A 50,700-nucleotide genomic window follows, 5' to 3' on the forward strand; every position below is an offset into this window, starting at 1 on the left:
TCGTTTTCTTCGCGCGTCGCCAACAGGTTGATGTCGCGGGCCGCGCTCAGGCTGGCGTCGCCGCCGCTGCTGATGGATGACGAGTTGACCAGATCGTTGCCCGATTTGATGGTCAGGCTGTCCCGTGCGCTGATGTTGCCGCCGTCATCGACGAGGGTGCGCATGCCGTTGCCGTCGCGCACGGCAATGGCGGTGCGATCGTTGACGATGTCGCCTTTGAGGCTGGTCAGTTCGACTTGGTTGCCACGGATTTCGCCGGCCAGTGCGTTGCGAATGCTGTCGGTGGCCATGAGTTTGATGCGCTCATTGGCTTCGACCAGGCCGCCCTGATAGAGGCTGCCCTTCACATCGACAGAGACGTCTTTGCTCGCACTCAGGGTGCCGACGTTGACCAGGTCATTACCGGCGATCAGCTCCAGGTCGCGGCCCTGAATCAGGCTGCCGCCGCGCACGTTGCGCGATTCGGCCTGGGCCAGATACAGCACCGGCACCAGCACTTTCTGGCCGTCGACGATGCGTTCTTCCATCCACACGATGTCGTGGGTCAGTGCGGCGACCTGTTCCGAGGTCAGGCTGACGCCGACCGACAGGTTCAGTTCGTTCTTGCTGGCGAGCGCGTTATCCATCAGGTAACGGAATTGCTCGTAGTCATTCTCCAGGCCGCCGGCAAGGAAACGCTGACCGGTCTGGGCCATGACGGCGTCGCTGATCAGGCGCGATTCATAGCGGCCATCGCCGAGGCGGCGTGCGGTTTCATCGGCGCTGAAATTGAGTTTGCCGAGCAGGTAGTCGGAACTCATGAACGGCGCGGTCTGGGTCAGCTCCGGGTTGGTCTCGATCAGGTAGCGGCTCTGCGGATTGCTGCTCTGCACGAACATGCCGTACGGGCCTTTCGGCAAACGGAACGTCGAGGACGCCGTTGGATCGACCGCCGCAAACGGCACGCCTTTGAAGTCCACGGGTACGAAGCTGATCTGCTTCACGCCATCGGCGTCGATGTGTTCGATACGGGTGACGGATTTCGGCGTCTGCGCGCTGGCGTCGGTGCTGTGCTTACCGAGGTTGATGTTGATGCCACCAACCGCGTCGGTCTGGTCGCTGGACAAGGCGCCGGTCAGTTGACCATAGGTGTTGTCGTACAGCGTGCCGTTCTGGATGCTGTTGGCGACGTCGAGTTTGACCTTGCCGCCGGCCTGCATCACGGCCGAGTAGACGGTGTTGCCGTTTTCATTCCAGGTGGTGACGTCACTGGTCTGGGCAAAGCGTGAGTCGCTGGAGCGACTGACCAGTTCGTCAAACCGCGCCTGATCGAAATTCCCCGCCGCCGTCGCTGCGTTGAACGCCGGGATATCGATGAACTCCATCTGATCCCACAGGCTGTTGGCGATGTGTTCCGGCGTACCGATCTGTACCACGCGGTGGCCCGAGCGCGACTCCGCGCCCTGGTTCAGCAAGCTGTCGGCGGTCACCGTCAAATCACCGTTGGCGGCCAACAGGCTGTAACGGTTTTCCACCCGGTTGGCGTGGATGTTGAGGTTCTTCCCGGCGACGAAGCGTGCCGCGCGTGAGTCCTTGACCACCTGATCATTGAAGTCAGTGGTGATGGTGATGTAGCCGCGCTTCCAGCCGTCACCGCCACCGCAGTGCTGACCGCATACCCAGCTCAGGCTGCCGGACGACTGCCCCGAGGTCAGCTCGAATTCGGCCTTGGCGTTTTCCACCGAGACCGCGTTGATGTCGATGTCACCCTCGCCTTCGACGGTGCCCGACAAGTTGCTGAACACTGCAGCGCGACCACCACCGACGGCGTCGAAGCTCAGGTTGCCGCGACTGTAGATGTCGCCGTAGAAGTTGTTCAGGCTGTTGCCGTGCAGCTTCATCGTGCCGCCGCTGAACAGCAGCGTATCGGCACCGTTGTAAATGCCGTTGGCGGCGGTGAATTCGAGATTGCCTTGGGCACCGAGGGTGCCTTTGTTGTTGATCTGCGCCGCCGTCACCGTGAGGTTCTGGTTGGCGATCAAGCGGCCAAGGTTATCCAGCGTGCCGCGCAGGGTCATGACGGTATCGCCACCGCTGACCAGTCGACCGTCCTGTTGAATCACGTCGTTGGCGTTGATCGTAAGTTTCTGCTGCGCCGAGACTTTACCGCTGTTGAGCAGATTTCCGCCCAGGTTCAGGGTCAGGTCACCGTCGCTCGCCAATTGCCCGGCGTTGCTCAGGTTGGCGACATTGAGGTTCAGCGTCGACGCACTGGCGATGCGGTCGCCGGCGTTGAGCGTCAGGTCCTGCGCACTGGTATAAGTCAGCCCGCCGTTCAGTTGCCAAGTGCCGACGCCGTTGACCGCGCCGACATCCCACACGCCCTTGCCCAGACCGGTGAGGCTGCCCTGGGTGCCGGTCAGTTGAGTCAGGTCCAGATCGAACAAACCCTGCGCCGCGTGGCGCACGTTGCCGCTGAGGTTATTCAGTTGCGCGCCGGACAGCACCAAATCCTGGCTGCCGATTTCGATGATGCCGCTCTGGTTGTTGAGGTTGCCGGTCAGTTTGATTTGACTGGAGGCGCCCCCCAGTGCGCGGACTTGGCCGCCAGCGCTGTTATCCAGGCCGCTGGCCGTCAGCTTGAGACTGGTGGCCGATTCGATCAGGCCGCCCTGATTGAGAATCTGCCCAACCGCGTCGAGGCCCAGTTGATTGCCACTGATCTCGCCGCCGGTGTTGTCCAGACTGGTGCCGTTGAAGATCACCTGATCCTTGCCGAACAGTTTGCCGGCGCGGTTGGTCAGGCGGGTTACGGTCAGCGTCAAGTCATCGATCAGGCTGGAAATCAGCCCGGCCTTGCCGTTGACTGCGCTGTTGTCGAGGTCGGCGCTGGTGATGTTCAACGAGTCGGCTTGCAGGGTGCCGCCCTGGTTCTGCAGGCTGCCGGTGCCCAGTGCCAGTTCGGCGTGACTGCCGTTGGCGAGGATGATGCCTTGCTGGTTGAGCAGGGTTTTGCCGGTGATTTTCAGGCCGTCGCTGCCGGCGATGATTTGCCCGCCTGCGTTGTTGTTGATCGCCGCGCTGGTGATGTCCAGACGCTTGCCTTGCAGGGTGCCGCCACGGTTGTCCAGCGAGGTCAGTTGATCGAGCAGCAGGCGCTGATCGCCAGCATCGACCACACCGGTCACGTTGCTGAAGACACCTGCAATGTTGAGCACAACATCACCGCCATTGCCGACGATACCGCCCTTGTCGTTGTTGCTCAGTTGCGTGGCGTGGATGTCGATGGTGTTGCCGAGCAGGACGCCAGCGCTGTTATCGACGACAGCGCTTTCGATGTGCAGGTCGGCCTCGCTCTGGATCCGGCCCTTGTGGTTGAGCAGTTGCGATTGGCCCGGCGCAGTTTGCGTGAGGATCAATCGCGCGCCATCGGCACCCGCCGCCAACAGGCCGCTGTCACTGTTATCGAGGCTCGCGGCGTGCAGCTCTAGACCGTCGGCGATCATGCGCCCGCCGCGGTTGTCGACGTGGCCGTCCTTCGCCACTAGCAACAGTTGTTTCGCGGCGACCACCCCGCCACGGTTGTCGACCGAACCGGCCTGAATCTCGACGTCCGCCTGACTGGATTGCAGCCGCCCCAAAGCGTTGTTCAGGTGCTGCTGCACCACCAGCGTGAGCTGGCCGGTTTCGGCGCTGATCGCGCCGTCGTTGTTGCCGGTGAGATTGCGCAGGTTGGCCTCGACCACGCCACCCAACAGTTTGCCGCTAGCGTTTTGCACATCCTGCGCGGTCAGGTTGAGGCGATCGGTGCCTTGAATCAGACCTTGGCTGTTGTCCAGGTCTGCGCTGGTGACCACCGTTTCGGCGGAGGAAATCGTGCCTTGAGTGTTGTCGAGCGTGTCGACGCTGGTCACCTCAAGGGTTTTACCGGTCAGGCTGGCGTTGCGATTGTTGATGCTCTGTGCGGCCACCGTCAGGCGATCCGAGGCTTGCAGCTTGCCGTCGTGGTTATCCAGGTCCTGCGTCAGCGTCAGTTCGGCCGTACCGTTTTCGGCACTGATGACACCTTTGTCGCTGTTATCGAGGCGCGCCGCTGTGACCTTGATCTGGTCAGCGGCCAGCGTACCGCCCTGATTGAGCAATTCGCCGCCAGACACCGCCAGCGTGGTTTTCGCCTGAAGCTTGCCTTTGCCGTTGTCCAGACGCTCACGGGCGAGCACCTTGGCGTCGCTCTGGCTGGCGCCGATCAGGCCGCTGCTGTTGTCGAGTTGGCGGGCGTCGATGTCCAGGCGCCCGGCGATGATTTTGCCGTCGCTGTTTTTCACTTCTCGGGCATTGAGCTTGAGGCTGCCGCCGGCGATTTCGATGCGGCCGTGACGGTTGTCCAGACTGTCGACCACCAGGGTCGCCGCTTGCCCATCGGCAAAGCGGATCAGACCATTCAGGTTGACGATGGCCGGTGCACTCAAGGCCAGGCGGGTCTCACCGTAAAGGCGTGCATTCACGCCTTTGTTGACCAAACGCCCAGCGTTGAGCGTGACGGTTTTTGCCTGGACGATGCCGTTCTGATTGTCGAACACGGTCGCGGCAGTGGCGTTCAGGTTTCGACTGGCCAAGACACTGCCAGTGTTGCTCACGGCGGCGCTGTTGATGGACAGATCACCGGTGGCATTGCGACTGTTGTCGGCATTCACCCCGGCTTCAATCACACCATTGTTGGTCAGCTTGCCGCCGCTGCTCAGGCTGACGCCGTCGCGGGCGGCCAGGCTTTGGCGGTTGATCAGTTGCTCGGCGGTTTGCACGTTCAGTTGCGTGCCGGCGTACACCGGCCCTTGAGCATCGAGGCTTTTAGCGTTGATGGCGACGGCGTTGCTCGCCGTGACCTTGGCCATGCTCAACTGGCCATTGAGGTCGATCTGGATGTCACCGGCGCTGGCCGCGAGATCACCCGCCAGTTTCACGCCGACGCCCTGCTCGGTGCCCACCAGTTTGATCGCACCGGCATACATGCCGCCGAGCGCCGAGGAGTCGATGGCCAGTTGTGGTTTGGCGCTGCCATCGTCGGCGCGTGCGGTCGCGGCGAGGGTGTCGGCGTTTACGTCGTTGCGGCCGGTGGTGATGTTGAGGTTCTTGGCGTGGATCTGCGCGTTGATCTGCGCACTGCGGGTGATGATGTCGAAGCTGTCGACGCTGCTCGCATCGAGGCCGACGCCATCGATGGAGATGCTGCCCTGATCCACCTGAAAATGATCCAGTCGACCGTTGTCGAGCACCGGTTTACCAGTGGTCAGCGTGACGCGTGGGGTGTTGATGAAGCCGCAGCCGTTGCAACTGATGCCATAAGGGTTGGCCACGATCACCCGTGCCGACTGCCCTGCCACTTCGGTGTAACCGCGCAACTGGCTCGGGCTGCCGCCGTTGACTTCGTTGAGGATGGCTTGTGCCGCCGCACCACGCAGGTTCGGGTTGCCGAGAATGATCCCGCCCAGTTGCGTCAGCTGCGTGCGCGCCGTGGCGTTGTTGAGGATGACGCCCTGCGCGCCGACGTTGTAATCGTGAAACTGGTTATGCGACAGCCCACTGCCGTTGGGTGCGGCGATGTTGACGATCGGCACGCCATTGCCCGCGTTATCAAGGCTGGTGCCCGGCGCATTGACGACGATGCCATCGGCCTGCGCCCACATCGGTTGCCAGAACATGACGTTGGCCAGCAGGAACGCGAGGCCGCGTTTAGGCATGCCCCAGAAGCGTTCGCGCGGTTTGACGGCCGCAGAAGGTTGGCCGGCCAAAAAGGTCAGGTGGCGAATGTCCATATCAGAATCTCGGGGCAGGCAAAAATTAAATGAAGAAATCCAGGCGGAAATAGATCGGTGCTTCGCGCTCGGTCAGCGCGTCCGGTCGTTCCAGGGAATGGGCAAACGTCACGCTGGCGGCGACGTACTGACCACGGGCGAACAACTCCACGGAGTTGCTCGACATGCGCCCGTGCTGATCAGCGTTGTAACGATCGCCACGAATCACGCCTTGGTCGTAACCGAGGCTGGTGCCGTATTCGGCAAACACCGGTTGCAGCCACTCGGCAGTCACCGGACGGCTCCAGCGCAAATCGTTGCGCCAGTAACCGCCGCTGTCGCCGGACAGCGACTGGTCCTTGTAGCCACGAATCGACGACGAACCGCCGAGGCTGGTGCGCTGCGGGCTGAACAGCAAGTCTTCACTGCGCTGACCGGTCATCAAACTGCTGAACGTGAACGACTCGCCCCACACTTTGAAAGGCTGCAAGTAGCTCAGGGTCGCGGTGTATTTGCGGTAGCGCGCGTCCGGTTCGCCGGGGCCCGGATCGTGACTGCCCTGCGCGTCGAAGGCGCCGATGCCTTCCTGCATGCCGGCGTCAAAGTTGACGAACGCACTGCCGACCCGACGACCATGGTTGAAGCCGAACTGCGCTTCGCTGATGCGGTTGCTGCTCAGTGTGAGTTTGCTGTCTTCAATGAAACTGTTGGTGCGCAGGTACGACAATCCGGCGTTGAGCGAGGTTTTGCTCAGGGCGTCGCGATGGATCACGCGCTCGGCGCGCAGTTGGTGGTTTTCGCTGTCGCCGGTCTGTTTGAAGTTGAAACCGCTGGCAGAGATCAGCGAGCGATACTCGCTCTGACTGTAGGTATAACTGAAATTCCACCAGCCCCACGGCATGCTGTAGTTGAGCATGGCGTTGTTCGAGGTGTGCTGGTGATCGGTCATCGCATCGTGACCGCCACGCAGGTTCAACTGATCGGCAAGCCCCAACGGACTGTCCCAATCGAACGACGTGCCCCATTGCTGCTCACCGGTGCTGCGCTGGCCGTCGTTGTTACGCGACAGCCCGGCCCGCCACGGTTTCTGCGGCGTATTGTTGACCAGCACTTCGCTGCCGCCGACATTCTTGCCCGGTGACAGCTCCATTTTGGCCTGATTGGACGGCAGTCGATTGAGCTGGTCGACCATCTGCTCGATCTCGCGCAGGTTGATCAGATCCCCCGCCTTGCCGGGAAAAGCCATCGCCAGTTCGCGCTCGGAAATCTTGCTGTTCTCGGCGCCCTTCAAGCCTTCGAGCTTGCCTTCGACTACCAGCACTTTCAGGTGCCCGCCGGACAGATCCTGTTGCGGCAAATAAGCGCGACTGGTGACCAATCCCTTTTCGATGTAGTGATCGGTGATGACTTTCAGCAGCTCGTTGAGCTGCGGCACGCCGAGACATTCGCCGATGTAGGGTTTGAGCAAACGGGTTTTCTCACGCTCCGACAGGCTGTCGGCGCCTTTGAGTTCGATGTCTTTGATCGGAAAGCAACGAGTATCTGTGGGCGCTGCCGGCTGTTCCGGCCGGGCATCCTTGCCAGGCAATTCCTTGAGCTCATCGAGACGCCGTTGCTGCTCTTCGAGCAGGCGGTTCTGGCGTTCGCGGATCAGGTCGGTGTCACCGGGAGTGGGTGCAGCAGCAGCGATTTGAAGTGGAGAAAGGCACAGCAAAGCCAGGCACAACCTCGCCGCAAGGGCGGGTGAGGACATGATCGCTCCCTCGAAACATAAAGTAACATCAAAATAGTGGCGCGATATTAGATGGCCATCATTTTGACGTCAAACAAACGTTTCGTTGTTTTGTCGAATTTGTATCAGGAAATCAACAAAACTTGCCGTGGGAGCCTCTCTCAGGGCCTTCACCGAATTACCTGCCAAACCAGCACCTGCATACAAGTGACGTCAGCCGTTTGCGTGGATAGTGAGAACGGCCATTTCGGCCTTCACTGATGCCCCCTGACGCAAGGAGTTTGCATGAGCACGTTCACCACCCAAGACGGCACCGAGATCTATTTCAAGGACTGGGGCAGCGGCAAGCCCGTGCTGTTCAGCCATGGCTGGCCGCTGGATGCCGACATGTGGGAATACCAGATGGAATATCTGAGCAGCCGTGGCTACCGCACGATTGCCTTCGACCGCCGTGGTTTCGGTCGCTCCGATCAGCCGTGGACCGGTTATGACTACGACACCTTCGCTGACGACATCGCGCAACTGATCAACCATCTAGACCTGCGCGACGTGACGCTGGTGGGCTTCTCCATGGGCGGCGGCGATGTCAGCCGCTATATCGCCCGCCATGGCAGCGAGCGCGTGGCCGGGCTGGTACTACTCGGCGCGGTGACGCCGCTTTTCGGCAAGAAAGCCGACTTCCCGCAAGGCGTCGACACCTCGGTGTTCGACGGCATCAAGGCTGGTTTGCTGAAGGATCGTGCGCAATTCATCGCCGATTTCGCCGCACCGTTCTACGGCACCAACCAGGGCCAGACGGTCTCCGACGGCGTGCTCACGCAAACCCTCAACGTCGCGCTGCTGGCGTCACTCAAAGGCACCGTGGATTGCGTCACCGCGTTCTCGGAAACCGACTTCCGCCCGGACATGGCCAAGATCGACGTGCCGACCCTGGTTATTCATGGTGACGGCGATCAGATCGTGCCGTTCGAAACCACGGGCAAGCTGGCAGCGGCGCAAATCAAAGGCGCCGAGCTGAAGGTTTACGCCGGTGCACCGCATGGGTTTGCAGTGACCCATGCGCAGGCGTTGAACGAAGATTTGCTGGCATTCCTCAAGCGATAACCTCGCGCACTCAGGCCGGCCGCTGAACCTGTGGCAAGGGAGCCATCTCCCTTGCCACAAAATGCTCATGCTTCAAGCGCCATCCGCACCCGAACGCTGTCACTAAAGCCCCGTATTCAAAGGCTCCCAGCCCTCTGCATCAGAATTTTATCTTCACATCCCAGCTTAATAATATTTTACCGATACCCCCCCTCTCCCTAGTCTGGCCTCAAGCAAAACGGACAAGCCAACAGCGGCCCGAATCCCACTGCCTTGCTAGGAAGGATGTAGAGATGACCACTGCAATAATAAAAACAGACACGCTGATCGTGGGTGCCGGCCAAGCGGGCGTGGCGATGAGCGAGCACCTGAGCAAACTCGGTGTGCCGCACCTGGTGCTGGAGCGCAATCGCATCGCCGAGCGCTGGCGCACCGGGCGTTGGGACTCGCTGGTCGCCAACGGCCCGGCGTGGCACGACCGCTTCCCGGGTCTGGAATTCGATGACGTCGACCCCGACGGTTTCGCCCCGAAAGAACGCGTGGCCGACTACTTCGAAGCCTATGCGAAGAAATTCAATGCGCCGGTCCGCACCGGCGTTGAAGTGAAAAGCGTGGTGCGCAATGTCGGCCGTCCGGGTTTCACCGTCGAGACCTCCGAAGGCGTGATCGAAGCCAGCCGCGTAGTCGCCGCCACCGGTCCGTTCCAGAAACCAGTGATCCCGGCGATTGCCCCGCAAGATGAACGTCTGCTGCAGATCCATTCCGCCGACTATCGCAACCCGCAGCAACTGCCGGAGGGCGCGGTGCTGGTGGTTGGTGCGGGTTCGTCGGGCGTACAGATCGCCGATGAACTGCACCGCTCCGGCAAACGCGTTTACCTGTCCGTCGGCGCCCATGACCGCCCGCCTCGCGCTTACCGTAACCGTGATTTCTGCTGGTGGCTGGGCGTGCTCGGCGAGTGGGATCAAGCGGCGATGAAACCCGGCCGCGAGCACGTGACCATCGCCGTCAGCGGCGCCCATGGCGGGCGCACTATCGATTTCCGGGGTCTGGCCCATCGCGGCATGACCCTGGTCGGCGTCACCGAGTCGTTCAACAACGGCGTGGTGACCTTCAAGCAGGACCTGGTCGGCAACCTCAACCGTGGCGATGAAAACTATCTGGCGCTGCTGGATGCCGCCGATGCCTACATCGAGCGCAACGGCCTCGACCTGCCGGAAGAACCGGAGGCCCGCGAAACGTATCCAGAGCCTGAGTGCGTGAAAAACCCATTGGCCGATCTGAATCTGGCCGAGGCTGGCATCACCTCAATCATCTGGGCCACCGGGTTTGCCGTGGATTACTCCTGGCTGCAAGTCGCCGCGTTCGACGACAAGGGCAAGCCTGTGCATCAGCGCGGTGTGTCGAGTGAGCCGGGCGTGTATTTCCTGGGTTTGCCGTGGCAGTCGCGTCGCGGCTCGTCGTTCATCTGGGGCGTGTGGCACGACGCCAAGCACGTCGCCGATCACATCGCCACCCAGCGCAAGTATCTGGACTACCGCGATGCCGAGCAGCGTGAAGCCGAGCTGCACACGCCGACAAACAACAAAGTCGCCGACACCATCGACGCCTGATTTCCCTCTTTCGCTCCGGCGCCGATTGCGCCGGGCAACCCTGAATCTGGAGCTGCACATGAGCAAGCCAACCCACACGCGCATCCGTATGTTCAACACCAAAGACACCTACCCGAACCAGACCCTGGACAATGACCTCTGCCAGGCGGTGCGTGCCGGCAATACCGTGTATGTCCGTGGTCAGGTCGGTACCGATTTCGATGGCAACCTGGTCGGTCTGGGTGATCCGCGTGCGCAGGCTGAACAGGCCATGCGCAACGTCAAGCAACTGCTCGAAGAAGCCGGCAGCGACATGAGCCACATCGTCAAGACCACCACCTACCTGATCGACCCGCGTTATCGCGAGGCGGTGTATGGCGAAGTCGGCAAGTGGCTCAAGGGCGTGTTCCCGATTTCCACCGGGCTGGTGGTGTCGGCGCTGGGGCAGCCGCAGTGGTTGATGGAGATTGATGTGATTGCGGTGATTCCTGAGTAAGGCATCACACTGAGTTGTGGCCTTCGCTGGCAAGCCAGCTCCCACAGGTATCGGGTTGATCACAAAATTTTCAAACAACTCCAAACCCTGTGGGAGCTGGCTTGCCAGCGATGAGACCCCCAAGGACAACATCTTCCTAGAAAGGAGTAAGCAGATGACCTTTTCAATCGCAGCCCGCTGCGCCGAAACCGGCCAGTTCGGTATCGCCATCAGTTCTTCCAGCATCGCCGTCGGCGCGCGCTGCCCATGGCTGCTGCCGGGCGTGGGCGCAGTGTCGAGCCAGAACATCACCCTGCCGTCCCTCGGCCCGGAAGTCCTCGCCCTGATGGAGCAAGGTCTGGCGCCGGACGATGCGCTGGACAAAGTTCTCACCCGCAACGGCTACAGCCAGTACCGCCAGATCACCGCGATCAACCACCTCGGCCAGACTGCGCACTTCAGCGGTTCGCAGACCCTCGGCGTGCACAACGCGGTCTCCGGCGAACAATGCGTCGCCGCCGGCAATATGCTCGCCGGGCGCTCGGTGATCGAGGCGATGGTCAGCGCCTTTGAAGACGGCGAAGGGCAACTCGCCGACCGTCTGCTCAAAGCCCTGCACGCCGCCCAGGCACTTGGCGGTGAAGCAGGCCCGGTGCATTCGGCTGCTGTCGTCGTGGTCGGCGAACAGACCTGGCCGATCGTCAACTTGCGCGTGGACTGGGCCGATGAAGACCCGATCGGTCAGCTGCAAAAGCTCTGGGATGCCTATCAGCCGCAGCTTCAGGACTACATCGACCGCGCCCTCGACCCCGCCAAAGCGCCGGGTTATGGCGTCGCCGGTGATGATCGATGAACAGCGTCAAGTTGCTCAAGGCGCTGGTGGGGTTCGACACCACCAGCCGTGAATCCAACTTGCAGCTGATCGAATTCGTCCGTGATTACCTCGAAGGTTTCGACGTGCCGTGCGCGCTGATCTACAACGATGAGCGCAGCAAAGCCAACCTGTTCGCCACGATTGGCCCGTCAGATCAGCCGGGCATCGTGCTGTCCGGGCACACCGATGTGGTGCCGGTCGATGGCCAGCCGTGGACGCTGCCACCGTTTGAACTGACTGAGCGCGACGGCAAATTGTTCGGCCGTGGCACGGCGGACATGAAGGGCTACATCGCCTGCGTGCTCGCCCTGGTGCCGGCGCTGACGCAGGCGTCTTTACGCATCCCGGTGCACATCGCGTTGTCCTATGACGAAGAAGTCGGCTGCCTCGGTGTGCGTTCGTTGCTCAAGGTGCTGGAGCAACGTCCGGTCAAACCGCTGTTGTGCATCATCGGCGAGCCGACCGAACTGAAACCGGTGCTCGGTCACAAAGGCAAACTGGCGATGCGCTGCGATGTGCATGGCCATCCGTGCCATTCCGCGTATGCGCCGCTCGGCGTCAACGCCATCGAATACGCCGCCGAACTCATCGGCGAACTGGGCCGTCTCGGCCAGCAACTGAAAGCGCCGGAGCTTCACGACGGCCGTTTCGACCCGCCCTACAGCACCGTGCAAACCGGGGTGATCAGCGGCGGCAAAGCCTTGAACATCGTGCCCGCCGATTGCCGTTTCGATTTCGAGATTCGCGCCCTGCCCTCGCAGGATCCAGCGTTGGTTGCTGAGGCATTGAAGAACTATGCCGAGCGCGAAGTGCTGCCGCGTATGCGTGCAGTCAGTGCGCAAAGCGACATCCGTTTCAGCGAATTGTCGGCCTATCCAGGGCTGGTCACCGATGCGCAGAGCCAGGCCGCCGAGTTGATTGCGGCGTTCTGCGGCTCAACGGAGTTCGGCACGGTAGCGTTCGGCACCGAAGGCGGACTGTTTGATGCGGTGGGCATTCCTACCGTGGTCTGCGGCCCCGGCAGCATGGATCAGGGCCACAAACCCGATGAGTTCGTGAGCCTTGATCAGCTAAAGGCTTGCGATGACATGCTCCAGCGTGTGCTGACGTTTATCCGCGCTTGAAACCCGGTTCGACTGTACTCAAGCGTACAGTCGAGCCAACTCCTCTCGGCAATGGTCGACGAACAACTGCACCGGTTTGGTCAGTTGCACGCGCCGCAGCCACGCGGCCGACAATCCCGATCCAGTCACGCTTTCCGCCAGCGGCACACAGACGACTTGCTGGCCGTCGTAGGTGTAATCGCTGAACGGCTTGGTCACCAGAATCGAAAAGCCGAAACCATTGCCGACCATCCCGCGCACCATCTCGATCGACGGTGAGCTGAAGACGATGTTCGGCGTCAGTCCGCGTTCCTCGAAGATGCTCACGAAGTAGGTTCGACTCGGCACCACGTCGAGCAAAATCATCGGCTCCAGCACCAGATCATGCAGCGAAACCCTGGCCTGTTGGGCGAAGCGATGGTTGGCCGGGAGCAAAGCGTATGGCTGCTGCGGCGGCATCAGTGGCGTGGTTTCGATGGTGCTGTCGAGGTCGTGCTCGAACATCATCGCCACGTCGATGCTGCCGGCGGTCAGGGCCTGTACCAGTTCTTGCTGCTCGCCGTCGCGAATACGGATTTCCACGCCGGGCCAACGCGCCTTGAAACCGGCGATCAGCCGCGGCAAGTAAAGCGGCGCGACCGTTTCGAAGCAGCCGATATCGATCTGCCCGGCGACCACGTCATTGTCGGCCAGGGCGTTCTGTTCGAATTCGTGGGCAACGCGCAACAACTCCAGCGCCTTGCGATAAAAGCGCGAGCCACTGGGCGTCAACGAAACGCCTTGAGCGTGATGGCGGATAAACAACTGCACACCGAAACTTTCTTCCAGGTGCTTGATTGCCGTGGAGACCGACGGCTGCGCGATGTAGAGCTTGCGCGAGGCTTCGGCGACGCTGCCGCAGTCGGCGGTGGTGACGAAGTATTTGAGCTGGCGCAGGTTGTAGGCAGCCATGGGAATCTCCAGAAGATCAAAGGATCGCAGCCTTCGGCAGCTCCTACAAAAAGCCGTGTGAATCCAGATAAGAGAGAAGCCTGAACATACCGGAGCGGCGCGTAACCCGGAGCATATTTTTTTTAAGGTCTGTAGCAACAAACTTACTAATTTATCTATGCCGATGCTTTGCACATGATCACTTCAACAAGAAATGCGCCGCCCGTGCCGGCGCTTGCCGAAGTACGTCCACGTACTCATCCTTGCCTTGGAGTTCGTCATGGCTACCCCTGCAGCATCCTCCGCTCCGCTGATTGAAAAACACACGATAGGATACGTGCCCCCCGAAGATCGCCACGGCAAGGTCAGGGATCTGTTCACGCTCTGGTTCGGCGGCAACATCGCGCCGTTACCCATCGTCACCGGTGCGCTGGGCGTGCAGTTGTTTCACTTGAATCTGGTCTGGGGCATCGTCGCGATTCTCGTGGGCCATCTGGTCGGCGGCGTGCTGATGGCGCTGCACTCGGCGCAAGGCCCGCAGATGGGCATCCCGCAAATGATCCAGAGCCGCGCCCAGTTCGGCTCCCTCGGTGCGCTGCTGGTGGTGTTGATTGCCGGCGTCCTGTACATCGGCTTCTTCGCCTCCAACATCGTCCTCGCCGGCAAGTCATTGCACGGTGTGGTCGACAGCGTTCCGGTGCCGGTCGGCATTGTCATCGGCGCCGTGGGTTCAGGGATCATCGGCATCATCGGCTACCGCTTCATCCACGTGCTCAACCGCATCGGCACCTGGGTGTTGGGGATCGGCATCGTCGTCGGTTTCGGCTATATCTTCACGCATATTCAAACCGACGACTTCCTCACCCGAGGCAGCTTCAACCTGTCCGGCTGGCTCGCCACCGTGTCGTTGGCGGCGTTGTGGCAGATCGCGTTTGCGCCTTACGTTTCCGACTATTCGCGGTACTTGCCGGCGGACGTGAAAGTCTCGTCGACGTTCTGGACGACCTATCTGGGATCGGCGCTGGGCTCGAGCCTGGCGTTCATTTTCGGTGCCGTTGCCGTGCTCGCCACGCCCGTCGGCATGGACACCATGGACGCGGTGAAAATGGCCACTGGCTCCATCGGCCCGCTGATGCTGGTGCTGTTCCTGCTGAGCGTCATCAGCCACAACGCCCTCAACCTCTACGGCGCAGTGCTGTCGCTGATCACTCTGGTGCAGACCTTCGCCTACCGCTGGATCCCTACCGCCAAGAGCCGCGCAGTCATCTCGACCATCGTCTTGCTGGCCTGCTGCTTCGCCGCCGTCGGCGCTTCGAAAGACTTCATCGGCCACTTCGTCGACATGGTCCTGGTGCTGCTGGTGGTGCTGGTGCCGTGGACGGCGATCAACCTGATCGACTTCTACGCGATCCACAAAGGCCAGTACGACATCCAGTCGATCTTCCAGGTCGACGGCGGCATCTACGGGCGCTACAACCCGCAAGCCTTGCTGGCCTACGCGATCGGCATCGCCGTGCAGATCCCGTTCATGAACACGCCGCTGTACGTCGGCCCGGTGTCGGCACACATCAACGGCGCGGACCTGTCATGGCTGGTGGGCTTGCTGGTGACCTCGCCGCTGTACTTCTGGCTGGCGAATCGGGATACGTCCTATCGTCGGCGGATGATGGGCGGGAAGTTGGCGAGCAGTTTGTAATTCTCATCTGCTGAACGCATTAAGGGCCGGAGCGCTGTGCAGCGATCCGGCCCTTTTCGTTGCCGTCAGATAAAGCGCTGGCGATGCTCCTCGATGAATTGCGCCGGTGTCTGCAATGGCTGACCGATGATCGCGGCACCCGTGTCGTCTAGCCCTTCAAGACGCTTCTCGCGCTGGTCGATTTTCACCGCGTTGAAGTGCACGGCAAACGCTGGATCGCCATCGACGCCAAGCAACCGTACAAACTCTTCGACTTCTACCTGTTCGAAACGCACTTCCTTGCCCAGCGTGCTGCCCAACAGAGCGGCGAGTTCACGGTGGCTGTATTCGATCGGGCCGTGCAGTGCATACGCTTGACCGCCATGTCCCTCGGGTTTGAGCAGAATATTAGCCACCACCAACGCGATATCACTGGCCGCCATGGGCGCAAAACGGCTGTCGGCGTCGAACGGTGTCAGGTAGCGTCCGTCGCGAATAAAGTCGGCAATGTAGAGCATCCATTGGGCGAAGAACGTCACGCGCAGATGCGTGGATGGAATGCCCGACCAAGTGAAAATCTGTTCCGACATCCAATGGTTCAACGTCGCCTGACTGCGTGCATCCGGCCGCGATTGTTTGTGCGACATGTTGACGATGTGCTTAACGCCCTGCTCCTTCGCCGCCTGCGCAAACAACGCGGCTGCTTCGACCAGACCGTCGCTCAGCGGATAGCAAAAGTAGGCGCCGCCCACGCCTTCCATGGCCGGGCGCAACGACTTGAGGTCGCGCAAGTTACCGACGTGAATCTCGGCGCCCATGTCCTTGAGCTTTTGCGAGCGCTCATCTTCGCGACGCACCAGCGCTTTGACCCGGTGACCGCGCTCGAGCAGGGCTTTGACGGTTGGCGCGCCAGTGTCGCCGGTAGAACCTGTGACCAAAAACGTACTCATCGTATTTCTCCAGTTCAACATTATGAAAATCAGGGTTGTTAAGGACGCAGACGGCTGGCCGGCACCACAGTCTCGACGAGCCCCGTGGCGACGTCGTAGACCAGACCGCTGACACTGAAACTGGCAGGCAGTTGTGGGTTGGCTTTCAACGCTGCAACATCGATGGCCACGGCCTGACGCGGGTCGGCTATCGCCAGTGACGGCAATTGTTCCGGGACCACGCCCATGTACTGCGCGAGCAATGAAGGGTCGTGGTGCAAGCACCCGCGAATGCCGCAATCGGTATGCTGCAGGATGATCAACTGCCAGCCTTCACCGAGCGGCGCACCGCCGGCCTGAGAAACCCGGCCCAGAATCGCCAGGGTTTCGAACAATGCCGGGGTGACTCGGCCACCGACATTGCGGATCACCGCCGCTTCGCCGGGCTGCAGGCCGAGTACATCCACCGGGTCAACGCGCGGATCGACGCAACCGAGGATCAGCGCTCGCTGGGAAGGAATAATCTTCAGCGCCGCCGAGAAGCCATTGGCGGCGAACGCGGCATTGCGTTCGAGCAGGGTTTGCAGGAAGTCCATGGCACACCTCGATCAAGAATGGGCAATCAGCCGCGCTGTGGCAGACGCGTGGACATCAGCGCCTGAAGCTTTTGTGGGTCAGCGGTAAAGGCTTGATGGATGTTGCGCGACTGGGCGCCGGCGATGACTTCATCGTTGATGCCCGCTTCGATCGCATCCAACGCATCTATCACCACTTCGAGCGGGCTCAGGCGTGGTTCCGGGAGCTTCGCGCCCATCGCCGTTTCGGTCTGCACCGCCAGCACGCCGACCACTTGAGTGCCCTGCGCGCCGAGTTCGGCACGCAGGCTGCGGGTCAACGACAGGCCAGCGGCTTTCGAGGCGGAGTACGTTGCTGCCATCGGCAGGCTAACCAGCGAGAGCATCGACAACATGTTCAACACCGCGCCACCCGAGGCCGCCAGCACCGGTGCAAACGCCCGAGTCAGGGCCAATGGGCCGAAGTAATTCACTTCCATTTCCAAGCGGGCGTCCTGCATGTCCGGCGCGCTGATGGCGCCGTCGAACGCGGCGTAGCCGGCGTTGTTGATCAGCAGCGTGACATCGGCGGCGACGCTGGCAGCGGCAGCGACTTGATCCGGATCCGTCACGTCCAGCGGCAGTGGCACCAGACGGCGATCGCCACTTTTGAGCAGGTCGGCCAGCGAAGCGGTATCGCGAACAGCCACGTAGACCTTGGCCGCGCCACGCTTGAGCAGTTCTTCAGCGAATGTGCGACCGATGCCACGGTTGGCACCGGTGACCAAGGCAATGGAATGGGCGATTTGCATGATGTGTTCCTCGAAAGTCGATAAGGGCAAGTTGCGGAGTTGGCGGCCGTGCCGCGTTTCCGATGTGGCCAATATCAACGCTTCGACTCATGCTCGGTAGCCCGTGAATTGGGCTAAGATTTATCTCGATCCAGCATTAATCCTCCGCGCGCACGGGAGCCGGCATGCCACTCAAAGACCTTCACAGCCTGCGGCTCTACACTCGCGTCGCACGTCTGGGCAGCTTCTCCGCCGCCGCGCGCGAAGCGGGCCTGACGCAATCACAGGTGTCGCGAATGATTGCCGAGCTGGAGGCCAGCCTCGGCGCCCGGCTGTTATCGCGCACCACGCGCGCAGTGGTGCCGACCGAAGCGGGCCTGGAGTTTCTGGCGCGGATGGAACCGATCCTCGCGGCTGTCGATGACGCCGAGAACAGCGTGCGCGAAACCGGTGAATTGCGCGGATTGCTGCGCATCGGCATGCCCTCGACGATGGCCATTCGCGTGGTCATTCCGCGCTTGTCGGCCTTCACCGAACGGCACCCGCAACTGCACCTGGAACTGATGCTCGAAGATCAATGGCAAGACATGGTCAAGGAAGCGGTCGATGTCGGGATTCGGGTCGGCAAGTTGCCGGATCTGGCCGGCACCGCGAAGCTGATTGGCAGCCTGCAGCGGATCGTCGTGGCGTCTGCCGCTTATCTCGCGCAGTACACCACGCCGTCGAGGCCCGAGGATCTTGAACAGCACCGAATCATCGGTGGGCCTGCGGCAGCACATGCATCATCGTGGCAATTCGAACGTGATGGCGAGAGCACATCCGTCAGTCTGACCGCGCAGATTTCGGTCAACGATACTGCCGGAGCATTGGCGGCGGCCGTTGGCGGACTGGGCGTCACTTCGACCACGTCATGGGCTTGCGCGCAGGAGCTGCGGGACGGCACGCTGGTACAGATTCTGCCGGCGTGGAAAATGGCCGACCTGCCGGTTCACGCCTACTTTCCCATGGGCCGCGCGACACGTCTGGCGGCACGCGCGTTCGCTGATTTTCTCGCCAGTGCGCTTGAACAACCACCCACCCTTTCAGAGCAATGACATGCTGCGAATACTCGGTAAGGCCTCATCGTTCAACGTGCGAAAAGTGCTGTGGACGTGTGCTGAATTGCAGATTCCTTTTGAGCGTGAAGACTGGGGTTCGGGGTTTCAGCCAACGAATACGCCGGAGTTTCTCACACTGAACCCGTGCGCCATGGTGCCGGTGATTCAGGACGGCGATTTCACGTTGTGGGAATCGAATACGATCATTCGTTATCTGGCCTCGCGCTATGGCGGCGCGCCGCTTTATCCGGCTGAGCCGATGGCCCGGGCGCGGGTCGATCAGTGGATTGACTGGCAGGCTGCGGAGTTGAATCGCTCGTGGTCGTATCCGCTGATGTCGCTGGTGCGCAAGTCACCTGATTATCAGGACAGCGCTGCGCTGGCAGCGGGTTGCCGGGATTGGTCGAAGAACATGGAGATTCTCGATCGGCAACTGGAATCAACTGGCGCCTATGTCAGCGGCAACGCGTTTTCACTGGCAGACATCCCGATCGGACTCTCGGTAAACCGCTGGTTCGAAACACCGCTCAAGCATCCGCACTTGCCTGCCGTCAGCGCCTATTACGACCGCCTGAGTCAACGCGAAGGCTATCGTCTGTATGGCAGAAACGGTACGCCATAACGCAAAAAACCGCTGATCCCGGAATCAGCGGTTTTTTATTTGCCGTAAGAAACTATCAGGCCGGAACACCCAGAATGATGTGCGAAGCCTTGATCACAGCTGTGGCGCTGACGCCTTTGGCCAGACCCAGCTCGGCGACGGCATCGCGGGTCACGATCGAGTAGACCTTGGAACCGCCGGCCAGCTCGATGACCACTTCAGCATTGACCGCGCCATCCGTCACGCTCAGCACCTTACCTTCCAGGCAGTTGCGCGCGGACAGGCGGATGTCGCTGGATTCGGTCATCAGCATCACCCATGGCGCCTTGATCAGCGCGACGGCTTCTTTGCCGACGGCAATGCCGAGGTTCTTGATGCTTTCCATGGTCACCACGGCAACCAACTGCTCACCGCCAGCCAGTGTCAGAACCACCTCGGCGTTAACCGCGCCGGCCTGAACATTGCTGACTTTGCCTTTGAATACGTTGCGTGCGCTGACTTTCATGAGGGACGTCCTGTTTTTTGACTTTAGAGTTAGGAAACAGCGTGCATCATCGAAGCTCGCGCTATATAAAAACAACTACAGCGATGCGCTCTGTTGTCACGCCCCCTACATAAAAGCACGCCCCGGAAAACCAGCACGACTCAGATCAGTAGATCTTCATAGAACGCGCCGAACGGCCGCGTCGGATGGGCGATCTGGATTTCCAGAATCCACACGCCGGCGTTCGGTGCCTGTTCAAAATCGCCAAGATCGCCGCCCCGGTGAATCGCATGAGGAAAATCGCTGACCCGATGGCCCTTGATATTCAGGTTCAGCAGCCAGCCCATCGCTTCAGCCTGATCAGTCGCGTAGCGATACAGTTCGACCCCGGAAACACCCTCGCGCCAGAAAGCTTCGACACGCTCGAACAGTTCCTTGGCCGCTGCCGCACAGGCCCTCATTTGCGGATCAGAGCCGGTGGTGTAAGTCGCGCCCGCATCCCCTTCGTGCCCCTGCCAGACCACGCCCATGTCAATGAAGAAAATGTCGTCCTCACCCAACACCGGATCGCCGTCGGACCGCTGTTTGAAGGTCTTCAAGGTGTTGGCGCCGAAGCGGATCAGCAGCGGATGCCAGATTCGATCCATGCTCAGTTCGGCGAGGATTTCCTTGCCACGCGCAGTAGCTTCGGATTCAAGCATGCCGGGCTTGATCACCTCGGCAATGGCGTCGACGGCTTTCCAGGTCAACTGTTGAGCGTGACGCATCGTTTCCAGCACAAAACGTTCGCCGACTGCTTCTTTACCGCTCAGGGCTATGGTCATTTCCTTGTTCCTCATCACCGCGCTGTATAGTTTTTTATATTGCGAAACGACGATCAAGATACAGCGGCGACACAACGTGTCAATTACTCCTCCGCCCGCACCACCCCGCGCTCTTCAAGCAATCTCACAAACATCCCCAAACTGCGCGACACCGTACCGCGCCGCCACACCAGCCACGTAGTCAGGTAGCGAAAATCCGTCGCCAACGGCCAGACGCTGACGGTCGCGCTGCCCGGCATGCTTTGCAGCATCTTGCGTGGCATCAGTGCCAGACCGGCACCCGCACTGACGCAGGCGAGCATGCCGTGGTAGGACTCCATTTCAAAGATCTTGCCGGGCACGGCAGCGTCGGTGCTGAACCATTTTTCAAAGTGATGGCGATAGGAGCAGTTGGAGCGGAAGGCGTAGATGTTTTCGCCATTCACGTCGGCCGCGCGCTGCACCGGTGGGTGATTGAGCGGTGCGATGATGACCATTTCCTCTTCGAAGGCCGGCACGCCTTCCAGCGTCGGGTGCAGCACCGGGCCGTCAACGAACGCCGCTGCGAGCCGCCCGGACAACACGCCGTCGATCATCGTCCCCGAGGGTCCGGTGGACAGGTCGAGATCGACTTTCGGGTGCAACTGGTTATACGCCGCGAGCAATTCGGGGATGCGCACCGCCGCCGTACTTTCCAGCGAACCCAAAGGAAACGCGCCCTGCGGTTCTTCACCTGCCACGGTCGCCCGAGCTTCCTGTACCAGATCGAGAATCCGTCGCGCGTATTCGAGAAAACTCCACCCGGCCGGCGACAGACGCAAACGGCTTTTCTCGCGAATAAACAGTTCAACGCCGAGATCCTGCTCCAGCTGCTTGATCCGCGTGGTCAGGTTCGACGGTACGCGATGAATCTGCGCGGCGGCGGCGCTGATGCTGCCGTGTTCGGCAACGGCTTTGAAGATTTCCAGCTGCACCAGATCCACAGTCATTCTCCAATCGTGAAAGAAACGATCATTATTATTCAGTTTCCAGAAAACAAACACCAGCCTACTCTGGACTCATCCGACGAACATGCAGGACACAGCCATGAGCCAGATTTCCAGCCAAACCCATGCCATCTCGATCAACCCGACCACCGGCGAACAGATCGGCCACTACGCTTTTGAATCCGCTGCCGCGCTTGATGCAGCACTGACCCGCGCCGCTTATGGTTTCGGCAAGTGGAAGCGCAAGCCGCTGCAAGATCGCTCGCGTCTGCTGACCGCGCTTGCCGGCGCGCTGCGTGAAACCGCTGAAGCCATGGCCACCATGATCACTCAGGAAATGGGCAAGCCGATTGCTCAGGCCCGTGGCGAAATCGAAAAATGCGCCAAGCTGTGCGAGTGGTACGCCGAACACGGCCCGACCATGCTCGACGCCGAAGCGACTCAGGTCGAAGGCGGCAAGGCGCGTATCGAATACCGTCCGCTGGGTCCGATCCTCGCCGTGATGCCGTGGAACTTCCCGATCTGGCAAGTGCTGCGTGGCGCCGTTCCTGCGCTGATCGCCGGCAACACCTACGTGCTCAAACATGCGCCGAACGTGATGGGCAGCGCCTATCTGCTGCGCGACGCTTTCACCCGCGCCGGTTTTGCCGACGGTGTGTTTGAAGTGATCAACGTCACCCCGGAAGGCGTTTCCACCGCGATCGCTGACCCGCGCATCGCTGCAGTGACCCTGACCGGCAGCGTCCGCGCCGGTATGGCGATTGGCGCTCAGGCCGGTGCTGCACTGAAGAAATGCGTACTGGAACTGGGCGGTTCCGACCCGTTCATCGTGCTCAACGACGCCGATATCGACGAAGCCGTGCAAGCCGCGGTGATCGGCCGTTATCAGAACTCCGGCCAGGTTTGCGCTGCGGCCAAGCGTCTGATCATCGAAGAAGGCGTGGTTGAAGAATTCACCCGCAAATTCGTCGAAGCCACACGCAAACTGAAGGTTGGCGATCCGCTGGCCGCCGACACTTACATCGGCCCTATGGCGCGGTTTGACCTGCGCGATGAACTCGACCAGCAAGTGCGCGACACCCTCGAGGAAGGCGCGACCCTGCTGCTCGGTGGCGGCAAAGCCGAAGGTGCCGGCAACTATTACGAGCCAACCGTACTGGCCGACGTGACCGACCGCATGACCTCGTTCAAACAGGAATTGTTCGGCCCGGTTGCGTCGATCATCACCGCCCGCGATTGCGCGCACGCCGTGGCCTTGGCCAACGACAGCGAGTTCGGCCTGACCGCGACGATTTACACCGCCAACGTGCAACTGGCCCAGCAACTGACCAGCGAACTGGACACCGGCGGCGTGTTCATCAATGGCTACTCCGCCAGCGATCCGCGTGTGACCTTTGGTGGCGTGAAGAAAAGCGGTTTCGGACGCGAACTGTCGCACTTCGGCGTACGTGAATTCTGCAACGCGCAAACCGTGTGGCTGGATCGCAAGTAACCCAGACACAAGACACCCTTTGTAGGAGTGAGCCTGCTCGCGATTGCGGCGTGTCAGCCAACAAGTCTGTAGCTGACCCACCGTATTCGCGAGCAAGCTCGCTCCCACAAGGGTGCACCACGTCAAATCAACTGATTGAACCCATCCAATGTGGGAGCGAGCTTGCTCGCGAAGGCGGTAAGTCAGGCGGCTTGATTGCCACTGACCCACCGCTTTCGCAAGAAGGCTCGCTCCAACAATCGGCCGCTTACAGGTATTTCAGCCAAGCAATGTCGCGGCGGCGGGCCTTCAACGCCGAGAACCAGCGCACGGACGGATACAGGGCAATCGCTAGAACGATTGCGCCGAGCCAAATCGCGGCAACCGACGAGAACCCGAAATAGCTGCCCTGATTCAGGCCAAACAGTGCCACGCCGATCAGGTACAACACTTTCAACGCATACAAATGCAGCAGATAGAAAAACATCGGCGCCGACCCGAACACCGTCAGCCAGCGAATCCAGCGTCGATCCTGTACCCGCTCAAACGCCCACAACAGCAACAGCCCGGTGCTTACCGTGAGTGCGATAAACAGCAATGACGGCGGGTACTTGGTGATGTTGAAAAAACTCATCACGGTCTGCAGCATCGAGTCGCCAACGGCCCACGGCTTCTCGCCGTAACCGTTGAGCAGCCGCAGCGCGACGAACCCCACAAGCCCCGCAACACCGCCGATCAACAGACGCCGTTGCCGTATGCCTGCTTCAACGCTGCGGGCAAACCACGGTCCCAACGCATAACCCAGACCGATCACACCGATCCACGGCAGCAACGGATAAGACGTGCGCAGTCGCAGATTCTCGCTGACTTCAATCCAGCCACGATCATGCAAAATCGCCCACGGCACATGCAGCGCAGACTCGACCGGGAAGTGCAAGCCATCGAGCAAGTTGTGTCCGGCGATGATCAATAAACTCAACGTCAGCAACAGCCAGCGCGGCAACCAGACCAGCAACGACAGTGCGATCATGCTCAGGCCGATCGCCCAGATCACTTGCAGATAAATCACGCTCGGTGGCAGCTGGAAGGTCCAGGCGAAGTTGACCAGGGTGAACTCAAGCGCCACCAGAAACAGTCCGCGCTTGAACAGAAACGCACTGACATCAGTCTTGCCTGCGTACTTTTCGCCAAACAGCCATGCCGACAACCCGGTCAGCAAGACAAACACCGGTGCACACAAGTGCGCCAGGGTGCGGCTGAAAAACAGTCCCGGCTCGGTGCTGGCGATGTCCATCGGGTCGCTGACTTGACGGTGCAGCAGAAAGGTTTCGCGCACGTGGTCCAGCAGCATGAACAGGATGACCAGGCCCCTGAGGGCATCAATGGACAGTAACCGGCCAGTCACCGGGGCAGAACGGGGAAGCACAATCGTCATGAGCGTTTCGCAATCGAAGGGATAACAGTGGGCGCCGGCTACGGCTACCCTGAAAATTTGCGTTACCTTATAACACTAAAAAGCAAAAACCCAAGCTCAATCGATAGTGATTCTCAGGAAACCAAGCGGATTACGTCGCGCAAGTTGCCCTCTCGCTTCAGGCTTCTATAGTGATCAGGTCCCCTGCCCTCTGCGGCCTGTTGTCGAGCGTTGTCCATGGTCAACACCGAAAGCCTGATCATCTGCGAGCACTGCGATTGCGTTTACGAGAAAGTCACGCTCGCCAAACACCAGAAAACCTCGTGCGTACGCTGCGGTGGCGTGCTCCAGCGCTTCAATGGTTTGACCGTTGAGCAGCGTCTGGCGCTGACGTTCACGGCCGCGGTGCTGTGGCTGTTCGCCAATTTCTATCCGGTGATGAGCATCAGCATGAAAGGCCTGAAAAACAGCGCGACGCTGTGGGACTCAGTGCTGGCGCTGAGCCAGGGGCCGATTACCTTCATCGCCATGGTCGCGGCCATTGCGATCATCATTGCCCCGGCGTTCCAACTGGTTTTGTTGACCTGGGTGCTGAGCTTCGCCCTCGGCGGACAGCGCGCACCGGGCTTCAAACTGTGCATGCGCTGGCTGGAAACCCTGCGCCCGTGGAGCATGCTGGAAGTGTGTTTGCTCGGGGCCATGGTGGCGGTGTTCAAACTCGCCGGACTGCTCGACGTGTTGCCCGGCATCGGCCTGTTTGCCTTGGCCGCGCTGAGTTTGATGATGATCCGAATTGCCGGTCGCGACATCCGCGACCTCTGGGACATTCTATGAAGCGACCACCGACTGCCAGCGAGCTCAATCTGTGCCTGTGCCACAGCTGCGGGCTGGCCTGCGACATGAGCGACGAGCCGCACCAATGCCCGCGTTGCGACGCGCCGCTGCATCGGCGCAAGACCAACTCGCTGACCCGCACCTGGGCCTACATGCTCGCTGCGCTGGCGTTTTACGTGCCGGCCAATCTGCTGCCAGTGATGAACACCACCATGCTCGGCAGCGGCGCCGACAGCACGATCATGAGCGGTGTGCTGGAGTTCTGGGAGGCCGGCGCGTGGGACATCGCCCTGATCATTTTCATCGCCAGCATCGCCGTGCCGGGGATCAAGTTCGTCGCCCTGACCCTGCTGCTGGTGACCGTGCAGCGTGACAGCGCCTGGGCGCGAAAAGAGCGCTCGAAGCTATACCGCTTCGTCGAGCTGATCGGCTATTGGTCGATGCTCGACGTGCTGGTGGTCGCATTGGTCGCGGCGCTGGTGAAATTCCAGGCGCTGGGCGATATCGAGCCACGACCGGGCATTCTGTTTTTCGGCCTGGTCGTGGTGTTTACCATGCTCGCGGCAATGAGCTTCGATTCACGGCTGATCTGGGACAAGGACAGCGACGAATCCCTCAGCGACGCTGAACCTCAAGCAGCACCTGCAACGGATGGCGCAGCGCCTGATCCGATTGGCGCTTGACCTGGCTGCGGCAGGAATAGCCTGTCGCCAGCGCTTCGCCCTGCTCTGCCGGCGCGTCGACCTGACGTGCCCAGGACTGTTCGTAGATCACCGCTGACGTCTCGCGATTGCGCGCTTCATGGCCGTAGGTGCCGGACATGCCGCAGCAACCGGTGGCCTGCGTGGCGAGTTTCAAACCGGCACGCTCGAAGACCTGCTCCCATTGGCGGGTCGCGGCCGGGGCGTTGGTCTTCTCGGTGCAGTGCGCGAGCAAACGGAACGACGCGGTTGCATCCTGCGACGCCTGCTCTGGCATCACCTTGAGCAACCACTCCTGCACCAGCGCCACTTCCGGGCATTGCTCCATCCCCGGCACTTTCAGGTATTCCTGGCGATACACCAGCGTCATCGCCGGATCGAGACCCAGCAGCGGCACACCGACCTCGGCCAATTCGCGCAACTGCCGCGCATTGCGCAACGCCGCGCGGTTGAACGCCGAAAGGAAGCCCTGCACATGCAAAGGCTTGCCGTTGGCACTGAACGGCGCCAGATAAACCTGATAACCGAGACGCGAAATCAGCTCGACCAGATCGGCCAACAGCGGCGCTTCGAAGTAACGCGTGAACGCGTCCTGAACGATCACCACGCTGCGCTCGCGTTGCGCCGGAGTCAGCGCAGACAACGTCGAAACCGTTGCCGGCTGCACCTGCCAGCGACGCATCGCGGCGTGGAAATCGAAGCGGCTGAGCAACGGCACATCGACCATGCCGCCGACACGTTCCAGCAATCCACGCACAATCGAAGCGCCCATCAAACCGTTGTAAAGCGCCGGAATCCGCGCCATGTACGGAATGCTGTATTCCAGCGAGGCGATCAGATAGTCCCGCGCCGGGCGCAGATAACGGCCGTGATACAGCTCAAGAAACCGCGAACGAAACTCCGGCACATTGACCTTCACCGGGCACTGCCCCGCGCAGGATTTGCATGCCAGGCAACCGGCCATGGCGTCGTAGACTTCGTGGGAAAAATCCTCGGACTGCTGACGAGTGTTACGCCAGCGCTGCCACAACGAGCTGAAAAACGCCGGTTTGCGGATCGCATCGGACAACACATCGACACCCGCCTCACCCTGCAAGCGCAGCCATTCACGAATCAGCGAGGCACGGCCCTTGGGCGACTGCGAACGTTCGCGGGTGGCTTTCCACGACGGGCACATCGCGTCATCCGGGTCAAAGTTGTAGCAGGCGCCGTTGCCATTGCAGTGCATGGCCGCGCCGTAGTTCTGCCAGACTTTTTCGTCGATCTGGCGGTCGAGTTCACCGCGCAGGGTGACTTCGTCGATCTTCAGCAACGCCGCGCCGCTGTTGGCCGGGGTGGCGATCTTGCCCGGGTTGAACTGATTAAACGGGTCGAACGCGGCTTTCAACGTTTGCAGCGCGGGATACAACTCACCGAAAAACGCCGGCGCGTATTCCGAGCGCAGGCCCTTACCGTGTTCGCCCCACAGCAAGCCGCCGTAACGTTGGGTCAGCGCCGCAACGCCATCGGACACCGGGCGCACCAGCGCGGCTTGTTGCGGATCTTTCATGTCGAGAATCGGCCGTACGTGCAGCACGCCGGCATCAACGTGACCGAACATGCCGTACTGCAAGCCGTGGCTGTCGAGCAGGTCGCGCAACTCGGCGATGTACTCGGCCAGATGCTGCGGCGGCACCGCCGTGTCTTCGACAAACGGTTGCGGTCGCGCTTCACCGGCGACATTGCCGAGCAAGCCCACCGCGCGTTTGCGCATGCCGTAGACCCTGTTCACCGCCGCGTGCCCGACCGCCAGCGTGTGGCCCAAACGCTCGACCGTGCGATCACTGCTCAAGTGCTCGACAAACCCCTCGACCCGGCGTTGCAACTCTTCAGGATCGTCGCCGCAGAATTCGACGAGGTTGATCCCCAGCGTCGGCCGCTCGGCGCTTTGCGGAAAATATTCGGCGACGCCGTGCCAGACGATGTCCTGCATCGCCAGCAGCAAGACTTTCGAGTCGACGGTTTCAATCGATAACGGCTTGAGTGCCATCAAGGCGCGGGCATCGCGCAGTGCGTCCATGAACCCGGCGTAGCGGATGTTGACCAGCATCGTGTGCTTGGGAATCGGCAGCACGTTCAGGCGTGCCTCGACGACAAAACCCAGCGAACCTTCGGCACCGCAGAGCACGCTGTTGAGGTTGAAACGCTGGTCGGCCTCGCGCAGGTGCGCTAGGTCATAACCGGTCAGGCAACGGTTGAGATCAGGGAAGCGCTCCTTGATCAGCTCGCCCTGCTCATCAATGATCTGCCGCGCACAACGATAGACCTCACCGACGCGATCTTCACGGGCACAGAGTGCTTCCAGCTCGCGTTCCTCCAGCGGCTGGCCGTGCAGACGCTCGCCGCCGCGCAGGATCATTTCGAGTTCGAGCACATGGTCGCGGGTCTTGCCGTAGGTGCAACTGCCTTGGCCGCTGGCGTCGGTGTTGATCATGCCGCCCACGGTGGCGCGGTTGGAGGTCGACAGCTCTGGGGCGAAAAACAGCCCGGCAGACTTCAGCGCGGCGTTGAGCTGATCCTTGACCACCCCGGCCTGGACCCGCACCCAGCGTTCCTCGACGTTGATTTCGAGGATGCGGTTCATGTGTCGTGACAGGTCAACGACGATGCCATCGGTCAGCGATTGGCCGTTGGTGCCAGTGCCGCCGCCGCGCGGGGTGATCACCACTTGCTGGTAGGCCGGCTCGGCAATCAGCCGCGCCACCCGCGCCACGTCCTCGGCATCCAGCGGAAACACCGCCGCCTGCGGCAGGCGCTGATAGATCGAGTTGTCGGTCGCCAGCACCACGCGACTGGCGTAATCGGCGCTGATTTCACCGCGAAAGCCGCTGTTCTTCAGGGCGTTGAGGAATTGTTGGTAATCGCTGGTCAGGGCTTTGGCGGGGGACAGCTGGGCAATCATCGGTCAGGGCATCTCGGTCAAAATAGGGCCGTGTGGCGGTGAACAGTTGTACGCAACGAATGATTGCGTCAGGCTCCGCCATCTAATGCCGCCCATGTTCATTGTTGCCGGGCATTGGGACAACCGTAAAATCCACCCACTATCCATGACTTTTACGAATGAATCCGCGCACGCTCACACCCTCCATGTCGTTATTGCTGGCCTTCGAGGCCGCTGCGCGCCACGAAAGCTATACCCGCGCCGCCCATGAACTGTCGCTGACGCAAAGTGCAGTCAGCCGTCAGGTGCAGATTCTCGAGAAAATGCTCGGCATGCGTTTGTTCAGCCGCGAAGGCCGGCAAGTGGTGCTGACCGATGTCGGGCGCATGTATCAGCGCGAACTGGCGGAGGCGCTGGGGCAGATTCGCAGTGCAACCTTGCAGGCCATGGCGTTTGGCTCCGGCATTCACAGTTTGCGCCTGGCGACGCTGCCGACGTTTGGCTCGAAATGGCTGTTGCCGCGCCTCAAGGATTTCTACACCGCGCACCCGGGCATGACCGTGCACTTGCATTCGCGCATCGAAGCCATCGACTTCGATACCAGCGAAATCGATGCGGCGATTTGTGTGGGCGGCGGCGAATGGCCAGGGCTGAGCGCCCTGCCCTTGCACACTGAAGAACTGGTGGTGATCGCCAGTGCGCAGTTGTCCGCTGCCGAGCGCGATGACGCCCTAGCGCACATCGCTGGACAACTGCTGCTCAATGTCAGCAGCAATGCGCAGGCGTGGACGGAATGGTTCAGCCATCACGGCTTGCCCCACCGCAGCATGCGCATCGGCCCGAGCTTCGAGATGACCTCGCACTTGATTCAGGCAGTGCGGGCGAATATTGGTGTGGGGTTGGTGCCGCGGATTTTGGTTGAGGACGAGTTGTTGAGCGGTGAGTTGCTGCAACTGGGCGAGCCAATTATCAGCCGGCGCAGCTATTACCTGGTGTATCCGCCGCGCAATGAGAATTTGCCGTCGCTGAAAGCGTTTCGGGATTGGTTGGTGCATACACTCTGAGGGAATGAGTCGCCCCCTTCGCGAGCAAGCTCGCTCCCACACGTTGGAATGCATTTCCCCTGTGGGAGCGAGCTTGCTCGCGAAGAGGCCAGCGAGAACGACATCAAAACCTCGGTTTGACCGCTTTCCAATCCGGCTTATACCGCTGCATCTGCCGCACATCATCACGCTGTCGAATCCCGCACGTCAGGTACTGATCATGCAGCTTGCCCAACTGATCCTGATCCAGCTCCAGCCCAAGCCCCGGCGCCCGCGTGACCTTCACGCAGCCATCGACAATCGGCAACTTGCCGCCCTTGATCACTTCTTCATCCGGCTCCTGCCACGGATAATGCGTGTCGCAGGCGTAATCCAGATTCGGCACGGCCGCCGCCACATGCGCCATCGCCATCAGGCTGATGCCCAGGTGTGAATTGGAATGCATCGACACCCCGACGCCGAACACATCGCACATCTTCGCCAGCGTCTGCGTGTCGCGCAGGCCGCCCCAGTAATGGTGGTCGGCGAGGACGATCTGTACGCTGTTCTGCGCGATGCTGCGGCGGAATTCTTCGAAATCGGTGACCACCATATTGGTCGCCAGCGGCAATCCAGTGCGTTTGTGCAGTTCGGCCATGCCGTCGAGGCCTGGGGTCGGGTCTTCGTAATACTGCAGATCATCGCCGAGCAATTCGGCCATGCGAATCGAGGTTTCCAGCGACCAGTTACCGTTCGGATCGATACGCAGCGGGTAGCCAGGGAAGGCTTTTTTCAACGCTTTGATGCACGCCACTTCATGCTCCGGCGGCAACGTGCCGGCCTTGAGCTTGATGCTCTTGAATCCATAGGCCTCGATCATCCGCGCGGCCTGGGCAACGATCTGCTGCTCGTTGAGTGCCTCGCCCCAGTTGTCAGGCTTGTACGGCGTATCGACATGCTGCGCATACTTGAAGAACAGATAGGCGCTGAACGGCACTTCATCGCGAATCGCGCCGCCAAGAAGGTCCACCAACGGCACATTCAGGTAATGCGCCTGCAAGTCGAGAAAGGCCACTTCGAAGGCCGAATAGGCATTGCTCACCGCCTTGCTGGCGTGGGACCCGGGCGCCAGTTCGGCACCGGCAATGCTTGCCGGTTTGTTGGCCGCAACGGTGGCCTGCACGATGGCGCGCAGTTGGTTGAGGTTGAACGGATCGAGGCCGATCAGCTGTGACTGCAACTGTTGCTGGATCGCCAGCGCCGGGGCATCGCCATAGCTTTCGCCGAGGCCGATGTAACCGTTGTCGCTTTCGATCTCGATGATCGAGCGCAGGGCGAAGGGTTCGTGGATACCGCTGGCGTTGAGCAACGGCGGATCACGGAAGGCAATCGGGGTCACGGTGACACGGGTGATTTTCAAGATAACGCTCCTGACAGATCAACAATCAATTCAATGGCTCGCGGCCGGGCTGGCCGTCGTAACAACGGCGGTTTCGTCATGGGGCTTTGCCGGGGTTTTGCCTTTGGCGCCCGGCGCTGTGCGGGCGAAGAAAATCACCACCGCAGCGATCAGTGACGTCGCCGCCAACCCATACAGGCCGCCCTCGATGGAGCCGGTGCTTTGTTCAAGAAAGCCGAATGCAGTCGGCGCAACGAAGCCGCCGAGGTTGCCGATGGAGTTGATCAGCGCGATCACCGCAGCAGCGATGCGCGCATCCAGATAGCTTTGCGGAATCGGCCAGAACAGTGCCGAGGCAGCCTTGAAACCGATTGCGGCGAAGCAAATGGCGACGAAGGCGAAGATCGGCCCGCCAGTGGTCGACATGAACATGCCGATGGCCGCGATTACCAACGTCAGCGCCACCCAGGCCTGCTGGAATTTCCACTTGCCAGCCATCGCCGCGAAACCGTACATGGCGACAATCGAAATGATCCACGGAATCGAGTTGAGCAGGCCGACCTGGAAGTCGCCGAGGTTGCCCATCTTCTTGATCATGCTCGGCAACCAGAACGTTGCGCCGTAGATGGTCAGGGCAATGGAGAAATAGATGAAGCAGAACAGCGCGATCTGCCGATCGGCCAACAGCTTGAACATCGACGGCTTGGCCACTTGCACCGCTTCACGGGCACGCTGTTCTCCAGCAATCGCCGCCACCAGCGCTTCACGCTCCTCTTCGGTCAGCCACTTGGCCTGACGCGGATGCGATTGCAGCCAGAACCAGACGAACGCGCAGAGCACCACGGATGCTGCGCCTTCGATCAGGAACATCCATTGCCAGCCGTGCAGACCCAGGCCGCTGATGTGCAGCAGCGCACCGGAGACCGGACCGGAGATCACCGAGGCAATCGCCGAACCGCTGAGGAACACCGCCATGGTCTTGCCGCGCTCGGAGGCCGGCAGCCATTGGGTAAAGTAGTAAATGATCCCCGGAAAGAACCCCGCCTCGGCTGCGCCGAGAATAAAGCGCAGCACGTAGAAACTGGTTTCTCCTTTAACGAACGCCATAGCCATGGCCGCGGCGCCCCAAGTGAACATGATCCGCGTCAGCCAGACCCGCGCGCCGTAGCGCTGCAGGAGCATGTTGGAGGGCACTTCGAACAGCGCGTAGCCAATGAAGAACAAGCCAGCGCCGAGCCCGTAGGCCGCAGCACCGATGCCCAGATCGGTTTCCAAATGGCTGCGCACAAAACCGATGTTGACCCGATCGATGTAGTTGACGATGAACATCACCACGAACAGCGGCAGCACGTGGCGCTTGACCTTGGCGGCGGCACGGGCGAGAACCGTGACATCCAGCGGACTCTGGAGGGTTTTCAAAGGCGACTCCCGATCTTGTTTTTTTAGGGATGGCTTAAAGCGATGGACCGATCATGGACGGCGATCATTGATCCCGTCTAATCTAACTTGGCATTCGATTGATACCTGGATTAGATCAATGTTCGAACTGACCCAACTGCGCTGCTTTACCACCGTCGCCACCGAGCTCAACTTCCGTCGCGCCGCCGAACGACTGAACATGACGCAGCCGCCGCTGAGCCGACAGATTCAGCTGCTCGAACATCACCTCGGCGTCGAATTGTTCACGCGCAGCACCCGCAGCGTCGCGCTCACCGCTGCGGGCCGGGCTTTCTTCATCGAAGCACAGAACCTGCTGGAGCGCGCCCAGCAAGCAGCCGTCACCGCCCGACGGTTCGCCGAGGGCGATATCGGTTCGGTGAACATCAGTTTTGTCGGCAGCGCGGTGTATGAGTTTTTGCCCAAGGTCATTGCCGAGGCACGCTTGAAACAGCCACAGGTGAAGATCGATCTGTCCGAGATGAATACCTACCAGCAACACGAAGCCCTGCGTGCCCGGCGGATTGATCTGGGCATCGCCCGCGCGCCATTACTGGAGCCGGGTTACGCCACCGAATGCCTGGTGCGCGAGCCGTTTGTGCTGGCGGTGCCCAGCGCTCATCCATTGGCGAGCGCGGCTGAAGTATCGGTCAGCGACCTGGATAAGCAGCCATTTCTGATGTACTCCCACGCGGCTTATCCGCCGTTCAACGAACTGCTGACCGGCATGCTGCGCTCGGCCCGGGTCGCGCCAGATTATGTGCAGTGGCTGGGGTCGTCTTTGACGATTCTGGCCTTGGTCAACGCCGGCATGGGCCTGGCGCTGGTGCCGCGCTGCGCCACCAGTGTGGTGTTCAAGAATGTGGTATTTCGCGATATCGATCTGGGCGAAGGGGTGCAGAGCGAGCTGCACCTGATCTGGCGGGAGAACAACGACAACCCGGCGTTTGCGATGTTGCTGGAAGCGATTCGCCGGGCGGTGGCTGAGGGTTGGGGTTAAGAGACTGGCAGCGCTAATCAGCGCTTTGGCGGTGGAGGCGCACTGGGTCCTTTAACCAACGTTTTTGCCAGCTGCTTACCGTCCGGGCCGACAAAGAGGCGCGCAATGTGAGGTGGAATAGGTTTTGGCTCTTTTGCACTCATGATAAAACCTCCTCGACGAAACTGAATTCGACCCACTGAACTTTCGAAGAATCTATCACCAATAATTCGGCGCCAAAAGGGAGCGCCAGGCCATCATCGCCAAGCCAGCGTGGATTCAACACGATGAACTGCCCTTCCATAGGGCCGGAGGGCCACTCCAAAGGCCAGCCAAACAATCGCCGCTCATCACTCAGATGCAAAGTGACAAGGCGATCGTGCCTCTCAAAAGCGCTGTACCACTCGTTGGGATGAGAGTTTTTACGTGTCAGATTTCGCTTGCGTAGCAACGCATGCAGCCTCCCGTTTGAAGCCAAATAGCAGAAAAGCCCGGCGAGACATACTGAAACAATAAATGCCCACAATGCCTCCGCCCGAGCATCCCATTTCCCTAAAGAAAACCCTATCGAACCCACCCACAGACAAATTGCCCCAATCCCCAAAACCGCGCCCTGAATCACAAACGTAAAAATCAGCGCCTGCACAATCTGCCCAAACGTATCGGGCCGTTTGAACGCCGTCAGCGAGTAAAAAATCCACGCTGACAAGAATCCGGGAATCAGATACTGCAACAGCGGAATAACTTCTTTGACCAGATCATCCATGATCCGAGGCTCCTTGAACGCTTACTGACCTCGATTGAACACCAGCACCTGAAGCCTAGTGCACATAGAAAAAACGTCTGCACCCAACTGTCACCACTCATTACGCAACGCTCCGCGCGTCCCGGGATGCCCACTGGGCAATGAGCCGGCCGGACAAAAAAATCCCGCTCAGTGAGCGGGATTTGTTCATCAAGGCGTTCTTACGCGACCACTGGAATCATCGGGTCAGCCGCCGCCAATGCGCTCACGCGATCAGCCGCCGGCGGGTAGATCCACTGGGTGTTGATCTGGGTCTTCAGGGTTTTGCCATCTTGTTTAACCAGTTTCACCTGACGATCCCAGCCCTCGGTATACACCGCGCCCCAGGCACCAAGGTCCAGGCACGTCACGTATTTTGGCTGGCTGTAAGGCGTCGGATCGACCCCGAGAATCTGCGCCGCGACGTTATTACCGGCATGACGGCCCAGCGAAATCGCATGCTGGCAGGTCATCAACGCGTAGTTGCCGATGTCGTCGGTGGCAGCGTACGCCACGTCACCAGTGGCGAAAATATCGTTCTGACCGATGACTTTCAGGTTGGCGTCCACATGCAGACGACCCTGTTTGTCGCGCTCGGCGGGGATCTGTTCAGTCAACGAACTGGCCCGTACGCCAGTGGTCCAGACGACGGTTTTCGCCTCGATGTGCTGACCGTCCGAGAGCGTCACGCCGTCAGCATCGACCGACTGCACCGACACACCCAAACGCCATTCAACGCCCAACTCTTCGCTGGCTGCGACGATGGATTGGCTGATCTCTTCGCCCATAGAGGCACCGATTTTTTGCCCGCGGTCAACGATGATCACCTGGATATCGGCATGTTCGCCAAGAATCTCGCGCAAGCGGCCGGGCATTTCAGTTGCCGTTTCAATCCCGGTAAAACCACCGCCCGCCACTACGACGGTGTTACGCGCCGGGCTGTCGGGAAGTTTTTTCAACGCTTTCAGATGGGTTTCGAGATGGATCGCCGCTTCGATCTGGTCAACGTCAAACGCGTACTGAGTGACACCCTGCGTGTCGGATTGCGCCAGACCGCTGCCGGTCGCCAGCACCAGCTTGTCGTAGTTGAAGACTTGCTTTGTTCCGGAGCCGTCGGTGTAACTCACGGTTTTAGCCGCCACATCGATGGTCTCGGCAGCGCCCTTGATGAAATGAACGCCGACTGCTTCGAACAGATCACCCAGCGGCGCTGCCAGTTGATGAGCATTCGGCTCATAGAAACGCGGGCGTACACGCAACTCGGCCTGAGGCGCCAGGACGGTTACATCGACATTGTCACGCCCATGGATATCCACCAGACGCGTGGCGCTCAGCGCCGTCCACATGCCACCAAAGCCTGCGCCAATTACCAGAATGTGCTGTTTCATCGTTGTCTCCAGGCTCGTGCCCAAGTGCTGAAATAGAGAGTCAGTGGTACTCGCCGCTCGCGAGTCGCTGCTTGTCGTGGCTGTAATTTTTCGAATGGCACAAGGGGGTGCTCATCGAATAGCGCCGACTGTATTGGTCGTACATATTGGCGACAAGTCAGTTTTTTTGATCTTATAGATCTAAAATATAGATATTATTGGAGGGGCAGATAAACGGCATAACGCCATTAAACAGGCATATTCCGTCACTAAATAAGTAGATATCGGCAGTTTCATCGCATTGCCGACGGTTGATCAGCCTGTTAACATTTACGACAAATCAAGTCGGACTTACTTATGTCTTTATACAGCGCAGGCGTCGAATATGGCATTCATTGCCTGGCCTTTCTGGTCACCAGCAACGGCGATACCCGCGAGGCCAGCGTGCGCGATCTCGCTGAATTGCAAGGCGTGCCCCTCGAATATCTGGCAAAGATCTTCACCAAACTGGCCAAAGGTAAACTGGTGGTTGCCAGCGAGGGCGTGCGCGGCGGTTTCAGCCTGGCCCGACCGGCGGACGAGATCACCTTGCTCGACATCGTCAAAGCCATTGACGGCCGCAAGAACATTTTCGAGTGCCGGGACATTCGTGGGCGTTGCGCTCTATTCGAAGGCAACCCGCCGCAATGGGCGATCGAAGACACCTGCTCGATCCACAGCGCCATGATGACCGCGCAAAAACGCATGGAAGAAGCCCTCGCCCAACAGACCATTCTCGACATCGCGAGAAAGGTCGGGCGCAAGGCACCTAAAGAATTCGGCCAGCAAGTGGAAGACTGGATTCAGGATCGTCGGGAGAAAAAGGGCAATGTCGGGACTATCCCGCTGACCACGCTTTCAGACTGATCTGCAGCCTGCGACAGGCAAAAAAAAGCAGAAACCGTTGATCCGGTTTCTGCTTTTTTAACGCAAGAGTGGTTACAGGCAATCGCGAACCGATTTGCGCAACGACCCGGACTTGGCCCATGGCGGCCCCTGATACAACGACACCCGGCTGCCGTCCTTGTATTTAACGATGTCGAGGATTTCATCGGCAGTGATGATGCTTGGCGCAGTAATGCGATAGCCGTTGGAAATGGACGTCTGCGTCGTTTTGGCGACATCCTGCTGCCACAACGGTAATACACACGCGGCATAGTCTTTAGGTGTCTTGTCACTGGTCTTGCTGACATTCGGCTCACCCGGCACCAACGAAGCCGGCAATGAGCAACCTGCCAACATGGCCAACGCCAACCCCCCGATCCATATCCGCATCTGTATTGCCCTGCTCTGAAAAAAAGCGAATGTAACGCGTAACCGGGTGGACATCCATCGTAGCAATCAGCCCTTGACGGGGTTTGGACAATTTTTTACATCCGTTCAGTCTGCTGACGGGCGCGCCCTGCCCCGGTGACGAAAAATGCGACTACTCTTTTCTACCGAGAATGTCCTGGAGGTGATCATGCGGCTCAACGAATACGAACACGAACTTCAACGCGATCTGCAAAGTGTTGCTTCGGATTTGAGATGGTCGGCTGTCGACCTCAAACGTATCGCCGAGCAACTGCGCAAATCCGGCAACGAAGCCGACGCACAAACGGTACTGAGATCCTGCGAGGTTTTGCAAAGCGATGAGGAACGCCTGCAACTGTATGCCAAGGAAGTGAAGGCACGCGCTATCAGCCGAACCAAAGTCCACTGAAACCTGCCCGTCCTTTTCCCGCAAACAAAAGCCCCGACAAATGCCGGGGCTCACTTATCACCACTCATCACGTGGCCGTGTGACTTTGTCCGCGTAAGGAGCGTTTTTTGTAGCCGGGAAGCGCCGCGGCATAGGCCAACGCCTCTTCCCTGCTGCCAAACGACGCCAGTCGATCGCCCTGGGTACAAACCCGCCACGGGCCGTTGTTTACGCTGAGTACGTCGTAGCCGTTCATGTGCATTTTGTTCATCACAGGAATGCTCATGGGTACCTCCTTTTCGCTAGCGGTGGGTTCAGCTTCACGCTTTTACCTTACACCTTGTGTTGAACGAGGTGCCAACCGAGCGTCGCGACATCCGCAGGACCGGCACTTTTCATTCAGGCAAACGCTCAAACTAACGGAACCTCTGCTTGCTGGACCGGCTCGAATATTGCAGTTTCATTTCAGTTTTATGACAGGCGACACATAGGTAACAGATGAAAGAACGCGCCACCGTTATTTGCGAACAGGATCGCCACATCCTCCTGGTACGCAAACCCCGCAGCCAATGGACATTGCCTGGCGGCAAGGTTGAGCCAGGCGAAACCCGGGCGGACGCTGCCGTGCGCGAGTTGCAGGAAGAGACCGGGCTGAACGCCGAAGAGGTGTTGTACTTGATGGAGTTGCAGAGCGGCACCACACGGCACCACGTCTACGAAGCCTCAGTGCTGAATATCGATGAGGCCAGGCCGCAAAACGAGATCATCGATTGCATCTGGCATCCACTCGATTCGGTGCAGAACCTGAGCACCAGTGCGGCGACGCTGCGCATTGTGAAAGCATTTCAACGGCGTTTATAAAAACTCAGCCGGCGAATGCTCGGCGACCGGCACTCATCTCGGTGCGTAGCTCACCAATGAAGTTGGAGATGTCACGGATTGTGACGAGGTGTTCCGGGGAAACACCGTTGAGGAACAAATCCACTCGCCCGCTTTCTGGCTCATACACCTTGATTTGCAGAAGTCCCTGCGCCGAAGGGGTGCAATCACATTTAAGCGCAGGGAAGCCGGACTCGACGATGCGGCAAATGTCGGTAATGGCAAGCATGGGCGAACGCCTCACAGGCGAATCGATTTGATCGGTAGAGCATAGATGAGCGGTTTGTGTCTTGCCCGACACCAATATGCCAACCCGATCACATTTCCTTTGCGACCGCTCAATGAGCGTCGCCATCCCAGATCCAGTTCCAGATGCCCGGCAAGTTCACCGGTTCCGAGCTCTTTTCAACGGAGCGCGCCAGCGCAGCCTCCTGCAACGTGGCGTGATCATCATAAAACGGCTTGTCCGCCAGTTTCACACCCGTGGCCGCTGCACTGTCGAGCAGGATTTGCAGGTATTCGCGCGTATGTCGTGCGGTGTAGCGATTGAGGTCATGAAACGTCACCACCAGCGGAATCACCCCATCCACAGTAGGAAACTCTCCTAAAGCGATGCGTTCACGGACCTCCGACAATTGCCGCAGCATATTGGCCCGACGTCGAGGGCTGGCATTGAAGCCCCAGATTTTTCCGTCATTGGCACTCAAGTCCGTCAGCAAAACATGCAAGCCGTGCTGTTGATAGGCGGCGAATGTGCGTTTGTCGTAGTTCCAGAATGGCGGACGCAACAGTGTCGGTGGCGTGCCGGTAATGCTCGCGATATCAGCGGTGCCGTTGGTCAGCGACTCTTCCAGCTCCTGAGGATCAAGCGAACGGTGATTGGTGTGCCAATGGGTCGCGGTGTGGAACGCGAGGATATGTCCTTCGGCAGACTCGCGCCGCATGATGCCGCGACCGATCTCGCTATTGCCCGCCCGAGGTGCGCGGGTCTGGACGAAAAACACCGCTTTGATGCCGGGCTGCACCGGATTGTCTTTGAGGCTATCGAGGACTGTTGCTGACGGATTCCAGAAACTGGAGGCGCTTGGGCCGTCATCGAAGGTCAGCAGAAAGCGCACTGGCGCCTGAGCCTTGAGGCGAGTTTCGGTTTGCGCCGTCATTTCGATGGGCGCCGCAATGCAGCCGGCCAGCCCGAAAGCGATGGCCACTGCACCGATGAGTTTGAATACAGATGTCATGTTTTGCCTTGAGCCCGAGCGTGCCGGTCATGTTGTCGATAGGCAAAACTCCCTCGCCTTGATCCATCCCTGCGCTCCGATCCGCGAGCCGGGGTTGGATAAGGTACACAGTGTTTGGTTCCGGTGCTCGCTCAGTTCGCCAAGGCTTGCTGGAATGACGTGTCGATGATCCCTGCGGTGCTCAGCGCTGTTGGCAATGCCTTCACTTTAAACAGGAAATCGGCGGTGCTTTGCAGATCCTCGGCGGCCTGCTGATCCACCGGCCCGATGCTCATGTGCGCCTGACGCAACCAGTGCCGCGACACCTGCTGATCAAGATTGGCCTTCTTCGCCCACAGGTCGGCGTACTCGTCGGTGTGACTGTCCACCCAGGCCCGCGCCTGCTTCAAACGCCCGAGAAAATCGGCGATGGCTTCGCGCTTGCTGTCGATCGACGGTGTCGAGGCGGCAATCGCGCTGAGCCCCGGCATAAGGTTTTTCGCGGTCAGGATCGGCCGCGCACCCGAGAATACGATTTGCTGGGAAATGTACGGCTCCCACACCGGAAACGCGTCGATGCTGCCCTGTGGCAACGCGGCGGCCGCGTCGATTGGCATCAATTTGACGAAGTCGACGTAATTTTCCGGCAGACCGCCCTGCTCCAACGCCCGCAAGGTCAATTGCTGACTCCAGGCGCCTGGCCAATAGGCGACTTTCTTGCCCTTCAAATCAGCGATGGTTTTTACCGGAGAATCCTTGGGCACCAGCAGCGCAATCGTGTCCGGATTCTGCCGCGACACGCCGATGAGTTTCACCGGCGCCTGTTTTGCGGCAAGAAACAGAAACCCGGAATCGCCGAGGAAGCCCAAGTCCAGCGCACCGGTTTGCAGCGCTTCGGCGAGCGGTGCTGCGGCCTGAAAGTGTTTCCAGTCGACCGTGTAAGGCGCGTCCTTCAACACACCAGATGCCTCTATCGACGCACGGATGTTGTAGTAATTCTGATCGCCAATATGCAGGACAACAGGTTCGGCGGCGTAGGAAAGTGGCGATATAAACAGCGCGGCGGCGAGCGCCTTGCGAACAAAACGGAAGAGCTTCATGGCGAGTCCTGCAGAAGGGATTGCATAGACCATAACGCTCTTAATATTCAGTTTTGAAATTCTAATAATGCATAAGCTCATCACCGCCGACGCGCACTGTTTGCCCCGCAACAGTGACTCGCCACACTGTTGCTCACGCAACAGCGAAAATCCCCTTCAACACACTTGAAGTCCCACGAACCGGTGCTTTTTTCCACATGGCACAGAGCCTGCAATATTCCATTCATGCAGGAAGCATTCGAAAAAACATCTTTTTGGACATAAGAAACCTGTGCCTTTGCCGGAGCGCCCCCATGACCTCGTTCTTCCCGTTACTTCGCTTGAAAACCCTGTTGGCCGCTGGCGCAATGGCTCTGAGCCTGCAATCCCTCGCCCAAGCCGCTGAAACCGTCCCGACGGAAGTCCATCTCGATTACGCCTATTACTCGCCGGTGAGCCTGGTGCTCAAGCACTTCGGTTTCCTCGAAAAGGCCCTGCCGCAAACCAAAGTCAGTTGGGTCTTGAGTCAGGGCAGTAACCGCTCGCTGGAATACCTCAACAGCGGCGGCGTCGATTTCGCCTCCAGCGCCAGCCTTGCTGCCGTGCTCAGTCGTGCCAATGGCAGTCCGATCAAGTCGGTCTACGTTTACAGCCGCGCCGAATGGACGGCGCTGGTGGTGCGCAAAGACTCGCCGTACCAGTCGGTCGCCGACCTTAAAGGCAAGAAAATCGCCGCCACCAAAGGCACCGACCCATACCTGTTCACCTTGCGCAGCCTGCAACAGGCTGGGTTGAAAAAGGACGACGTGGAGCTGGTCCATCTGCAACACCCGGACGGTCGCACCGCGCTGGAAAAGGGTGACGTCGACGCCTGGGCCGGGCTCGATCCGCACATGGCCGCCAGCCAGGTGCAGGCCGGCTCGCGTCTGCTGTATCGCAACCCGGCGTTCAATAGCTACGGCGTCGTCAGCGTCACCGAGCAATACGCCAAGGCGCATCCGCAGACCATCGACACCGTGATCAAGGCCTACGAGCAGGCACGTGAATGGTCGTTGAAAAATCCTGAAGAGTTCGCCGCACTGCTCGCCAAGGAATCCGGCCTGCCGCTGGATGTGGCCAAGCTGCAATTGTCGCGCACCGACCTGAGCAGCCCACAATTGACCCCCAATGACGTGCTGGCTTCGAAGGCTGCAGCACCGATTCTGGTCTCCGAAGAACTGGTGCGCCGTGGCGTCAATGTCGATCAAGTCATCGACCAGTTGCTCGACGGCGGTACTCAACAAGCGGTCGCCCGCCAGTAAATAATCAGCCTCACAACACATCCGCGCCTGTCGCGGATTTGTCGTGTGCGGAGCTCAACCATGACCACACACAGTAAAAATTTACCGGCGCAACTCGCCTTCTCGCGGCGGCGCCCAGCCTTTTTCAACCCGGCATGGCTACGCCGTTGCAAAGGTTTGGCGTTGCCGCTGCTGATCGTCATCGTCCTGGAAATAATCGTACGCATCGGCTGGCTACCGTCCTACCAAATGCCGGCGCCAAGCGAAGTCGCTTTGACCCTCACCGACCTTGCCGAAGGCGCGTTGTGGAAACACATCGGCGCCAGTCTGATTCGCGTGCTGCTGGGATTCGCCATCGGCGCCGGTCTTGCGCTGGTATTTGCTGCCTGGGTCGGATTGAGTCGCGAAGCCGAAGCCTATCTGGAACCGATGTTTGCCGCATTGCGGTCGATTCCGAGCCTCGCTTGGGTGCCGTTATTACTTCTGTGGCTGGGCATCGACGAGACCTCGAAAATCGTCTTGATCGCCATCGGCGCGTTCTTTCCGGTGTACGTCAACGTCGTCGCAGCGATCCGTAATATTGATCGCAAACTAGTGGAAGTCGGCCGTATTTACGGCTTCAGTCGCTGGCAACTGACCCGGCGTATCCTGCTGCCCGCCGCCCTACCCGGCCTGTTCACCGGATTGCGCAGTGGCATGAGCCTGGCGTGGATGTTTCTGGTCGCCGCCGAGTTGATCGCCGCCACCAAAGGGCTTGGCTATCTGCTCAGCGACGGTCGCGAAACCTCACGACCCGATATCGTGTTGGCCGCGATCATCGTGCTCGCCTTGCTGGGAAAACTCAGCGACGGTGTGCTGGCCATGATTGAGCGTCGCTGGCTGAATTGGCGCGATACGTTTACCGGTGAGGACGCCAAGGATTGAATGGTCGCCAGCGACTAAGCTGAAATTTCCTACCGGAGATTCAGCCATGTGCGGAAGACTCACGCAGTACCGAGGCATCCACGACTTTGTGGCCGTGTTGAGCATCCCCGATGCACTGATCAACCACGTTGGCGATGCGCCACTCAATCGCTACAACGCTGCGCCGACCACTACGCTGGCCGTTCTTCATCAACATGAGCAACGCATGTATGCCGATAACCTGCGCTGGGGCTGGCGTCCGCACTGGGCCAAGGATCGTCCGCCACCGATCAACGCGCGTGTGGAGAAAGTCGCCCATGGCCCGTTCTTCCGGGCGATCTGGCGTAATCGGCTGATCGTGCCCGTCGATAATTGGTTTGAATGGGTCGATGCCGGCGACAAAAACAAGCAACCCTGGTTGATCCGTCGCGCAGACCACGAACCGGTTTTCTGCGCGGCGATCGGACAATTTCCCACACCGGGAACCGACGCTCGCGAGGACGATGGTTTCGTCATCATCACCGCCGAAAGCGTCGGCGGGATGCTGGACATTCATGATCGCCGACCAGTGGTACTGCGCCCGGATTTAGTGCGCGAGTGGCTCGATCCGGCCACGCCAGTGGAACGCGCCGAGCAGATGCTGCTCTTCGAGGGTGAACCCAGTGAAGCGTTCGAATGGTACAAAGTCGGCAAAGCCGTCGGCAACGTACGCAATCAGGGTGCCGAACTGATTGAAAAGGTCGCCTAAATAATTCGCGTGCCGGCGCGTTATCAAAATACCGCCTCTCGGGCTAAATCCGGGGCGTTACAACGAGTGTTTCATTTACGAAACAGTAATATTGAAACAGTCGTTCGTATGAACTAACCGCCTGTCAGACATTTCAACCGTCATACATACATTTACATGCACTACGGCTAGCATGCGCGCCGCCTTTCCGATTGGTATACCAGTTGACCAAAGAGTCAAAAAATCAGGAATTCCCTATAACTTTACAAGCCCTTGCAGAGAATTAAGTTGCGCGACGATTTTGCAATCAAACAGGTCAGCGGCCTGGAGTGTATTTATCTGTCCATGACAGAACGCTTTGAACTCGACTGTTTTATCGGCCACTACATCAAGACCCGAAACCTGCGGACCGTTCCCGATATCGAACGCATCCTGCGCACCACCCTCGACGGATATCCCGGACACCCGCCGGTGATGGTGAACGAGCTCAATGCGTGGATCGATCGAACGTTGGGATACCGGGCATCACACCCCGATTTCACGCAGATGGAAGATCTTTGAAACCACAAAAAAGCCCCGCACGTGCGGGGCTTTTGCGTCGAAACCACTCAAATCTTGCTATCAGGACCTGAAAGCTCTCTGCCATCATCGTGCTTCCAGGTCTGTTCCTTGCGCTTCTCGCGCTCGATTTCTTCTTCAGTCGGCTCATCGGTCTCGTCGTCCGTTTCCGGATGCTTTTGCTCTGTCGCCATGTTCACCTCCCCTCACAAGTAGACGATTCGTTTTAAAGCGTAGAACAATTTCCATCAGGCAACTTACAACCACCAGCGCAGCAAAAAGAAGAAGGCCATGCTCAACAACATGCTGAGCAACGTATTGCGCGTGACGACTACCAAGCCAATAGCCACCAGCGAACTAAGCAGGTAGGGATTGTCCCACTGCAGATTCAGTTGTTTGTCCGGCATGAATACGATCGGCCCGCAGATCGCCGTGAGCATTCCCGGCACAGCAAAACCGAGAAACTGCCGCGCATTGCTGCTCAAACGCACGGGTAAGCGCGGCTCTAGAAACACGTAGCGGTTGAGAAATACCAGAATTCCCATCCCGAAAATCACCGCCCAGACCATCATGCGTGCTCCCGATACAGCTTGTTGCAGATGAACCCTGCGGTCATGCCCGCCAATCCCGACAGCACCAGCGCCGAGCCCCATTGCCAATAACTGAACAGCACCGAGCAGAACAGCGACACGGCCACGCAGACCACCGTCGGCACATTGCGCACCACGGGTGTGATCAGTGCAATGAAGGTCGCGGCAATCGAGAAATCCAGGCCCAGGTGTTCCAGCCCTGGAATGCTGCTGCCGAGGACAATGCCGGCGAGAGTGAACAGGTTCCAGGCGACATAGAACGTCAAACCGACGCCCAATGCGTACCATCGATTGAACTGCTGCCGGTCATGCTGACTGGTCAACGCGAACAGCTCGTCAGTGAGCAGAAAGCCCAGGCCAAGCCGCCAACGGCCCGGCAACGGTGAAATCACCGAACGCATGCTCATGCCGTACAACAAATGCTGCGACGTCAGCAGCACCGTGGTCAGCAGAATCGAAAAAATCCCCGCGCCGCCCTTGAGCATGCCAATCGCGACCAGTTGTGCGGCACCCGCAAACACAATGCTCGACAGGCCCTGCCCTTGCAGCGGCGTAAGGTTGGCTTCAATCGCCATGGAGCCGGCGAGCAGCCCCCACGGCGCAGTCGCCAGAGACAGCGGCATGATCGCCGCAGCACCGCGCAGGAACGCACTGCGGGGCAAGAGTGAATCAGACATAACGCTCTTCAATTAACGAAACGGCCAAAGACTGTGCCAGTAAAATCAGTTTTGTGGCTTGAACAATCTTGCGCACTTGTGGGAAATCGGCCTGATGCAACCGTTCATCGGCCAGCCGCTTGCAACGCCACGGTGCCAGCAACATGCTGGCGCAGCATTTTCCTCCTCGAGACATTCCCGTTGAGACCCTGCCTGCCATGACCGCCATCGACAATGACGTGTACAAAACCCTGCTGGAATCGACCAAAGCCATCCCGTGGCGAATCGACTGGAAAAGCATGACTTTCAGCTACATCGGCCCGCAGATCGAAACCTTGCTTGGCTGGAAGCAGGACAGCTGGGTCGGGGTCAACGACTGGGTCGAGCGCATGCACCCGGATGACCGCGATTACGTCGTCGAATTCTGTGTTTCGCAATCGCGTGCCGGGGTCGATCACGAAGCCGACTATCGCGCGCTGACCAGTGCTGGCGAATACGTGTGGATCCGCGACGTCGTGCACGTGGTGCGCAAGGACGGTGAAGTCGAGGCGCTGGTGGGGTTCATGTTCGATATCAGCGAACGCAAGAAAACCGAGGAGCATCTGATCCGCCTGCAGAAGCAACTGGAAGAATATTCGTTTCAGGACGGCCTCACCGGCATCGCCAACCGACGCATGTTCGACACCGTGCTCGAACGCGAATGGACCCAGGCTCAGCGCAGTGGATTGCCGCTGTCGCTGCTGATTCTCGACATCGACTACTTCAAGCAATACAACGACCATTACGGCCACATCAAAGGCGACGAATGTCTGCGCCAAGTGGCCAAGACACTATCACTGGCAGCCAACCGGCCACGGGATTTCATCGCCAGAATCGGCGGTGAAGAGTTCGTTTGGCTGCTGCCGGAAACCGATGCCGAGTCGGCGCGCCTGGTGGCGCGCAAATGCCTGCATCTGATCCGTCAGCAGCAGATCGCTCATGCACATTCGCCGGTATCGCCCTGGATCAGCCTGAGCCTTGGCGTCGGCACCACCAAAGCAACGGTCGGCAGCGATCCGCTGGACTTCGTCGAGCAAGTCGACAAATTGCTCTATCAAGCCAAGCACAACGGACGCATGCGCGCCGAATTTGCCGATTTTCGCCCTGACCTTTGAGCCCGCGAGGGGCGTAACATAGCGTCATTCACAATCGCGTCAGGGAGACGACATGCTGTACCGAATCGCAGCCGACGGGCTGGTGCTGTTTCATTTGTCGTTTATTTTGTTCGTGCTGTTCGGCGGGCTGCTGGTGCTGAAATGGCCGCGAATCATGTGCCTGCATTTACCGGCTGCTGCCTGGGGCGTGGCGGTCGAAGTGCTGCACCTGACCTGTCCGCTGACCTATTGGGAAAACCTGATGCGCCACGCCGCCGGGCAAACCGAATACGCCGGTGGTTTCATCGAGCATTACGTCTGGCCGATCATCTATCCCGCCGGGCTCACCCCGCAGATTCAACTGGGAATGGGCAGCTTGGTGCTGGTCCTTAACCTTCTCGTTTACGGCCGACTGATCCGCTCATGGAGAGTTCGCCGAGCGGCTGCACATCTTTAATCACTCTCGACTACGGCCTTGAAGCGCTCATCAAAATCCGCCGCCAGATCCGCCAGCGTGATGCCACCCAATCGCGAAAGCAGCAGCGCCTGTGCTTCATCGAAGGTACGGGTGAGCGCAGCATTCACCGCCTGCTCGACCAGACACTCCGGGTGATCTGTCGATAGCCCAATGGAAAAAATCGACTGCGTGCCCAGCGCCAGGTGAACGTCCAGCAAGGTGATTTGTGCCAGCTGCTTGGCCAGCGCCCAACCGCCCTGATGGCCCTTCTCTGACGTGACAAAACCTTGTTCCTTAAGCAAACCCATGGTGCGCCGCACAACCACCGGGTTGGTCCCGAGCATGCCGGCGATGGTTTCTGAAGTGGCACGTTTTTCGTGGCGATCCATGTGAATCAGCACATGGAGCATGCGCGACAGGCGCGTGTCGTTTCTCATCGATGATCCCTTTCAGGCCCGAACAAAATGTCCGCCGAGTATCGCTCGCAATGTCTGAAGTTACGAGACTATTGACACGGATTTTTCTCGTAACTTACGCTGTGCCGTGAAATCACACAGTGGAGATTTGATCATGGTGTATGACGTCATCATCGTCGGCGGCAGCTATGCCGGACTGTCTGCCGGCCTGCAACTGGCGCGCGCTCGACGCAGTGTGCTGGTGCTGGATTCCGGCCGGCGGCGCAATCGATTTGCCGAAACTTCCCACGGTTTTCTTGGACAGGATGGACGTGCGCCGGGGGCGATTGCCGACGAGGCGCGAGACCAACTGCTGGCTTACCCAACGGTGCAGTGGCTGGAAGACACCGCCGTCGAGGCAACACGCACGGACGCAGGATTTGTTCTGGGCAGCGCCGCTGGCCAGCAGTTCAGTGGCAAACGAATGATCCTTGCCTCGGGTGTCATCGATGAATTACCGGACATCGACGGCCTCAGCCAGCGCTGGGGAAAAAGCGTTTTCCACTGCCCGTACTGTCATGGCTATGAACTCAATCAACGCGTGATCGGCGTGCTGGCGACCTCTCCGATGTCGATTCAGCACGCCCTATTGCTGCCGGATTGGGGCCCGACCACATTCTTCACCAACGGCGTATTCGAGCCTGACACGGAGCAATTGATGGAGCTGCAACGCCGGGGCGTAACGCTTGAAAGCCGCCGCGTCAGCCATGTCACAGGGGAGCGCGCCGACGTGGTGCTCAGCGATGGCCAGACCATCGCCGTCGCCGGCCTGTTCGCCATGCCGCGCACACGCATGGCCAGTCCGCTGGCAGAACAATTGGGATGTGTATTCGAGGACGGCCCGATGGGGCCATTCATACAGACTGACGCGACGCAACAGACCAGCATTTGCGGCGTGTTTGCCTGCGGGGATGCGGCATTGGCTGCGGGCTCAGTCGCGCTGGCGGTCGGCGATGGTGCCCGCGCCGGGGCCGGCACTCACCGATCGTTGATCTTTGCCTGAGAAAAACCAGCAGGCGCCTAGCGCGGCGCCTGCTTCAAGGTGTCCAGCCAGGCTGGATCGAATCGGGTCTGCTCGGTATCGAGGTCCAGCGCTTGCATCCGCACTTTGTGCGCTGCGACTTCCCGCCACAGTTGCCCATGATCGCTGGAGTTGCCGTCCAGTTCATGCATCTGCGTCAGGCCGAGATGATAGAAACGCAGCACTTTCATCGCTGTTGAATCGTTCTTTTCCACGGCTGCGGTCACCTGATGCATCACATTGGTGATGCTCATCAGGTTGCGTTTGAGCCGCCAGCTGTACACCGCCGGGGCCATCCAGCTCTGATTCCAGAAGCGCCCGCGCAATAACGCCGCTGTCAGCAGGAACGCCAGAAACACCCCGCCGACGTTAAACCGCAGGTTATCGCTGCCAGGTTCACCGAACAGCGCCACCGCCGCACTGGAAAACAGCATCGCCAGCACCAGAAACAGCACGGCGATGATGACCGTGCTGCGCCGGGTCTGCTGGCGGAAGGTGGCGGCGTCCATCGGTTGAATCTCGAACATTGCGAATGACTTCCTTGAGCAGCAAAAAAGGGCAACGGAAAAAACCGGCCGGGGCATTATCGCATCGGGCAGCGATTTAGCTATGCTGGGGCTCCTTTTCATCTTTTCAGCGTCCAAACGGGGACATGGCGGTACAGCGCAGATCGTGCCATCTTCATTCATGGATACACACTATTCGGATGCCATCGCCTAGTCTTGAGATGACATCGTTTTAAGGATCATTGCATGACCCAACGACACGTAATCAATGCCTCGGTCAGCCCGAAAGGCAGCCTGGAAACCCTTTCTCAACGTGAAGTCCAGCAACTGAGCGAAGCCGGATCCGGCAGCACCTACACCCTCTTCCGCCAGTGCGCCCTGGCCATCCTCAACACCGGCGCCCATGTCGATAACGCCAAGACCATTCTCGAAGCCTACAAGGACTTCGAAATCCGCATTCACCAACAGGATCGCGGCGTACGCCTAGAGCTGCTGAACGCTCCGGCCGACGCCTTCGTCGACGGCGAGATGATCGCCAGCACCCGCGAAATGCTCTTCAGCGCCTTGCGCGACATCGTCTACACCGAAAACGAACTCGACAGCCAACGCATCGACCTGACCACCTCGCAAGGCATCAGCGACTACGTCTTTCACCTGCTGCGCAACGCGCGCACCTTGCGTCCGGGCGTCGAGCCGAAAATCGTCGTGTGCTGGGGCGGCCACTCGATCAATACCGAAGAATACAAATACACCAAGAAAGTCGGCCACGAACTGGGCCTGCGCAGCCTCGACATCTGCACCGGTTGCGGCCCCGGCGTGATGAAAGGCCCGATGAAAGGCGCAACCATCGCCCACGCCAAACAGCGTATTCATGGCGGCCGCTACCTCGGCCTCACCGAGCCGGGCATCATCGCCGCCGAAGCGCCGAACCCGATCGTCAATGAGCTAGTGATTCTGCCGGACATTGAAAAGCGTCTGGAAGCCTTCGTCCGCGTTGGCCACGGCATCATCATCTTCCCGGGCGGTGCGGGTACGGCGGAAGAATTCCTCTATCTGCTCGGCATCCTCATGCACCCGGACAACGCCGGCCTGCCGTTCCCGGTGATCCTCACCGGGCCGAAACATGCCGCGCCGTATCTGGAGCAATTGGACGCGTTTGTTACCGCGACCCTCGGCGAAGCGGCCAAGCAGCATTACGAAATCATCATCGACGACCCGGCCGAAGTGGCCCGGCAGATGACTCAAGGGCTGAAAGCGGTGAAGCAGTTCCGCCGCGAGCGCAACGACGCGTTCCACTTCAACTGGCTGTTGAAAATCGACGAGGGCTTCCAGCGTCCGTTCGATCCGACCCACGAAAACATGGCCAACCTGAAACTGCACCGCGATCAGCCGCCGCACGAACTGGCGGCGAACCTGCGCCGGGCGTTTTCCGGCATCGTCGCCGGCAACGTCAAGGACAAAGGCATCCGCCTGATCGAAGAACACGGGCCGTATCAGATCCGTGGTGACGCCGCGATCATGCAACCGCTCGACGCGCTGCTCAAAGCCTTCGTCGCCCAGCACCGGATGAAGTTGCCGGGCGGTGCGGCGTATGTGCCTTGCTATCGAGTGGTGGCGTAATACTTTCAGCGACCACCTGACCTTGTAGGAGTGAGCCTGCTCGCGATAGCGGTATATCAGTCACCTTTTTATTGACTGAACCACCGCTATC

The 50,700-nt window shown here is 59.7% G+C and carries 49 protein-coding genes and 1 pseudogene (1 of these 50 running past the window's edge); 24 read left to right on the forward strand and 26 right to left on the reverse strand.

Annotated features, from left to right (window positions below; all coding sequences use genetic code 11):
- Together EJA71_RS14445 and EJA71_RS14450 are read right to left on the reverse strand one after the other, a co-directional pair.
- Positions 1-5,792: pseudogene (locus EJA71_RS14445) on the reverse strand (DUF637 domain-containing protein); its annotated part reaches 2,323 nt to the left of the window's first position; the annotation flags it as partial.
- Positions 5,793-5,817: 25 nt separating this feature from the next.
- Positions 5,818-7,524, reverse strand: coding sequence for a ShlB/FhaC/HecB family hemolysin secretion/activation protein (locus tag EJA71_RS14450; protein WP_158957887.1), 1,707 nt, complete (start codon positions 7,522-7,524; stop codon positions 5,818-5,820).
- Positions 7,525-7,788: 264 nt separating this feature from the next.
- Here EJA71_RS14450 and EJA71_RS14455 point away from each other — a divergent pair, with 264 nt between their 5' ends.
- From EJA71_RS14455 to argE, 5 genes are all read left to right on the forward strand, one after another.
- The gene (locus tag EJA71_RS14455) at positions 7,789-8,607 is read left to right on the forward strand and encodes an alpha/beta fold hydrolase (RefSeq protein WP_158957889.1); all 819 of its coding nucleotides are present in this window, start codon (positions 7,789-7,791) and stop codon (positions 8,605-8,607) included.
- A 272-nt stretch (positions 8,608-8,879) separates the two neighbouring features.
- Positions 8,880-10,199 carry an NAD(P)/FAD-dependent oxidoreductase gene (locus EJA71_RS14460; RefSeq protein ID WP_158957891.1) on the forward strand — a complete coding sequence of 440 codons (1,320 nt, stop codon included), beginning with the start codon at positions 8,880-8,882 and terminating at the stop codon, positions 10,197-10,199.
- 58 nt (positions 10,200-10,257) lie between these two features.
- Positions 10,258-10,674, forward strand: a complete 417-nt coding sequence (locus EJA71_RS14465; protein WP_008086115.1) for a RidA family protein — start codon at positions 10,258-10,260, stop codon at positions 10,672-10,674.
- 154 nt (positions 10,675-10,828) lie between these two features.
- Entirely contained in the window at positions 10,829-11,506 is a 678-nt protein-coding gene (locus tag EJA71_RS14470; RefSeq protein WP_158957893.1) for a DUF1028 domain-containing protein, read from the forward strand.
- Positions 11,503-12,651, forward strand: coding sequence for an acetylornithine deacetylase (gene argE, locus EJA71_RS14475; RefSeq protein ID WP_158957895.1), 1,149 nt, complete (start codon positions 11,503-11,505; stop codon positions 12,649-12,651). Before EJA71_RS14470 ends, argE begins: the two co-directional genes overlap by 4 nt.
- An 18-nt stretch (positions 12,652-12,669) precedes the next feature.
- On the opposite strand, the gene EJA71_RS14480 is transcribed toward argE, so the two are convergent.
- Positions 12,670-13,581, reverse strand: coding sequence for a LysR family transcriptional regulator (locus EJA71_RS14480; RefSeq protein ID WP_158957897.1), 912 nt, complete (start codon positions 13,579-13,581; stop codon positions 12,670-12,672).
- Positions 13,582-13,840: 259 nt separating this feature from the next.
- Between EJA71_RS14480 and EJA71_RS14485 the strand changes: the two genes are divergently transcribed.
- Positions 13,841-15,256 (forward strand): cytosine permease, encoded by a 1,416-nt coding sequence (locus EJA71_RS14485; protein WP_158957899.1) that lies wholly within the window; start codon positions 13,841-13,843, stop codon positions 15,254-15,256.
- Positions 15,257-15,321: 65 nt separating this feature from the next.
- Here EJA71_RS14485 and EJA71_RS14490 read toward each other — a convergent pair whose 3' ends face one another.
- The 3 genes from EJA71_RS14490 to EJA71_RS14500 are packed head-to-tail and all read right to left on the reverse strand — an operon-like array spanning position 15,322 to position 17,530.
- On the reverse strand, positions 15,322-16,185 hold the full coding sequence (locus EJA71_RS14490; RefSeq protein WP_158957901.1) for an NmrA family NAD(P)-binding protein: 864 nt from the start codon (positions 16,183-16,185) through the stop codon (positions 15,322-15,324).
- 38 nt (positions 16,186-16,223) lie between these two features.
- Positions 16,224-16,760 carry a carbonic anhydrase gene (locus EJA71_RS14495; RefSeq protein ID WP_158957903.1) on the reverse strand — a complete coding sequence of 179 codons (537 nt, stop codon included), beginning with the start codon at positions 16,758-16,760 and terminating at the stop codon, positions 16,224-16,226.
- A 26-nt stretch (positions 16,761-16,786) separates the two neighbouring features.
- A complete protein-coding gene (locus EJA71_RS14500; protein ID WP_158957905.1) occupies positions 16,787-17,530 on the reverse strand; it encodes an SDR family NAD(P)-dependent oxidoreductase in 744 nt (247 codons plus the stop codon).
- 164 nt (positions 17,531-17,694) lie between these two features.
- Between EJA71_RS14500 and EJA71_RS14505 the strand changes: the two genes are divergently transcribed.
- Both EJA71_RS14505 and EJA71_RS14510 read left to right on the forward strand, forming a co-directional pair.
- The gene (locus tag EJA71_RS14505) at positions 17,695-18,603 is read left to right on the forward strand and encodes a LysR family transcriptional regulator (RefSeq protein WP_158957907.1); all 909 of its coding nucleotides are present in this window, start codon (positions 17,695-17,697) and stop codon (positions 18,601-18,603) included.
- A 1-nt stretch (position 18,604) separates the two neighbouring features.
- Positions 18,605-19,228, forward strand: coding sequence for a glutathione S-transferase family protein (locus tag EJA71_RS14510; RefSeq protein ID WP_158957909.1), 624 nt, complete (start codon positions 18,605-18,607; stop codon positions 19,226-19,228).
- Positions 19,229-19,283: 55 nt separating this feature from the next.
- Here the strand turns inward: EJA71_RS14510 and EJA71_RS14515 are convergent, their stop codons facing one another.
- The 3 genes from EJA71_RS14515 to EJA71_RS14525 all read right to left on the reverse strand — a co-directional run bounded on the left by EJA71_RS14515 (position 19,284) and on the right by EJA71_RS14525 (position 21,477).
- Complete coding sequence (locus EJA71_RS14515) at positions 19,284-19,712, reverse strand: molybdopterin-binding protein (RefSeq protein ID WP_158957911.1); 429 nt, start codon at positions 19,710-19,712, stop codon at positions 19,284-19,286.
- Positions 19,713-19,852: 140 nt separating this feature from the next.
- On the reverse strand, positions 19,853-20,515 hold the full coding sequence (locus EJA71_RS14520; RefSeq protein ID WP_158957913.1) for a M24 family metallopeptidase: 663 nt from the start codon (positions 20,513-20,515) through the stop codon (positions 19,853-19,855).
- Between the two features lie 83 nt (positions 20,516-20,598).
- Positions 20,599-21,477 (reverse strand): LysR family transcriptional regulator, encoded by an 879-nt coding sequence (locus EJA71_RS14525; protein WP_158957971.1) that lies wholly within the window; start codon positions 21,475-21,477, stop codon positions 20,599-20,601.
- A gap of 103 nt (positions 21,478-21,580) precedes the next feature.
- On the opposite strand from EJA71_RS14525, the gene EJA71_RS14530 reads away from it, so the two are divergent.
- The gene (locus EJA71_RS14530) at positions 21,581-22,972 is read left to right on the forward strand and encodes an aldehyde dehydrogenase family protein (protein WP_158957915.1); all 1,392 of its coding nucleotides are present in this window, start codon (positions 21,581-21,583) and stop codon (positions 22,970-22,972) included.
- 247 nt (positions 22,973-23,219) lie between these two features.
- On the opposite strand, the gene EJA71_RS14535 is transcribed toward EJA71_RS14530, so the two are convergent.
- Positions 23,220-24,386 carry a DUF1624 domain-containing protein gene (locus EJA71_RS14535; RefSeq protein ID WP_158957917.1) on the reverse strand — a complete coding sequence of 389 codons (1,167 nt, stop codon included), beginning with the start codon at positions 24,384-24,386 and terminating at the stop codon, positions 23,220-23,222.
- A 216-nt stretch (positions 24,387-24,602) separates the two neighbouring features.
- On the opposite strand from EJA71_RS14535, the gene EJA71_RS14540 reads away from it, so the two are divergent.
- Together EJA71_RS14540 and EJA71_RS14545 are read left to right on the forward strand one after the other, a co-directional pair.
- Entirely contained in the window at positions 24,603-25,199 is a 597-nt protein-coding gene (locus EJA71_RS14540) for a paraquat-inducible protein A (protein ID WP_158957919.1), read from the forward strand.
- Positions 25,196-25,882: a paraquat-inducible protein A gene (locus EJA71_RS14545; protein WP_158957921.1), complete on the forward strand. Its 687-nt coding sequence runs from the start codon at positions 25,196-25,198 to the stop codon at positions 25,880-25,882. Before EJA71_RS14540 ends, EJA71_RS14545 begins: the two co-directional genes overlap by 4 nt.
- On the opposite strand, the gene EJA71_RS14550 is transcribed toward EJA71_RS14545, so the two are convergent.
- Positions 25,815-28,841, reverse strand: a complete 3,027-nt coding sequence (locus EJA71_RS14550) for an FAD-binding and (Fe-S)-binding domain-containing protein (protein ID WP_158957923.1) — start codon at positions 28,839-28,841, stop codon at positions 25,815-25,817. The genes EJA71_RS14545 and EJA71_RS14550 overlap by 68 nt on opposite strands.
- A gap of 158 nt (positions 28,842-28,999) precedes the next feature.
- Here EJA71_RS14550 and EJA71_RS14555 point away from each other — a divergent pair, with 158 nt between their 5' ends.
- Complete coding sequence (locus EJA71_RS14555; RefSeq protein WP_158957926.1) at positions 29,000-29,884, forward strand: LysR substrate-binding domain-containing protein; 885 nt, start codon at positions 29,000-29,002, stop codon at positions 29,882-29,884.
- Positions 29,885-29,987: 103 nt separating this feature from the next.
- Here EJA71_RS14555 and EJA71_RS14560 read toward each other — a convergent pair whose 3' ends face one another.
- Together EJA71_RS14560 and EJA71_RS14565 are read right to left on the reverse strand one after the other, a co-directional pair.
- Positions 29,988-31,262, reverse strand: a complete 1,275-nt coding sequence (locus EJA71_RS14560) for a glucarate dehydratase family protein (RefSeq protein WP_158957928.1) — start codon at positions 31,260-31,262, stop codon at positions 29,988-29,990.
- Positions 31,263-31,292: 30 nt separating this feature from the next.
- Positions 31,293-32,660 carry an MFS transporter gene (locus EJA71_RS14565; RefSeq protein WP_158957930.1) on the reverse strand — a complete coding sequence of 456 codons (1,368 nt, stop codon included), beginning with the start codon at positions 32,658-32,660 and terminating at the stop codon, positions 31,293-31,295.
- A gap of 118 nt (positions 32,661-32,778) precedes the next feature.
- Between EJA71_RS14565 and EJA71_RS14570 the strand changes: the two genes are divergently transcribed.
- Positions 32,779-33,678 (forward strand): LysR substrate-binding domain-containing protein, encoded by a 900-nt coding sequence (locus EJA71_RS14570; RefSeq protein ID WP_158957932.1) that lies wholly within the window; start codon positions 32,779-32,781, stop codon positions 33,676-33,678.
- Positions 33,679-33,817: 139 nt separating this feature from the next.
- On the opposite strand, the gene EJA71_RS14575 is transcribed toward EJA71_RS14570, so the two are convergent.
- Positions 33,818-34,423, reverse strand: a complete 606-nt coding sequence (locus EJA71_RS14575) for a DUF6338 family protein (protein WP_158957934.1) — start codon at positions 34,421-34,423, stop codon at positions 33,818-33,820.
- 200 nt (positions 34,424-34,623) lie between these two features.
- Complete coding sequence (locus tag EJA71_RS14580; RefSeq protein ID WP_158957936.1) at positions 34,624-35,829, reverse strand: NAD(P)/FAD-dependent oxidoreductase; 1,206 nt, start codon at positions 35,827-35,829, stop codon at positions 34,624-34,626.
- 336 nt (positions 35,830-36,165) lie between these two features.
- Between EJA71_RS14580 and EJA71_RS14585 the strand changes: the two genes are divergently transcribed.
- Positions 36,166-36,714, forward strand: coding sequence for an Rrf2 family transcriptional regulator (locus EJA71_RS14585; RefSeq protein WP_064389425.1), 549 nt, complete (start codon positions 36,166-36,168; stop codon positions 36,712-36,714).
- 72 nt (positions 36,715-36,786) lie between these two features.
- Here the strand turns inward: EJA71_RS14585 and EJA71_RS14590 are convergent, their stop codons facing one another.
- On the reverse strand, positions 36,787-37,122 hold the full coding sequence (locus EJA71_RS14590; RefSeq protein ID WP_122660933.1) for a hypothetical protein: 336 nt from the start codon (positions 37,120-37,122) through the stop codon (positions 36,787-36,789).
- A 187-nt stretch (positions 37,123-37,309) separates the two neighbouring features.
- On the opposite strand from EJA71_RS14590, the gene EJA71_RS14595 reads away from it, so the two are divergent.
- The gene (locus EJA71_RS14595) at positions 37,310-37,549 is read left to right on the forward strand and encodes a hypothetical protein (protein ID WP_008085812.1); all 240 of its coding nucleotides are present in this window, start codon (positions 37,310-37,312) and stop codon (positions 37,547-37,549) included.
- Positions 37,550-37,616: 67 nt separating this feature from the next.
- Here EJA71_RS14595 and EJA71_RS14600 read toward each other — a convergent pair whose 3' ends face one another.
- On the reverse strand, positions 37,617-37,814 hold the full coding sequence (locus EJA71_RS14600; protein ID WP_158957938.1) for a DUF2188 domain-containing protein: 198 nt from the start codon (positions 37,812-37,814) through the stop codon (positions 37,617-37,619).
- 212 nt (positions 37,815-38,026) lie between these two features.
- Here EJA71_RS14600 and EJA71_RS14605 point away from each other — a divergent pair, with 212 nt between their 5' ends.
- Entirely contained in the window at positions 38,027-38,389 is a 363-nt protein-coding gene (locus tag EJA71_RS14605) for an NUDIX hydrolase (protein ID WP_158957940.1), read from the forward strand.
- Between the two features lie 4 nt (positions 38,390-38,393).
- Here EJA71_RS14605 and EJA71_RS14610 read toward each other — a convergent pair whose 3' ends face one another.
- From EJA71_RS14610 to EJA71_RS14620, 3 genes are all read right to left on the reverse strand, one after another.
- Positions 38,394-38,636, reverse strand: a complete 243-nt coding sequence (locus EJA71_RS14610; protein ID WP_158957942.1) for a DUF1652 domain-containing protein — start codon at positions 38,634-38,636, stop codon at positions 38,394-38,396.
- Between the two features lie 109 nt (positions 38,637-38,745).
- Positions 38,746-39,645, reverse strand: coding sequence for a polysaccharide deacetylase family protein (locus EJA71_RS14615; protein WP_158957944.1), 900 nt, complete (start codon positions 39,643-39,645; stop codon positions 38,746-38,748).
- 131 nt (positions 39,646-39,776) lie between these two features.
- Positions 39,777-40,724 carry an ABC transporter substrate-binding protein gene (locus EJA71_RS14620; protein ID WP_158957946.1) on the reverse strand — a complete coding sequence of 316 codons (948 nt, stop codon included), beginning with the start codon at positions 40,722-40,724 and terminating at the stop codon, positions 39,777-39,779.
- A gap of 293 nt (positions 40,725-41,017) precedes the next feature.
- Between EJA71_RS14620 and EJA71_RS14625 the strand changes: the two genes are divergently transcribed.
- The 4 genes from EJA71_RS14625 (at position 41,018) to EJA71_RS14640 (ending at position 44,174) form a co-directional block, all read left to right on the forward strand.
- Positions 41,018-42,004 (forward strand): aliphatic sulfonate ABC transporter substrate-binding protein, encoded by a 987-nt coding sequence (locus EJA71_RS14625; protein WP_158957948.1) that lies wholly within the window; start codon positions 41,018-41,020, stop codon positions 42,002-42,004.
- Between the two features lie 60 nt (positions 42,005-42,064).
- Positions 42,065-42,907, forward strand: coding sequence for an ABC transporter permease (locus EJA71_RS14630; RefSeq protein WP_158957950.1), 843 nt, complete (start codon positions 42,065-42,067; stop codon positions 42,905-42,907).
- 46 nt (positions 42,908-42,953) lie between these two features.
- Entirely contained in the window at positions 42,954-43,634 is a 681-nt protein-coding gene (locus tag EJA71_RS14635) for an SOS response-associated peptidase (protein WP_158957952.1), read from the forward strand.
- Positions 43,635-43,901: 267 nt separating this feature from the next.
- On the forward strand, positions 43,902-44,174 hold the full coding sequence (locus tag EJA71_RS14640) for a hypothetical protein (RefSeq protein WP_158957954.1): 273 nt from the start codon (positions 43,902-43,904) through the stop codon (positions 44,172-44,174).
- Positions 44,175-44,221: 47 nt separating this feature from the next.
- Here EJA71_RS14640 and EJA71_RS27370 read toward each other — a convergent pair whose 3' ends face one another.
- The 4 genes from EJA71_RS27370 to EJA71_RS14655 all read right to left on the reverse strand — a co-directional run bounded on the left by EJA71_RS27370 (position 44,222) and on the right by EJA71_RS14655 (position 45,583).
- Complete coding sequence (locus EJA71_RS27370) at positions 44,222-44,365, reverse strand: hypothetical protein (RefSeq protein WP_178113697.1); 144 nt, start codon at positions 44,363-44,365, stop codon at positions 44,222-44,224.
- Positions 44,366-44,428: 63 nt separating this feature from the next.
- On the reverse strand, positions 44,429-44,740 hold the full coding sequence (locus EJA71_RS14645; protein ID WP_178113699.1) for an AzlD domain-containing protein: 312 nt from the start codon (positions 44,738-44,740) through the stop codon (positions 44,429-44,431).
- On the reverse strand, positions 44,740-45,438 hold the full coding sequence (locus tag EJA71_RS14650) for an AzlC family ABC transporter permease (protein WP_158957958.1): 699 nt from the start codon (positions 45,436-45,438) through the stop codon (positions 44,740-44,742). The genes EJA71_RS14645 and EJA71_RS14650 overlap by 1 nt, the downstream gene beginning before the upstream one ends.
- Complete coding sequence (locus EJA71_RS14655; protein ID WP_158957960.1) at positions 45,431-45,583, reverse strand: hypothetical protein; 153 nt, start codon at positions 45,581-45,583, stop codon at positions 45,431-45,433. The genes EJA71_RS14650 and EJA71_RS14655 overlap by 8 nt, the downstream gene beginning before the upstream one ends.
- A 52-nt stretch (positions 45,584-45,635) precedes the next feature.
- Here EJA71_RS14655 and EJA71_RS14660 point away from each other — a divergent pair, with 52 nt between their 5' ends.
- Both EJA71_RS14660 and EJA71_RS14665 read left to right on the forward strand, forming a co-directional pair.
- The gene (locus tag EJA71_RS14660; RefSeq protein ID WP_158957973.1) at positions 45,636-46,571 is read left to right on the forward strand and encodes a sensor domain-containing diguanylate cyclase; all 936 of its coding nucleotides are present in this window, start codon (positions 45,636-45,638) and stop codon (positions 46,569-46,571) included.
- Positions 46,572-46,623: 52 nt separating this feature from the next.
- Positions 46,624-47,007, forward strand: coding sequence for a DUF2784 domain-containing protein (locus EJA71_RS14665; RefSeq protein ID WP_158957962.1), 384 nt, complete (start codon positions 46,624-46,626; stop codon positions 47,005-47,007).
- Here EJA71_RS14665 and EJA71_RS14670 read toward each other — a convergent pair.
- Positions 47,004-47,444 (reverse strand): Rrf2 family transcriptional regulator, encoded by a 441-nt coding sequence (locus tag EJA71_RS14670; protein WP_158957964.1) that lies wholly within the window; start codon positions 47,442-47,444, stop codon positions 47,004-47,006. The two genes, EJA71_RS14665 and EJA71_RS14670, sit on opposite strands and share 4 nt — an antisense overlap.
- Before the next feature lie 133 nt (positions 47,445-47,577).
- Between EJA71_RS14670 and EJA71_RS14675 the strand changes: the two genes are divergently transcribed.
- Positions 47,578-48,465: an NAD(P)/FAD-dependent oxidoreductase gene (locus EJA71_RS14675; protein WP_158957966.1), complete on the forward strand. Its 888-nt coding sequence runs from the start codon at positions 47,578-47,580 to the stop codon at positions 48,463-48,465.
- 17 nt (positions 48,466-48,482) lie between these two features.
- On the opposite strand, the gene EJA71_RS14680 is transcribed toward EJA71_RS14675, so the two are convergent.
- A complete protein-coding gene (locus EJA71_RS14680; RefSeq protein ID WP_158957968.1) occupies positions 48,483-49,010 on the reverse strand; it encodes a DUF3087 family protein in 528 nt (175 codons plus the stop codon).
- Positions 49,011-49,235: 225 nt separating this feature from the next.
- On the opposite strand from EJA71_RS14680, the gene ppnN reads away from it, so the two are divergent.
- Complete coding sequence (ppnN, locus tag EJA71_RS14685) at positions 49,236-50,609, forward strand: nucleotide 5'-monophosphate nucleosidase PpnN (protein WP_105704980.1); 1,374 nt, start codon at positions 49,236-49,238, stop codon at positions 50,607-50,609.
- Positions 50,610-50,700 lie beyond the last annotated feature (91 nt).

The organism is Pseudomonas sp. PB106, from assembly GCF_009764645.1.
Classification (GTDB): domain Bacteria; phylum Pseudomonadota; class Gammaproteobacteria; order Pseudomonadales; family Pseudomonadaceae; genus Aquipseudomonas.

Coding starts and splice junctions, on each gene's coding strand:
- EJA71_RS14450 (WP_158957887.1), bottom strand. CDS start 7,524: ATGTCCTCACCCGCCCTTGCGGCGAGGTTGTGCCTGGCTTTGCTGTGC.
- EJA71_RS14455 (WP_158957889.1), top strand. CDS start 7,789: ATGAGCACGTTCACCACCCAAGACGGCACCGAGATCTATTTCAAGGAC.
- EJA71_RS14460 (WP_158957891.1), top strand. CDS start 8,880: ATGACCACTGCAATAATAAAAACAGACACGCTGATCGTGGGTGCCGGC.
- EJA71_RS14465 (WP_008086115.1), top strand. CDS start 10,258: ATGAGCAAGCCAACCCACACGCGCATCCGTATGTTCAACACCAAAGAC.
- EJA71_RS14470 (WP_158957893.1), top strand. CDS start 10,829: ATGACCTTTTCAATCGCAGCCCGCTGCGCCGAAACCGGCCAGTTCGGT.
- argE (WP_158957895.1), top strand. CDS start 11,503: ATGAACAGCGTCAAGTTGCTCAAGGCGCTGGTGGGGTTCGACACCACC.
- EJA71_RS14480 (WP_158957897.1), bottom strand. CDS start 13,581: ATGGCTGCCTACAACCTGCGCCAGCTCAAATACTTCGTCACCACCGCC.
- EJA71_RS14485 (WP_158957899.1), top strand. CDS start 13,841: ATGGCTACCCCTGCAGCATCCTCCGCTCCGCTGATTGAAAAACACACG.
- EJA71_RS14490 (WP_158957901.1), bottom strand. CDS start 16,185: ATGAGTACGTTTTTGGTCACAGGTTCTACCGGCGACACTGGCGCGCCA.
- EJA71_RS14495 (WP_158957903.1), bottom strand. CDS start 16,760: ATGGACTTCCTGCAAACCCTGCTCGAACGCAATGCCGCGTTCGCCGCC.
- EJA71_RS14500 (WP_158957905.1), bottom strand. CDS start 17,530: ATGCAAATCGCCCATTCCATTGCCTTGGTCACCGGTGCCAACCGTGGC.
- EJA71_RS14505 (WP_158957907.1), top strand. CDS start 17,695: ATGCCACTCAAAGACCTTCACAGCCTGCGGCTCTACACTCGCGTCGCA.
- EJA71_RS14510 (WP_158957909.1), top strand. CDS start 18,605: ATGCTGCGAATACTCGGTAAGGCCTCATCGTTCAACGTGCGAAAAGTG.
- EJA71_RS14515 (WP_158957911.1), bottom strand. CDS start 19,712: ATGAAAGTCAGCGCACGCAACGTATTCAAAGGCAAAGTCAGCAATGTT.
- EJA71_RS14520 (WP_158957913.1), bottom strand. CDS start 20,515: ATGACCATAGCCCTGAGCGGTAAAGAAGCAGTCGGCGAACGTTTTGTG.
- EJA71_RS14530 (WP_158957915.1), top strand. CDS start 21,581: ATGAGCCAGATTTCCAGCCAAACCCATGCCATCTCGATCAACCCGACC.
- EJA71_RS14535 (WP_158957917.1), bottom strand. CDS start 24,386: ATGACGATTGTGCTTCCCCGTTCTGCCCCGGTGACTGGCCGGTTACTG.
- EJA71_RS14540 (WP_158957919.1), top strand. CDS start 24,603: ATGGTCAACACCGAAAGCCTGATCATCTGCGAGCACTGCGATTGCGTT.
- EJA71_RS14545 (WP_158957921.1), top strand. CDS start 25,196: ATGAAGCGACCACCGACTGCCAGCGAGCTCAATCTGTGCCTGTGCCAC.
- EJA71_RS14550 (WP_158957923.1), bottom strand. CDS start 28,841: ATGATTGCCCAGCTGTCCCCCGCCAAAGCCCTGACCAGCGATTACCAA.
- EJA71_RS14555 (WP_158957926.1), top strand. CDS start 29,000: ATGAATCCGCGCACGCTCACACCCTCCATGTCGTTATTGCTGGCCTTC.
- EJA71_RS14570 (WP_158957932.1), top strand. CDS start 32,779: ATGTTCGAACTGACCCAACTGCGCTGCTTTACCACCGTCGCCACCGAG.
- EJA71_RS14575 (WP_158957934.1), bottom strand. CDS start 34,423: ATGGATGATCTGGTCAAAGAAGTTATTCCGCTGTTGCAGTATCTGATT.
- EJA71_RS14580 (WP_158957936.1), bottom strand. CDS start 35,829: ATGAAACAGCACATTCTGGTAATTGGCGCAGGCTTTGGTGGCATGTGG.
- EJA71_RS14585 (WP_064389425.1), top strand. CDS start 36,166: ATGTCTTTATACAGCGCAGGCGTCGAATATGGCATTCATTGCCTGGCC.
- EJA71_RS14590 (WP_122660933.1), bottom strand. CDS start 37,122: ATGCGGATATGGATCGGGGGGTTGGCGTTGGCCATGTTGGCAGGTTGC.
- EJA71_RS14595 (WP_008085812.1), top strand. CDS start 37,310: ATGCGGCTCAACGAATACGAACACGAACTTCAACGCGATCTGCAAAGT.
- EJA71_RS14600 (WP_158957938.1), bottom strand. CDS start 37,814: ATGAGCATTCCTGTGATGAACAAAATGCACATGAACGGCTACGACGTA.
- EJA71_RS14605 (WP_158957940.1), top strand. CDS start 38,027: ATGAAAGAACGCGCCACCGTTATTTGCGAACAGGATCGCCACATCCTC.
- EJA71_RS14610 (WP_158957942.1), bottom strand. CDS start 38,636: ATGCTTGCCATTACCGACATTTGCCGCATCGTCGAGTCCGGCTTCCCT.
- EJA71_RS14615 (WP_158957944.1), bottom strand. CDS start 39,645: ATGACATCTGTATTCAAACTCATCGGTGCAGTGGCCATCGCTTTCGGG.
- EJA71_RS14620 (WP_158957946.1), bottom strand. CDS start 40,724: ATGAAGCTCTTCCGTTTTGTTCGCAAGGCGCTCGCCGCCGCGCTGTTT.
- EJA71_RS14625 (WP_158957948.1), top strand. CDS start 41,018: ATGACCTCGTTCTTCCCGTTACTTCGCTTGAAAACCCTGTTGGCCGCT.
- EJA71_RS14630 (WP_158957950.1), top strand. CDS start 42,065: ATGACCACACACAGTAAAAATTTACCGGCGCAACTCGCCTTCTCGCGG.
- EJA71_RS14635 (WP_158957952.1), top strand. CDS start 42,954: ATGTGCGGAAGACTCACGCAGTACCGAGGCATCCACGACTTTGTGGCC.
- EJA71_RS27370 (WP_178113697.1), bottom strand. CDS start 44,365: ATGGCGACAGAGCAAAAGCATCCGGAAACGGACGACGAGACCGATGAG.
- EJA71_RS14645 (WP_178113699.1), bottom strand. CDS start 44,740: ATGGTCTGGGCGGTGATTTTCGGGATGGGAATTCTGGTATTTCTCAAC.
- EJA71_RS14650 (WP_158957958.1), bottom strand. CDS start 45,438: ATGTCTGATTCACTCTTGCCCCGCAGTGCGTTCCTGCGCGGTGCTGCG.
- EJA71_RS14655 (WP_158957960.1), bottom strand. CDS start 45,583: ATGTTGCTGGCACCGTGGCGTTGCAAGCGGCTGGCCGATGAACGGTTG.
- EJA71_RS14660 (WP_158957973.1), top strand. CDS start 45,636: ATGACCGCCATCGACAATGACGTGTACAAAACCCTGCTGGAATCGACC.
- EJA71_RS14665 (WP_158957962.1), top strand. CDS start 46,624: ATGCTGTACCGAATCGCAGCCGACGGGCTGGTGCTGTTTCATTTGTCG.
- EJA71_RS14670 (WP_158957964.1), bottom strand. CDS start 47,444: ATGAGAAACGACACGCGCCTGTCGCGCATGCTCCATGTGCTGATTCAC.
- EJA71_RS14675 (WP_158957966.1), top strand. CDS start 47,578: ATGGTGTATGACGTCATCATCGTCGGCGGCAGCTATGCCGGACTGTCT.
- EJA71_RS14680 (WP_158957968.1), bottom strand. CDS start 49,010: ATGTTCGAGATTCAACCGATGGACGCCGCCACCTTCCGCCAGCAGACC.
- ppnN (WP_105704980.1), top strand. CDS start 49,236: ATGACCCAACGACACGTAATCAATGCCTCGGTCAGCCCGAAAGGCAGC.